General features: G+C 70.3%; 44 protein-coding genes and 2 pseudogenes (1 of these 46 running past the window's edge). 31 read left to right on the forward strand and 15 right to left on the reverse strand.

Translation table 11 applies throughout. The features are described from left to right. Positions 1-25: 25 nt before the first annotated feature. The 5 genes from AC3WRN_RS06950 to AC3WRN_RS06970 form a co-directional block, all read right to left on the reverse strand. Positions 26-1,552, reverse strand: a complete 1,527-nt coding sequence (locus AC3WRN_RS06950; protein WP_492622424.1) for a DHA2 family efflux MFS transporter permease subunit — start codon at positions 1,550-1,552, stop codon at positions 26-28. Between the two features lie 141 nt (positions 1,553-1,693). Beyond that, positions 1,694-2,902: an HlyD family secretion protein gene (locus AC3WRN_RS06955; RefSeq protein WP_068094136.1), complete on the reverse strand. Its 1,209-nt coding sequence runs from the start codon at positions 2,900-2,902 to the stop codon at positions 1,694-1,696. Positions 2,903-2,910: 8 nt separating this feature from the next. Continuing rightward, positions 2,911-4,401, reverse strand: coding sequence for an efflux transporter outer membrane subunit (locus AC3WRN_RS06960; RefSeq protein ID WP_492622425.1), 1,491 nt, complete (start codon positions 4,399-4,401; stop codon positions 2,911-2,913). A 24-nt stretch (positions 4,402-4,425) separates the two neighbouring features. Further along, the gene (locus tag AC3WRN_RS06965) at positions 4,426-4,884 is read right to left on the reverse strand and encodes a MarR family winged helix-turn-helix transcriptional regulator (RefSeq protein ID WP_068094141.1); all 459 of its coding nucleotides are present in this window, start codon (positions 4,882-4,884) and stop codon (positions 4,426-4,428) included. Positions 4,885-4,959: 75 nt separating this feature from the next. Then, positions 4,960-5,214: a hypothetical protein gene (locus tag AC3WRN_RS06970; RefSeq protein ID WP_068094568.1), complete on the reverse strand. Its 255-nt coding sequence runs from the start codon at positions 5,212-5,214 to the stop codon at positions 4,960-4,962. 236 nt (positions 5,215-5,450) lie between these two features. Between AC3WRN_RS06970 and AC3WRN_RS06975 the strand changes: the two genes are divergently transcribed. From AC3WRN_RS06975 to AC3WRN_RS06990, 4 genes are all read left to right on the forward strand, one after another. After that, positions 5,451-6,311 carry a helix-turn-helix transcriptional regulator gene (locus AC3WRN_RS06975; RefSeq protein WP_235604383.1) on the forward strand — a complete coding sequence of 287 codons (861 nt, stop codon included), beginning with the start codon at positions 5,451-5,453 and terminating at the stop codon, positions 6,309-6,311. Positions 6,312-6,431: 120 nt separating this feature from the next. Continuing rightward, positions 6,432-7,298 carry an MBL fold metallo-hydrolase gene (locus tag AC3WRN_RS06980; protein WP_492622426.1) on the forward strand — a complete coding sequence of 289 codons (867 nt, stop codon included), beginning with the start codon at positions 6,432-6,434 and terminating at the stop codon, positions 7,296-7,298. Between the two features lie 52 nt (positions 7,299-7,350). After that, positions 7,351-8,208: an EamA family transporter gene (locus AC3WRN_RS06985; RefSeq protein WP_492622427.1), complete on the forward strand. Its 858-nt coding sequence runs from the start codon at positions 7,351-7,353 to the stop codon at positions 8,206-8,208. 91 nt (positions 8,209-8,299) lie between these two features. Continuing rightward, on the forward strand, positions 8,300-9,901 hold the full coding sequence (locus AC3WRN_RS06990; protein WP_492622428.1) for a S10 family peptidase: 1,602 nt from the start codon (positions 8,300-8,302) through the stop codon (positions 9,899-9,901). Here AC3WRN_RS06990 and AC3WRN_RS06995 read toward each other — a convergent pair. Together AC3WRN_RS06995 and AC3WRN_RS07000 are read right to left on the reverse strand one after the other, a co-directional pair. Further along, entirely contained in the window at positions 9,894-10,970 is a 1,077-nt protein-coding gene (locus tag AC3WRN_RS06995; protein ID WP_068094151.1) for a LacI family DNA-binding transcriptional regulator, read from the reverse strand. The genes AC3WRN_RS06990 and AC3WRN_RS06995 overlap by 8 nt on opposite strands. A gap of 276 nt (positions 10,971-11,246) precedes the next feature. Then, positions 11,247-12,533: a sugar MFS transporter gene (locus AC3WRN_RS07000; RefSeq protein WP_068094153.1), complete on the reverse strand. Its 1,287-nt coding sequence runs from the start codon at positions 12,531-12,533 to the stop codon at positions 11,247-11,249. A 427-nt stretch (positions 12,534-12,960) separates the two neighbouring features. On the opposite strand from AC3WRN_RS07000, the gene glk reads away from it, so the two are divergent. The 4 genes and pseudogenes from glk to AC3WRN_RS07020 all read left to right on the forward strand — a co-directional run bounded on the left by glk (position 12,961) and on the right by AC3WRN_RS07020 (position 20,371). After that, positions 12,961-14,058 (forward strand): glucokinase, encoded by a 1,098-nt coding sequence (gene glk / locus AC3WRN_RS07005; RefSeq protein WP_492622429.1) that lies wholly within the window; start codon positions 12,961-12,963, stop codon positions 14,056-14,058. A 100-nt stretch (positions 14,059-14,158) separates the two neighbouring features. After that, positions 14,159-16,880: pseudogene (locus AC3WRN_RS07010) on the forward strand (TonB-dependent receptor). A gap of 120 nt (positions 16,881-17,000) precedes the next feature. Further along, positions 17,001-19,310 (forward strand): beta-N-acetylhexosaminidase, encoded by a 2,310-nt coding sequence (locus tag AC3WRN_RS07015; RefSeq protein WP_492622430.1) that lies wholly within the window; start codon positions 17,001-17,003, stop codon positions 19,308-19,310. Then, positions 19,307-20,371, forward strand: a complete 1,065-nt coding sequence (locus tag AC3WRN_RS07020) for an acyltransferase family protein (RefSeq protein ID WP_492622431.1) — start codon at positions 19,307-19,309, stop codon at positions 20,369-20,371. Before AC3WRN_RS07015 ends, AC3WRN_RS07020 begins: the two co-directional genes overlap by 4 nt. Here the strand turns inward: AC3WRN_RS07020 and AC3WRN_RS07025 are convergent. Both AC3WRN_RS07025 and AC3WRN_RS07030 read right to left on the reverse strand, forming a co-directional pair. After that, complete coding sequence (locus tag AC3WRN_RS07025; protein ID WP_162840142.1) at positions 20,368-20,526, reverse strand: hypothetical protein; 159 nt, start codon at positions 20,524-20,526, stop codon at positions 20,368-20,370. The genes AC3WRN_RS07020 and AC3WRN_RS07025 overlap by 4 nt on opposite strands. Before the next feature lie 4 nt (positions 20,527-20,530). After that, the gene (locus tag AC3WRN_RS07030) at positions 20,531-25,021 is read right to left on the reverse strand and encodes a DEAD/DEAH box helicase (protein ID WP_492622432.1); all 4,491 of its coding nucleotides are present in this window, start codon (positions 25,019-25,021) and stop codon (positions 20,531-20,533) included. 143 nt (positions 25,022-25,164) lie between these two features. Here AC3WRN_RS07030 and AC3WRN_RS07035 point away from each other — a divergent pair, with 143 nt between their 5' ends. From AC3WRN_RS07035 to AC3WRN_RS07115, 17 genes and pseudogenes are all read left to right on the forward strand, one after another. Beyond that, positions 25,165-27,396: a glycoside hydrolase family 3 C-terminal domain-containing protein gene (locus tag AC3WRN_RS07035; RefSeq protein ID WP_492622433.1), complete on the forward strand. Its 2,232-nt coding sequence runs from the start codon at positions 25,165-25,167 to the stop codon at positions 27,394-27,396. A 191-nt stretch (positions 27,397-27,587) separates the two neighbouring features. Beyond that, complete coding sequence (locus AC3WRN_RS07040) at positions 27,588-29,831, forward strand: TonB-dependent receptor (RefSeq protein ID WP_492622434.1); 2,244 nt, start codon at positions 27,588-27,590, stop codon at positions 29,829-29,831. 181 nt (positions 29,832-30,012) lie between these two features. Further along, the gene (locus tag AC3WRN_RS07045) at positions 30,013-32,022 is read left to right on the forward strand and encodes a S1 family peptidase (RefSeq protein ID WP_492622435.1); all 2,010 of its coding nucleotides are present in this window, start codon (positions 30,013-30,015) and stop codon (positions 32,020-32,022) included. A 96-nt stretch (positions 32,023-32,118) separates the two neighbouring features. Next, on the forward strand, positions 32,119-32,988 hold the full coding sequence (locus AC3WRN_RS07050) for an alpha/beta hydrolase (protein WP_492622436.1): 870 nt from the start codon (positions 32,119-32,121) through the stop codon (positions 32,986-32,988). A gap of 50 nt (positions 32,989-33,038) precedes the next feature. Continuing rightward, a pseudogene (locus AC3WRN_RS07055) lies at positions 33,039-33,548 on the forward strand (alpha-2-macroglobulin family protein); the annotation flags it as partial. A 9-nt stretch (positions 33,549-33,557) separates the two neighbouring features. Continuing rightward, entirely contained in the window at positions 33,558-33,740 is a 183-nt protein-coding gene (locus tag AC3WRN_RS07060) for a hypothetical protein (RefSeq protein WP_492622474.1), read from the forward strand. A 166-nt stretch (positions 33,741-33,906) separates the two neighbouring features. Continuing rightward, positions 33,907-34,596 (forward strand): response regulator, encoded by a 690-nt coding sequence (locus AC3WRN_RS07065; RefSeq protein ID WP_068094190.1) that lies wholly within the window; start codon positions 33,907-33,909, stop codon positions 34,594-34,596. Next, positions 34,593-36,002, forward strand: a complete 1,410-nt coding sequence (locus AC3WRN_RS07070) for a sensor histidine kinase (protein WP_492622437.1) — start codon at positions 34,593-34,595, stop codon at positions 36,000-36,002. Before AC3WRN_RS07065 ends, AC3WRN_RS07070 begins: the two co-directional genes overlap by 4 nt. Positions 36,003-36,136: 134 nt before the next feature. Beyond that, positions 36,137-37,588, forward strand: a complete 1,452-nt coding sequence (locus AC3WRN_RS07075; RefSeq protein ID WP_492622438.1) for an efflux transporter outer membrane subunit — start codon at positions 36,137-36,139, stop codon at positions 37,586-37,588. After that, a complete protein-coding gene (locus AC3WRN_RS07080) occupies positions 37,588-38,718 on the forward strand; it encodes an ABC transporter permease (protein WP_492622439.1) in 1,131 nt (376 codons plus the stop codon). Before AC3WRN_RS07075 ends, AC3WRN_RS07080 begins: the two co-directional genes overlap by 1 nt. Positions 38,719-38,723: 5 nt before the next feature. After that, on the forward strand, positions 38,724-39,476 hold the full coding sequence (locus tag AC3WRN_RS07085; RefSeq protein WP_492622440.1) for an ABC transporter ATP-binding protein: 753 nt from the start codon (positions 38,724-38,726) through the stop codon (positions 39,474-39,476). Then, on the forward strand, positions 39,473-40,453 hold the full coding sequence (locus AC3WRN_RS07090; RefSeq protein ID WP_492622441.1) for an efflux RND transporter periplasmic adaptor subunit: 981 nt from the start codon (positions 39,473-39,475) through the stop codon (positions 40,451-40,453). Before AC3WRN_RS07085 ends, AC3WRN_RS07090 begins: the two co-directional genes overlap by 4 nt. Before the next feature lie 67 nt (positions 40,454-40,520). Next, the gene (locus tag AC3WRN_RS07095) at positions 40,521-41,363 is read left to right on the forward strand and encodes an alpha/beta hydrolase (RefSeq protein ID WP_492622442.1); all 843 of its coding nucleotides are present in this window, start codon (positions 40,521-40,523) and stop codon (positions 41,361-41,363) included. Positions 41,364-41,365: 2 nt separating this feature from the next. Further along, positions 41,366-41,743, forward strand: a complete 378-nt coding sequence (locus AC3WRN_RS07100; RefSeq protein ID WP_068094214.1) for an EamA family transporter — start codon at positions 41,366-41,368, stop codon at positions 41,741-41,743. Continuing rightward, positions 41,740-42,147 (forward strand): EamA family transporter, encoded by a 408-nt coding sequence (locus tag AC3WRN_RS07105; RefSeq protein WP_492622443.1) that lies wholly within the window; start codon positions 41,740-41,742, stop codon positions 42,145-42,147. Before AC3WRN_RS07100 ends, AC3WRN_RS07105 begins: the two co-directional genes overlap by 4 nt. A 22-nt stretch (positions 42,148-42,169) precedes the next feature. Beyond that, positions 42,170-43,375: a DegT/DnrJ/EryC1/StrS family aminotransferase gene (locus AC3WRN_RS07110; RefSeq protein WP_492622444.1), complete on the forward strand. Its 1,206-nt coding sequence runs from the start codon at positions 42,170-42,172 to the stop codon at positions 43,373-43,375. A gap of 147 nt (positions 43,376-43,522) precedes the next feature. Beyond that, on the forward strand, positions 43,523-45,127 hold the full coding sequence (locus tag AC3WRN_RS07115) for an ArnT family glycosyltransferase (RefSeq protein ID WP_492622445.1): 1,605 nt from the start codon (positions 43,523-43,525) through the stop codon (positions 45,125-45,127). On the opposite strand, the gene AC3WRN_RS07120 is transcribed toward AC3WRN_RS07115, so the two are convergent. Together AC3WRN_RS07120 and AC3WRN_RS07125 are read right to left on the reverse strand one after the other, a co-directional pair. After that, positions 45,124-46,017 carry a hypothetical protein gene (locus AC3WRN_RS07120; protein WP_492622446.1) on the reverse strand — a complete coding sequence of 298 codons (894 nt, stop codon included), beginning with the start codon at positions 46,015-46,017 and terminating at the stop codon, positions 45,124-45,126. The genes AC3WRN_RS07115 and AC3WRN_RS07120 overlap by 4 nt on opposite strands. After that, on the reverse strand, positions 46,010-47,080 hold the full coding sequence (locus AC3WRN_RS07125) for a GNAT family N-acetyltransferase (RefSeq protein WP_492622447.1): 1,071 nt from the start codon (positions 47,078-47,080) through the stop codon (positions 46,010-46,012). The genes AC3WRN_RS07120 and AC3WRN_RS07125 overlap by 8 nt, the downstream gene beginning before the upstream one ends. A gap of 95 nt (positions 47,081-47,175) precedes the next feature. On the opposite strand from AC3WRN_RS07125, the gene AC3WRN_RS07130 reads away from it, so the two are divergent. Further along, positions 47,176-47,448 (forward strand): acyl carrier protein, encoded by a 273-nt coding sequence (locus AC3WRN_RS07130; protein WP_068094232.1) that lies wholly within the window; start codon positions 47,176-47,178, stop codon positions 47,446-47,448. Beyond that, positions 47,448-48,680 carry a beta-ketoacyl-[acyl-carrier-protein] synthase family protein gene (locus AC3WRN_RS07135; protein WP_492622448.1) on the forward strand — a complete coding sequence of 411 codons (1,233 nt, stop codon included), beginning with the start codon at positions 47,448-47,450 and terminating at the stop codon, positions 48,678-48,680. The genes AC3WRN_RS07130 and AC3WRN_RS07135 overlap by 1 nt, the downstream gene beginning before the upstream one ends. A 75-nt stretch (positions 48,681-48,755) precedes the next feature. On the opposite strand, the gene AC3WRN_RS07140 is transcribed toward AC3WRN_RS07135, so the two are convergent. The 4 genes from AC3WRN_RS07140 to AC3WRN_RS07155 form a co-directional block, all read right to left on the reverse strand. After that, on the reverse strand, positions 48,756-49,121 hold the full coding sequence (locus tag AC3WRN_RS07140) for a hypothetical protein (protein ID WP_492622449.1): 366 nt from the start codon (positions 49,119-49,121) through the stop codon (positions 48,756-48,758). Positions 49,122-49,171: 50 nt separating this feature from the next. Further along, positions 49,172-49,465: a BrnT family toxin gene (locus AC3WRN_RS07145; RefSeq protein WP_492622450.1), complete on the reverse strand. Its 294-nt coding sequence runs from the start codon at positions 49,463-49,465 to the stop codon at positions 49,172-49,174. 803 nt (positions 49,466-50,268) lie between these two features. Beyond that, entirely contained in the window at positions 50,269-51,669 is a 1,401-nt protein-coding gene (locus AC3WRN_RS07150) for an aspartate aminotransferase family protein (RefSeq protein ID WP_492622451.1), read from the reverse strand. Positions 51,670-51,731: 62 nt separating this feature from the next. Next, positions 51,732-52,430 (reverse strand): MtnX-like HAD-IB family phosphatase, encoded by a 699-nt coding sequence (locus tag AC3WRN_RS07155; protein WP_068094248.1) that lies wholly within the window; start codon positions 52,428-52,430, stop codon positions 51,732-51,734. Between the two features lie 178 nt (positions 52,431-52,608). On the opposite strand from AC3WRN_RS07155, the gene AC3WRN_RS07160 reads away from it, so the two are divergent. The 4 genes from AC3WRN_RS07160 to AC3WRN_RS07175 form a co-directional block, all read left to right on the forward strand. Continuing rightward, a complete protein-coding gene (locus AC3WRN_RS07160) occupies positions 52,609-53,385 on the forward strand; it encodes a MipA/OmpV family protein (protein WP_492622452.1) in 777 nt (258 codons plus the stop codon). A 75-nt stretch (positions 53,386-53,460) separates the two neighbouring features. Continuing rightward, complete coding sequence (locus AC3WRN_RS07165) at positions 53,461-54,855, forward strand: TolC family protein (RefSeq protein WP_492622453.1); 1,395 nt, start codon at positions 53,461-53,463, stop codon at positions 54,853-54,855. Beyond that, complete coding sequence (locus tag AC3WRN_RS07170) at positions 54,852-55,940, forward strand: efflux RND transporter periplasmic adaptor subunit (RefSeq protein ID WP_492622454.1); 1,089 nt, start codon at positions 54,852-54,854, stop codon at positions 55,938-55,940. The genes AC3WRN_RS07165 and AC3WRN_RS07170 overlap by 4 nt, the downstream gene beginning before the upstream one ends. Before the next feature lie 11 nt (positions 55,941-55,951). Further along, on the forward strand, positions 55,952-57,671 hold the 5' portion of the coding sequence (locus AC3WRN_RS07175) for an efflux RND transporter permease subunit (protein WP_492622475.1). 1,331 nt of this gene lie beyond the right edge of the window; 1,720 of the gene's 3,051 nt are visible here — the first part of the coding sequence; its start codon is at positions 55,952-55,954; the stop codon falls past the right edge of the window.

The raw sequence follows: 57,671 nt of genomic DNA on the forward strand, positions 1-57,671 counted from the left end.
GGGCGGCCCAACGGGGCCGCCCGCGTCAGTGCCCGCCGGAAACGGTGCGCGCCTTCGGCGTGAACGGCGGCCTGGCCAGCCAGATCACCAGCACCAGCGCCAGGAAGATCCAGCCCAGCGCGTGGAACACCTCGTTGAACGAGATCTGGTAGGCCTGCTGGGTGATCATGTCGTTGATGATGCCGCCGGCGAGCTGGTTGTCGCCGTGGCCGAGCTGGCCCATCGCCGCCTGCGCGGTCGGGCTGTAGGCGGTGATGTGTTCGGTCAGCTGCTCGTGGTGGGCCACTGCGCGGCGCTCCCACAGCAAGGTGGTGAGCGAGGCGGAGAAGCTGCCGCCCAGGGTGCGCAGGAAGGTGGCCAGGCCGGAGCCGGCGGCGATCTCGTTCTGCTGCAGGTCCGACAACAGGATGGTCAGGATCGGCATGAAGAACAGCGCCACGCCCAGGCCCTGCCACAGCTGCACGACAGCCACGTGGTAGAAGTCGATGCCGATGAAGAAGTCCGAACGCATGAAGCAGGTACCGGCCATCACGATGAACGCGATCGAGGCCAGCGTGCGCAGGTCGAAGTGGGTGGCGTACTTGCCCACGAAGAAGGTCAGCAGCACCGGCAGCACGCCGATCGGCGCGGTGGCGAAGCCGGCCCAGGTCGAGGTGTAGCCGAGGTTGCGCTGCAGCCACAGCGGCACCAGCAGGCCGATCGCGAAGAACGCCGCGTAGGCCAGGATCAGCGCGATCGTGCCAGCGGTGAAGTTGCGGTGGCGGAACAGCTTCAGGTCGACGATCGGATCCTTGTCGGTCAGCTCCCAGATCAGGAACACCGCGATGCCGATCGCCGAGACGATGCTGGTGACGATGATGAAGGTGGAGTTGAACCAGTCCTCGTCATTGCCCTTGTCCAGCACGATCTGCAGCGCGCCCACGCCGATGATCAGGGTGATCAGGCCGACGTAGTCGACCTTCGGCCGCTCGGTCTTCTCCTCCTTCGCGCGCAGCTGGTTCGCCACCACCATGCTGGCGAAGATGCCGATCGGCACGTTGATGAAGAAGATCCACGGCCACGAATAGTTGTCGGTGATCCAGCCGCCGAGGATCGGGCCGGCGATCGGCGCCACCACCGTCACCATCGCCAGCAGCGCCAGCGCCATGCCGCGCTTGGCCGGCGGATAGATGCCGATCAGCAGGCTCTGCGTGATCGGGTACATCGGCCCGGCCACCGCGCCCTGCAGCGCGCGGAACAGGATCAGCATGCCCATGCTCTGCGACACGCCGCACAGGAACGAGGTCAGCGCGAACAGCAGCGTGCAGGCGGTGAACAGCCGCACCTCGCCGAAGCGGCGGCTGAGGAAGCCGGTCAGCGGCAGCGCGATCGCCATGCTCACCGCGAACGAGGTGATCACCCAGGTGCTCTGGTTGTTGCTGACGCCGAGGTTGCCGGCGATGGTCGGCAGCGACACGTTGGCGATGGTGGTGTCCAGCACCTGCATGAACGTGGCCAGCGACAGGCCGATCGTGCTCAGGGCCAGGTTGGGCGGGCGGAATTCGGTGGTCATCAGAATCGGTCGGTGATGGGTGATCTGCTCCTCCCCCTGCGCAGCAGGGGGAGGTTGGGAGGGGGTGAAGCTCTTGACTCAAAGATCAAGAGCACTCCTCCCCAACCCTCCCCTGCAAAGCAGGGGAGGGAGCCACGGTTGCTATTTGCCGCCGGCCATGTTGGCGTGGACGATCTGCGTGATCACCGCGTCGGCCTTGGCCAGCTGCTGCTTGTATACGTCGGTGCTGAAGGCGGGTTGGGTCGGCGATTGCTGCGACAGCATCGGGCCGTTCTGGTCGTGCAGGCTCACGTCCACGTTCAGCGACATGCCGATGCGCAGCGGGTGCTTGTCCAGCTGGGCCGGGTCGTCGAACACGATGCGCACCGGGATGCGCTGCACTATCTTGATCCAGTTGCCGGTGGCGTTCTGCGCCGGCAGCAGCGAGAACGCGCTGCCGGTGCCCACGCCCAGGCTCTGCACCTTGCCCTTGTAGGCCACCGCGCCGCCGTACACGTCGGCCTCGATCGTCACCGGCTGGCCGATGCGCATGCGGGTGAGCTGGGTCTCCTTGAAGTTCGCGTCCACCCACACGCCGCGCAGCGGCACCACCGCCATCAGCGCGGCGCCGGGCTGCACGCGCTGGCCGACCTGCACCGAGCGTTTGGCCACATAGCCGTCCACCGGCGCGACCAGGGTGGCGCGCACGTCATCGAGGAAGGCGGCACGCAGGCGGGCCGAGGCGGCCTGCACGTCCGGGTGCGAGGCGACCACGGTGTCGTCGACCAGCACCTTGCTGGTCTGGTACTGCTGCTGCGCGGTGACCAGGTTGCTCGCGGCGCTGGTCAGCGCGTCGCGGGCGTGCGCCAGCTCCTCGGCCGAGATCGCGCCGGACTTCGCCAGCGCCACGCGGCGGTCGTAGTCGGCGCGCGCCTTGTCCACCGCGGTCTGGCGCACGGCCACGTCGGCCTGGGCCCCGTTGACGCTGGAGTACAGGCCGCGCACCTTGCGCACGGTGTTGGCCAGGTTCGCCTTGGCCTCGGCCAGCGCCACGTCGGCGTCGCTGGGGTCGAGCTGCACCAGTACGTCGCCGGCGTGCACCAGGTCGCCGTCGTCGGCGCCGATGCTGACCACGGTGCCGGGCACCTGCGGGGTGATCTGCACCACGTTGCCGTTGACGTAGGCGTCGTCGGTGCCCTCGTACCAGCGGCCTTCGAGGAAGTACCACGCCGCCCATCCGGCGACGGCGAGCAGCACCACGACGCCGAGCAGGCGCAGCAGCAGGCCGCGCGGGTTCTTCTTCGGTGGCGGCACGACCGGCGTGCCCGCGCTCGCGGCGCCGCTCGGATCGGGGAGGGTCTGGCTGGACATGGGATGCCTCAGGAACGGGAAGAGTGGGGAGACGGGGTGGTGTCGGCCTGCGCCGGGGAGGCGCCGCGGTCGGCCTGCTCGTTCGGGCGATAGCCGCCGCCGAGGGCCTGGATCAACTGCACCGAGAGATCGACCTGCTGCGCTTCCAGCGCGGCGGTGCCCTGCTCGGCGGCGAGCAGTTGCTGGCGCACGCTGAGCGACTCCAGGCAGCTGCCGATGCCGGCCTTGTAGCGCTGCTCGGCCAGCTCCCAGGCCTGCGCCGCGGCATCCTGCGCGCGCTGCTGCGCGGCGATCTGCTGCTGCAGCGACTGCAGCGCGGACAGCTCGTCGGCGACCTGGTTGAGCGCGCCCACCAGGGTCTGGTTGTACTGCGCCACGGCGAGGTCGTACTGCGCGTCCTTGCCGGCGAGGTTCGCGCGCAGGCGGCCGCTGTCGAAGATCGGCAGGCTGATCGACGGCCCGACCTGGTAGAAGCGCGCGGGCAGGGTGAACGGGTTGCCGCCGCCCATCGCGATCACGCCGGCCATCGCGCCGATGCTGATGTTGGGCAGGAATTCGGCCTTCGCCGCCTTGATGTCCTTGCCGGCGGCCTCGACCCGCCAGCGTGCGGCGACCAGGTCGGCGCGGTGGCCGACCAGATCCAGCGGCAGGTCGGCCGGCACCGCCAGCGCGGCCGGCGGCAGCAGCCGGGGCCGGCCGATCTGCAGCCCGCGGTCCGGGCCCTTGCCCAGCAGCACCGCCAGCGCCGAGCGCGCGGCGTCGACCGCGCGGCTGGCCAGCGCCGCCTGCTGCTCGGCGCCGGCCACTTCGGCATCGCCCTGTTTCAGCTGGATCAGGTTGTCGATGCCGGCGGCGACGCGCTGGCGGGTCAGCTCGCGCGACTGCTGCGCGCGTCGCAGTTCGCTGGCGGCCAGGTCCTGCCGGGTGAACGCGTAGCCGAGCTGGGCATAGGCGCGGGCCACGTTGCCGGACAGCTCGATGCGCGCCGCGCGGGCATCCACCTCGGCGGCACGCGAGGCGCCCAGCGCGGCCTGCCAGGCGGCACGCTTGCCGCCCCACAGGTCCAGGCCCCACTTGAAGCTGAGATCGGCGTACTTGGCCAGGGCGAAATGGCCGCCGCCGGCCTTGGCCGGCAGCACGGTGGTGGGGAGGCGTGCGCCGGCCACGCTGGCGCCCGCGTTCACCACCGGCCCGCGTGCGGCGTCGGCCAGGCCGGCTTCGGCCTCGGCGGCGCGGGCCCGCGCGTCGGCCACGCCCAGGCCGGGGTTGTCGTGCAGGGCCTCGGCGATCAGCGCGTCGAGCTGCGGGTCGCCCAGCCCGCTCCACCAGTCGCCGGCCGGCCAGCCGGCGGGCGACACGTTCACCCCGGCCAGGCTGCGTTCGGCGTTCAGGGTGGACGGATCGATCGGGCTGCCGTCCGGGTGCAGGCCGCCACCGCTGGCGCAAGCGGCCAGCGCGAGGGTCAGGGCGGCCGCAGCCGCAAGTCGATGCAGACGCATGGAAGAGTCCAGGGGGGGAAAGGGTCAGTTCTTGTCGCGAAGCGCGTGCAGCACGCGTTCCAGGTAGTCGTGCAGTTGCACCTGTTCGGTCTCGTCCAGCGAGCGCTGGGCTGCCGTGAGCACGCGGTCGTTGCAGTCGGTCAACTCCTGCCACAGCGCGTTGCCGGCGTCGGTCAGCTCGATCCGCAGGGCGCGGCGGTCCAGCTCATGCGGGCAGCGGCGCAGGTAGCCCTTGTGCTCGAGCTGGTCGAGCTGGCGGGTCATCGCGCCGCCGTCCAGTTCCACCGAGCGGGCCAGCTCGCTGGCCGACATCGGGCCGAGCCGGGCCAGCCGCTTGAGGATCAGGAACTGGGTGAAGCGCAGGTCCAGCTGCTTGGCCGCCAGCTCGGCCTCCATCGCGCGCACGATCTCCGTGCGGACGAGGCCGAGCAGGACGCCGAGGCTTTCCCTGGGGGTGGCGAAGGCGAGCGGTTCGGTGTTCATGGCCGCGCATTCTATTGCCTCAGGTATATTTGTCAAGGCAAATATATTCTGGCATGTATTTGCTCCAGCAAGATGTCAGGCGGCACGCATCCGGTGCGCCTGCAGCTCGTCGTGCACCAGCGCGCGCAACGCCGGGTCGCGGATGGTGAACAGTTCGAACACGCCCAGCGCCTGCAAGGTCGTCAGTTGCGCCAGCAGGCGAGGTTCCGCTTCGCGGCGTACCGATTCCGGGGTGGCCGGATCCAGCATCAACTGGGCGTGCACCACGAAATCGGTGAGCGCATCGGCGCGCGAGGCGTGGACAGGGGTGGGTACGGGGAGTAACGACATGTCGATCTCCTGCATGGGCTGACGCAAGGACGTCTGCGCGCGGCGCGCTGTGACAGGCGGTTGCAGTACGGGCTGTGGCGGCTGGGGAGGTGCGCCGCGGACGGGCATGGCTGCATCGCCGGCGTCACGGTCACGCGGGGCGCATGACTTGGGGGACAGGCGACGGTAGATCGCTGCCGCTAGCATGGGAAGGCAGTCCCCACTGCTGGTACTCCCACTACCACCCGGGCATGTCCATGAGCACCTCCATGCAACGCGCCGAGCTGAAGGCCTTCCTGCGCGCACGCCGCGCCGCACTCACGCCCGAGGTGGCCGGCTTGCCGCGCGGGCCGCGCCGGCTCACGCCGGGTCTGCGTCGCGAGGAGGTGGCGGCGCTGGCCCAGGTCGGCGTCACCTGGTACACGTGGCTGGAGCAGGGGCGCGCGATCAACGTGTCGGCCGCGGCGCTGGCGCGGATCGCCCGCGCGTTGGCGCTGTCGCCGACCGACGAGGCCTACCTGTTCGCGCTGATGGGACTGGCGCGCACCGACGTGCCGGAGCACCACTTCGGCCTGCCGCCGGTGATGCAGGAGGTGCTGGACCTGTACCAGGCGCCGGCCTTCGTGCTGGACACGGTATTCGACGTGCTGGCGTGGAACCGCATGGCCGAATGCCTGTACGACTTCGGCGAGTTCGGCGGGCCGTTCGCCGACAATCACCTGTGGAACGCGTTCATGAACCCGGCGCGGCGGCGGCTGTACCCGGATTTCGAGAATGGCGCGCTGAACCTGCTCGGCATGTTCCGCATGAACCAGGCCGCGCATCCGGAAGACCCGCGCTTCCAGCAGCTGGTCGAGGCGCTGAACGCGGCCAGCACGGAGTTCGTCGAGCTGTGGCAGCGCTGCCACACCGCGCCGCTGAGCGCGATCACGGTGCCGTTCTTCCACCCCGCGTTCGGCGACCTCAGCATCCACTCGATGCGCCTGCCGGTCCGCGACAGCGACCACGTCGACCGCGCCACCGCATTCTTCTTCGCGCCGGCCAATGCCGCGACCGCCGCGAGCTTCGCGCGCGTCGCCCGGCGCCTCGCCGCGGAACAGGCCACGCAACCGGCATGATGCGGCGGCCGGTCGCACAACGGCGATAATCTCCACGCCCGTGCACACAGGAAACGAAATCATGGCTCCCATCCCGGCGCCTCGCGCGCCCAAGTCACCGCGCCATGGAGGGAGATGACGATGCCGCGTCCCGCCGTGCAGGCCTTCTTCGATGAAGCCAGCCATACCTTCAGCTACGTGGCCTGGGACCCGGCCAGCGGCAGGGCCGCCGTGTTCGACAGCGTGCTCGACTACGACGCGGCCGCTGGCCGCACCGGCCACGCGTCGGCGGATGCGCTGATCGCGTTCGTGCGTGCGCGAGGACTCGACGTGGACTGGGTGATCGATACCCACGTGCATGCCGACCACCTGTCGGCGGCGCCGTACGTGCAGGAGCAGCTGGGTGGCCGGCTGGGCATCGGCGAACGCGTCCGCGAGGTGCAGGACACGTTCGGCCGGCTGTTCCATGCGGGCGCCGGCTTCAAGTGCGACGGCAGCCAGTTCGACCACCTGTTCACGGACGGCGAGCGCTACATGGTCGGCGGCATCGAGGCGGTGGCGCTGCACACGCCGGGTCACACGCCGGCGTGCATGACCCACCTGGTCGGCGACGCGGCCTTCGTCGGCGATACCTTGTTCATGCCCGACTACGGCACTGCGCGCTGCGACTTCCCCGGCGGCGACGCGCGCACGCTGTACCGCTCGATCCGGCGCCTGTTCGCGCTGCCGCAGGAAACCCGGGTGTTCCTCTGCCACGACTACAAGCCCGCCGGCCGCGACGTGTTCGTGCACGAGACCACCGTGGGCGACGAGCGCCGCGACAACATCCACGTGCGCGACGGCATCGACGAGGACGCGTTCGTGCGCCTGCGCGAGGCGCGCGATGCCACGCTGCAGGTGCCGGCGCTGCTGCTGCCCGCGGTGCAGGTGAACATGCGCGCCGGCCGGCCGCCGCCGCCCGAGGACAACGGCGTGCGCTATTTGAAGATTCCGCTGGATGCGTTGTGAGCGGGCGTCGATGCGGCGGCAACCCGACGGTCTGCCGTCGTCGGAGTGACCGATGATCTACGTCCTGCTCAGCGTGGCGTGCAGCGTGCTGGTCTCGGTGCTGCTGAAGCTGGCGCGCCGTTTCGAGGTCGACGTGGGCCAGGCGATCGCCTGGAACTACGTGGTGGCCGGCGCGCTCACCGCGTTGCTGCTGCAGCCGTCGTTGGCCACGCTGCGCGAACCGGGCTCGCCGTGGCTGGCGCTGGCCGCGCTGGGCGTGCTGCTGCCGACGATCTTCCTGGCGCTGGCTGCCTCGGTACGCCATGCCGGCATCGTGCGCAGCGACGCGGCGCAGCGGCTGTCCCTGCTGCTCTCGCTGCTCGCCGCGTTCGCGCTGTTCGGCGAGCAGCTGACCGCCTTCAAGGCGCTCGGCATCGCGCTGGGCCTGCTCGCCCTGCTGTGCATGGTCTGGCGCGGCGGGCATGGTGCAGGCGCGGGCGGCGCGGCCGGCTGGCTGTATCCGCTGCTGGTGTTCGGCGGTTTCGGCGTGATCGATATCCTGTTCAAGCGTGTGGCGCAGGCCGGCGTGCCGCTGGGCGCCGCGCTGCAGGCGATGTTCGCTCTGGCGCTGCTGGTCGCTTTCGCGCTGCAGCTGTGGCGGCGCGTGCGCGGGCACACCCGCTTCACCGCGCGCAGCCCGCTGGCCGGCCTGCTGCTCGGCCTGGCCAACTTCGGCAACATCCTGTTCTACCTGCGCGGCCACCGCGCGCTGCCGCAGCACCCGGCGCTGGTGTTCGCCAGCATGAACCTCGGCGTGGTGGTGCTGGGCGCGCTGGTCGGTTTGCTGCTGTTCCGCGAGCGGCTGAGCCGGCTCAACCTCGCCGGCGTGGCGCTGGCGCTGCTGGCGATCGGGCTGATCGCCAGCGGCTGAGCAGTGACTTCTGGGCTATGAAATCGCCATGGCACGCTGCCTATGCTGGCAGCTTCGGGGCGGTGGCGTCCCAGCCATCGGAACCCCGGCCATGCGCAAACTCCCTTTCGCGGCAGCGCTGTCCGCACTGCTGTTGAGCGCGGTCGCGGTCGCCGCCCCGGACAAGAAGGACGACAAGGCCAAGCCGGAGAAGCCCGATGCGGCGCTGGTCGAGCCGCAGTCGTCGGCCAGCGAGGGTTCGGTGTCGGTCGAAGGGCATCGCGTCGACTACAAGGCGGTGGCCGGCACGCTGGTGCTGCACGGCACGGGTGACAAGGAGGACGAGCCGCAGGTCAGCATGTTCTACGTGGCCTATTTCAAGAAGGGAGTGAGCGCGACGAAGCGGCCGGTCACCTTCATCTACAACGGCGGTCCCGGGTCGGCCACGGTGTGGCTGCACATGGGCGCGTTCGGGCCGAAGCGCGTGGTCACCAGCGACGACAGTCACACGCCGGCGGCGCCGTACGGACTGGTCAACAACGACTACAGCCTGCTCGATGCCTCCGACCTGGTGTTCATCGACGCTCCCGGCGCCGGCTTCAGCCGGCTGATCGCGGACGACGGGGATAAGGCCAAGCGCGACGAGCAGATGAAGGAGCGCAAGAAGGCGATCTATGGCGTCGACGGCGATGGCCACGCGTTCGCCCAGTTCATCACCCGCTTCCTGTCGAAGTACGACCGCTGGAACTCGCCGAAGTACCTGTTCGGCGAAAGCTACGGCACCACCCGCTCGGCGGTGCTGGCGAACATCCTGGAGAACGAGGACAGCGTCGACCTCAACGGGGTGATCCTGCTCTCGCAGATCCTCAGTTTCGACACCAGCATCGATGGGCCGGAGTTCAATCCCGGCATCGACCTGCCGTACGAGCTGGCGCTGCCGACCTTCGCCGCCACCGCGTTCTACCACCACAAGCTGCCGCGGCAGCCGGCTGCGCTGGAGCCGTTCCTGCGCGAGGTGGAGCAGTACGCGATGGGCGATTACGCGCAGGCGCTGATGGCCGGCTCGCGCCTCGACGATGCGCGCAAGCAGGCGGTGGCGCAGAAGCTGCACGAGTACACCGGCCTGCCGGTGGCCTACCTGCTGAAGGCGGACCTGCGCGTGACCGGCGGCATGTTCGAGCACGAGCTGCAGACCGACGGCGACATCACCACCGGCCGGCTGGACAGCCGCTTCTCCGGCCCGGCGATCGACCCGCTGAGCAAGGGCTCCGAATACGACCCGCAGTCCTCGGCGATCAGTTCGGCCTACGTGGCCGCCTTCAACGACTACGTGCGGCGCGACCTGAAGTTCGGCCAGGGCCGGCAGTACCGGCTGTTCGCCGACATCGACCACTGGGACTTCTCGCACAAGGCGCCCGGCGTGCATGGCGAGGCGCTGCAGTCGTCGACCAACGTGATGCCGGACCTGGCCATGGCGATGAAGACCAACCCCAACCTCAAGGTCTATCTGCACGGCGGCTACTACGACCTGGCCACGCCGTACTTCGCCGCCGACTACGAGATGCACCACCTGCCGATCCCGGCCAGCCTGGAGCACAACATCAGCTATGCGTGGTACCCGTCCGGGCACATGGTGTACGCGCACGAGGCGTCGCTGAAGCTGCTGCACGACAACGTGGCCCGCTTCATCGGGCAGACCGACAACGTCAAGTAGCCGGTTTGCGCCTTCCGCCGCCGCGTCCGGAGGGCGCGGTGTGCCGCGGCGCGGTGGAGCCGCGCACCACCAGCTCGGGGCTGAAGCCTTCGTTGACGCTGCCGACCGGCTCGCCGTTGGCCACGCGCTGCAGGTCGCCGATCAGCCGCTGGGCGGCGTGCCGCGCGATCTCCTCGGTGGCCTGGCGCGCGGTGGTCAGCGCGGGCCACGACTGCTTGGAGAACGGGCTGTCCTCGAAGCCGGCGATCGACAGCTCGTACGGCACGTTGATGCCGTCCGAATGCGCCGCGGCCAGCACGCCGGCGGCGATCTCGTCGTTGGAGCCGAAGATCGCGCTGGGGCGGTCCTTCAGCGCCAGCAGTTTGCGCGCGCCGCGGAAGCCGTCGTCGAAGGTGTAGTCGCCCGGCACGATCAGCTTGCGGTCGAGCGCGATGCCGTAGTCCTTCAGCGCATCGGCGTAGCCCTGGTAGCGCTCCTGGCTGGAGCGGTGCCCGAGGCCGCCCCACAGGAAGCCGATGCGCTGGTGGCCGAGCTGGATCAGGTGTTCGGTGATCGCGTAGGCCGCATCGCGGTCGTCCACGTAGACGCACGGGTGGCCGTCCTGCGGATCCCGGCGCGCCGAGATGATGCGGATGAACGGCACCTGCGCCTGGCTCAGCGCCTCGATCAGCGCCGGCTGCTCGGACATCGGCGGCGCCAGCACCAGCCCGGCCAGGCGCGAACGCTGCGCCAGGTCGCGCAGCTCGTCGGCCAGCTTCGGCGAGGAGGAGTCGCAGGGGTGGATCTGCAGGCCGAAGCCGTTCGCGCGGCATGCCGCCAGCACGCCGTGCTGCAGGTTGATCACGTAGTGCGCGTTCGGGTTGTCGTAGACCAGCCCGATCGCGTAGGCGCGGGTGCTGCGCAGGCTGCGCGCGGAAGGGTCGGGCCGGTAGCCGAGCGCGTCGATCTCGCGCTGCACCTTCGCACGCGTGCGCGGGTGCACCGACGGCTCGTTGTTGATCACGCGCGAAACGGTCTTCAGTGAGACGCCCGCACGTTCCGCGACATCCTTGATGGTGGCGCTGCGCACCCGCTGAACCTCGTGTATCGAAAGGGCCTGATACGCCGGTCGCGCCATGGTGCCGACGGGGCCGCGCACGGACGCGGCGGCGCATGCATCCTAGCGTATGGCCCGGACCGTGGCGAATCCGCGGCTCGGTGCCTGTGGAAAAAATCCACCTCCGGTGGATTTCCCGGTCGCAAGCCCGGCGTCAGGTCCGTACTCGCGACCGCGACTCCGGTATTTGCGTGCCCGCCTCGCGTCCGGCCATCCATGGCCGGGTTGAGAGCCCGTTTTCACCAGCGCTCACTGCGCCGCGCGCTGGCCGACGCGGTGGCCGGCCAGTCCGTAGTACAGGATGTACAGGTAGCACGGCACCACCAGCGCGGTGAAGGCGAGCTGGAAGTCGATGTGCTGCTTCAGGTGCACGAACAGCTGCGGCACCACCGCCCCGCCGGCGATGCCCATGATCAGCAGCGCCGAGCCCGCCTCGGTATGGCGGCCGAGCCCGTTGATCGCCAGCGGGAAGATCGCCGGCCACATCATCGCGTTGGCGAAGCCCAGCGCCGCCACGAACGCCACCGAGAGGTAGCCGTGGGTGAGGTAGGCGCCGATCGCGAAGGCCACGCCCAGCACCGCCGATACCGCCAGGTAGCGTTGCTGCGTGATGAAGCGCGGGATCAGCGCCAGGCCGGCCAGATAGCCGGCCAGCATCCCGACCAGCGTGTACGAGGTGAAGTGCTTGGTGGCGTCCGGCGGCAGGCCGAAACCCTGGCCGTAGGTGCCGATCGCGTCGCCGGCCATTACCTCCACGCCGACGTAGAGGAACAGGCACAGCACGCCCAGCCACAGGTGCGGGAAGCTGAAGATGCTGCCGTCGCGGTGGCCGATCGCCTGCTCGCTGTTGGCGCCGGCAGGCTTGATCTCCGGCAGCGGCGAGCGCGCGATCCAGATCGCCAGCGCCACCAGCAGCGCCGCCATCACCATGTACGGCAGGTGCACCTTGCCGGCAAACGTGTCGAGCAGGGCCTCGCGTGCCTGCGGCGTCGGCGCCGACTCGACCTGCTGGCCGAACGTGCCGATGCCGCTGAGCACCAGCGCGCCGAACACGAACGGCGCGATCGCGCCGGCCAGCTTGTTGCAGATGCCCATGAAGGCGATGCGTTGCGCCGCGCTGTCGATCGGGCCGAGGATGCTGATGTAGGGATTGGACGCGGTCTGCAGCAGCGACAGCCCGGCGCCGATCACGAACAGCCCGGTCAGTGCGCCCGGATACATCCGCATGGTGGCGAACTGGCCGAACAGCACCGCGCCGACCGCCATCACGAACAGGCCGAGCGCCATGCCCTTCTTCATGCCGGTGCGGCGGAGCACCGACGACGACGGCAGCGCCAGGAAGAAATACGACAGGTAGAACGCCATCGGCACCAGGAACGCATTCACGTCGTCGAGATCGAACGCCAGCTTGACGAAGGCGATCAGCGGCCCGTTGAGCCAGGTGACGAAGCCGAAGATGAAAAACAGCAGGCCGATGACCAGCATCGGCCCGAGGTTGGTGCGATCGGCCTGCATCGCCGCCTGCGTTGTCGCCATGATCTGGTTCTCCCCGGAGCCCGGCCGTGTCGCTTCGGCCGGATGGCCGGGACAGACGGGATGTCTCTTTATTCGCTGAAAAGTGCAACGTTGTCAATTCGTGCCGACGGACGACTTCCGGTTGCCGCCGCGCCCGAGCCGTCTGGACGGCCATTTGCGATGGCTCATGTGGCGATGCAGCAGGCCATGGGCTTCGGGTGATTTTCAGCGGTATCGCGTCACATAAAGCCGAAAATCCGATCACCTGAGGTGCGTGCTCAGGAGTGCCGCGACAGCCATGACGCGGTGCCGCATCGAATGTTGCGAAAATCGGCTTTGACCCGATTGACAACGTTGTCATCGTAGCGACAGACTCCGCCCGAATCAGGCCGGCCCGCGCCGATCCGGCGCGTCCGGATCGGGGAACCATCGGCCACGGGAGAACAGCGTGGGGGAAGTCGCGAACCAGCGTCATGCGGCGGAGTCGGCGGCGCCTGCCGGAGCGTCGCATCCGGCCGGCTCGGACATGCCGGGTCCGGGGCAGCCGTTCCTGGCGGCCGACGTCGGCGGCACGCATGCGCGCATCGGCCTGGTCGTGGGCCGGACGGCCGGCCGGCGGCCGGTCAGCGTGCTGCATTACCACCGCTACAGCTGCGCCGACTGGTCCGGCCTCGCCGCGATGCTGCAGGATTTCGTCGAGCAGCTGGGCGGCACGCCGCACGCGGCGCTGCGCGGACAGCTGCGCCACTGCGCGGTGGCCTGCGCCGGCTACGTGCTGGACGACGCGATCGTCAACGAGAACCTGCCGTGGCCGGTGTCGATCCGCGAGATCCGCGACGGCCTAGGCATCCGGCGGTTGATGGTGATCAACGATTTCGAGGCGCTGGCCTACGCCACCCAGTTCATCGGCGCCGACGAGACACAGCCGGTCATCGACGCCACGCTGCCGCCGTCACCCGGGCCGGTGCTGGTGATGGGGCCGGGCACCGGACTGGGTTCGGCGGTGCTGCTGCCGGGCCAGCCGCGCGCGCAGGTGCTGGCCACCGAGGCGGGGCAGGTGTCGCTGGCGCCCGGCAGCGAGCGCGAGATCGAGATCCTGCGGCTGTTCCACCGCCAGCGCGCGCACGTGTCGTTCGAGGACGCGCTGTCCGGCCCGGGCCTGCTCAGGCTCTATCGCGCGCTGTGCGAGCTGCGTGCCGACAGCGCCCGCGCGCTGACGCCGACCGAGGTGACCGGCGCCGCGCTGGCCGGCCACGACGCCGCCGCGGTGGAGGCGCTGGAAATCTTCTGCGGCCTGCTCGGCAGCTTCGTCGGCGACCTGGTGCTGCTGTACGGCGCCCGCGGCGGAGCCTACCTGGCCGGCGGGATCCTGCCGCAGATCCAGCCGTTCCTGCGCACCAGCACGTTCGCCGAGCGCTACTTCAACAAGGGCGTGATGCGCGCCTATCTGCAACAGGTTCCAGTACGACTGATCGAGCACGGCCAGCTTGGTGTCATCGGCGCCGCAGGCTGGTTTCTGGATGGACGGGACGGAGCGATGAGATGACCGCCATCCGGCAGCACGGCGCCGAGCCAGCCTTTGCACCACATCCGCGACCGTCGTCATGCCGGTCTTGATTCGAGCCAGCCTCTGAGGGGAGGAGATCATGAACTACCGCAAGACATTGCTAGCCGCGAGCATCATCGCCAGCCTGTGCGTTTCCGGCGCGCTGTATGCGCAGGACAGCCAGGAGAATGCCGACAACCCGTCCGGGCAGAACCACACGAAGGAAAAACAGGCCAGGACCCTGAGCACGGTGATCGTCACCGGCATCCGCAACAGCGAGGCCGAATCGCTGGCGCTGAAGAAGGAAGCGGCCTCGCACGTCGAGGTCATCACCGCCGAGGACATCGGCAAGCTGCCGGCCAAGAACGTGGCCGACACGCTGCAGCGCCTGCCCGGCGTCAACATCAGTTCGTCGAGCGCCAGCGAAGGCGGTTTCGACGAGAGCGACCGGGTGAGCCTGCGCGGCACCGCGCCCAGCCTCACCCAGACCCTGGTCAACGGCCATACCGTGGGCACCGGCGACTGGTTCGTGCTGAGCCAGGTGCAGACCGTGGGCCGCAGCGTGAGCTACACCTTGCTGCCGTCGGAGATCGTCAGCCAGGTGGTGGTGCACAAGACCTCCGAGGCCAGCATCGTCGAAGGCGGCAGCGCCGGTTCGGTGGACATCATCACCCGCAAGCCGCTGGAGTTCGCCAAGCCGATCACCGCCGAGGCCTCGATCGGCGGCGTGTACTCGGACCTGCCTGGCGACACCAAGCCGCAGTTCAGCGGCCTGTTCAACTGGAAGAACGACGCCAACACCGTCGGCGTGCTGGTGCAGGGCTTCTACGAGAAGCGCAGCCTGCAGCGCAACGGCCAGGAGGTGGTGGGCGGCTACCTGCCCACGAAGGTCGGCGGCAACACCGCCTATTACCCGAACGAGATCGGCGCGGTGCTGTTCACCCAGCAGCGCGAGCGCAAGGGCGGCGTGATCGACTTCCAGGTCAAGCCGACCGACAACCTCACGCTCGACCTCAGCGGCTTCTATTCCAAGCTCAAGGCCGACAACTACAACCGCAACTACATGATGTGGGCCAGCAGCGCGCTGGCGAACGGCGGCGTGCTGACCGCCAATGCGATCAACAACAACGTGGTCACCAGCGGCTCGATCGCCGGCGGCACCGGCGCCTACGGCGTGTACGACCAGATCTCCCGCCCCGGCGCGTCGTCGGAGTCGAAGTACCTCACCCTCGATGCCGACTGGCGCGTCACCGACCACCTCGACCTCAAGGGCCAGATCGGCACCACCCGCGGCACCGGCAGCAGCCCGACCCAGGACGTGATCGAGCTGGGTACCGCCAGCGGCGCCGGCGCCAGCTGGGGCATGCGCGGCATCGGCCAGCCGATCAACTGGACGCTGGGCGGCGACAACAGCTCGCCGTCGGGCATCCTGCCGTCGGCCGGCTGGATCTTCGGCGGCCAGGGCATCAAGGTGAAGGACAAGGAGGATTGGGCGCAGTTCGACGGCGAGCTCAGCTTCGACAACGACGCGTTCACCTCGCTGCAGTTCGGCGGCCGCTACGCCAAGCACACCCGCGCCAATCCGTTCGAAGTGGCGCAGGGCCCGAACTGGGCTTCCGACTGGCAGAACCCGGCCGCCTATCCGACCGGCACCTACAGCAGCTATCCGGGCGGCTTCAACGGCTCGCTGGGCGGCAGCTTCCCCGGCCCGATCTGGTTCTGGACGCCGGCCCAGCTGGCGCAGATCGACGCGAAGTTCGCCAACCGCGATCCGGTCGGGCGCTTCTACTTCAACGACATCTACCGGGTCGGGGAAAAGGACACGGCCGCCTACCTGCAGCTGAACTTCGAGTCCGGCATCGCCAGCGGCAATATCGGCGTGCGCTACGTGAAGACCAAGGAGGACATCGGCTACAGCAGCACCGCGCCGGACCGCGAAGCCACCACGTCCACCGGCCCGATCACCGGCTCGGCCTTCGGCGACTACTACTGGAACACCTACCGGCACAGCTACGACAAGTTCCTGCCCAGCGCCAACCTCAAGCTCGCCGTCACCGACGACCTGCTGCTGCGCTTCGCCGCGTCGCAGACGATGACCCGCCCGGACTACTCGGCGCTGGCCGGCTCGGTCTCGGCCGACGACCTCACCCACACCGGCAGCGGCGGCAACCCGCAGCTCAGGCCGCTGGTGTCGAGCAACTTCGATGCGGTGGCGGAATGGTACTTCGCGCCACGCGGCCTGCTGTCGGCCGGCGTGTACGCGATGAACCTGAAGGACCTACGTCAGCTTCGGCAACCAGACCCGCAGCTTCAAGGACATGCCGGCCAGCCAGGCCGCCGGCCACGACGTGTTCTCGAACTACCTGATCAGCGTGCCGACCAACGTCAACGGCCAGGTCCGCGGCGTGGAGTTGAACTACATCCAGCCGATCGGCGACAACTTCGGCGTGCAGGCCAACTACACCTATGCCGACGGCCATGCCACCGGCAACAAGCCGCTGCAGGGCACCTCGAAGAACACCTACAACGTGTCGGGCTACTTCGAGAACAAGCAGTTCAACGCCCGCGTCAGCTACACCTACCGTTCGGCGTTCTATGCCGGAGTGAGCCGTACCGACACCTACTTCCAGCAGGGCATCGGCAATCTCGCGGTGTCGCTGGGCTACCAGCTCAACGACCACATCTCGCTGTTGCTCGACGCAATGAACCTCAACAATCCGAAGCTGAAGTACTACACGCAGAACGCCACCTACGGGAAGCAGCCGTACGCGTTCTACGACAACGGCCGGCAGTACTACCTGAGCCTGCGCTTCAAGCTCTGAGCCTGTTCCACCGCGAAGCGGGCCACGGACGGCTCCGCATCCTCCCCAACCGGGCCCGGACAAACCTTGCCGGGCCCGTTTTTTGCTAGCGTGACGCACCTGCTGCGACGGAGACCGCCGATGACCCGCCGTTTCATCCTGCTCGGCTGCGCGATCCTGGCACTGGGCTTCGCCGGCCTCGTCCGGGCCGCCGATCCGCCGGTTCCCTCCCTGCTGCCGCTGCCGGCGCAGCTGCGGACCGACGCCGGCGTCTTCACCGTCGATGCGCGCACGCCGGTCGTGCTCGGCGACCAGATCGCCCCGACCCGGCGCACCGGCGCCTGGCTCGCCGACCTGGTCGCGCGCACGCGCGGCCTGCGCCTGCCGCTGCAGCGCGATGGTGCCGCCGCGCACGCGATCGTGCTGCGGCTCGACCCTGCCGCGCCGGTGGCGGACCGCGAAGGCTACGCGCTGGACGTCACGCCCGACGGCATCCGCATCAGCGCACGCGACGACGCCGGCCTGTTCTACGGCGCGGTGACCTTGTGGCAGCTGCTCACCCCCGATGCGGAGCACGGCGCGGTGCGGATACCCGCGCTGCACATCCGCGACCAGCCGCGTTTCGCCTGGCGCGGGCTGATGCTGGATTCCGTGCGGCATTTCCAGACGGAGGAAGAGATCGAGCGCCTGCTCGACCAGATGGCCCAGCACAAGCTCAACACCTTCCACTGGCACCTCACCGACGACCAGGGCTGGCGCATCCAGATCAGGCGCTACCCCGAGCTCACCCGCCTCGGCGCGTGGCGCACGCCCCCGGATGCCGGGCATGACGGCGAGCCGCAGCGCTACGGCGGCTTCTACACCCAGGAGCAGATCCGCCGCATCGTCGCCTACGCTGGCGCGCGCCACATCACGGTGGTGCCGGAGATCGACATGCCCGGCCACGCCCAGGCGGCGGTCGCCGCGTATCCGCAGCTGGGCGTCACCGGCCAGCGTCCGGCGGTGTCGGCGAACTGGGGCATCAACCCGTACCTGTACAACGTCGACGACGCCACCTTCGTCTTCATCGGGCACGTGCTCGACGAGGTGATGGCGCTGTTCCCGTCGACCTACATCCACGTCGGCGGCGACGAGGCGATCAAGGACCAGTGGCAGGCCTCGCCCGCGGTGCAGGCGAAGCTGCATGCGCTCGGGCTGAAGGACGAAAACGCGCTGCAGGGCTGGTTCATCGACCGCATCGGCCACTACCTCGACCGGCACGGCCGCAAGCTGATCGGCTGGGACGAGATCCTCGACAGCGACCACCTGCCGGCCGACGCCACGGTGATGTCGTGGCGCGGCCTCGACGGCGCGATCAAGGCGGCGCTGCTGGGCCACGACGTGGTGCTGTCGCCCGCGCCGGTCCTGTACTTCGACCACGTGCAGGGCGCGCTGGCCGACGACTACGCCGGCCGCCTCGGCGTGGAGTCGCTGAAGGACGTGTACGGCTTCCCGACCGTGCCCGCCGTGCTGGACGCGGCGCAGGCGAAGCACGTGCTGGGCGTGCAGGCCAACCTGTGGACCGAGCACATGCCCACGTTTGCCCACGTGGAACACGCCGCCTTCCCGCGGCTGGACGCGCTCAGTGAAGTGGCCTGGTCGCCTGCCGTCACGAACAACTGGCCGGGCTTCCTCGCCCGCCTGCCGGCGCAGCTCGGGCGCTACCGCGCGCAACACGTCGACGTGGCCGACAGCGCCTTCGCCGTGGAGATCGCCACGGATCGCAATGTGGCGCTGGCCACCGGCCGCGCCACGGTGACGCTGGCCAACCAGGCCGGCTTCGGCGCGATCCGTTACACGCTGGACGGCAGCACACCCACGGCGGCCTCGCCGCGCTACGGCGCGCCGCTCGTGCTGAAGCTGCCCGTCACCGTGCGGGCCGCCAGTTTCGCCGCAGACGGCAGTGCGCTGGCCGCCCCGCGCGCGCGCGCGCTCGATCGCGCCAGCCTGCTCAGCCTGCCCGGCAGCCTGCTGGCGAACTGTCCCGGCAGCGACTTCCGCTTGCGCCTGCAGCCGCTGCCCGACGCCGCCAGCACTGGGCCGGTGTACGCGGTTAACGTGTTCGACAGCTGCCAGCTGTTCCCCGCCACGCGGATGGACGAGGTCGCCGCGATCCGTGTCGACGCGGTGCGCCTGCCGCGCAATTACGCGCTGGCGCACGAGGCGCGGCTGGTGGTGTCACGCCCGCACGCCACGCCGTTCGGCGAACTGGTGGTGCATGCCGACCAGTGTGACGGGCCGGTACTGGCCAGCCTGCCATTGCCCGATCCCGCCCGCAGCGCGCGCAACTTCACGCTGGAGGCCGCGCTGCCGGCGCAGCAGGGCGAGCGCGTGCTGTGCCTGGTCTACACCGCGCCCACCGACGGGCCGCTGTACGCGCTGGCCCGGGTGGCGCTGGTGCCTGCGCCATGAACGGGCGCCTCGCCTCGCTCGACGCCCTGCGCGGCTGCACCGTGGCGGCGATGCTGCTGGTCAACGATCCCGGCGACTGGAGCCACGTCTACTGGCCGCTGGAGCACGCGTCGTGGAACGGCTGCACGCCGACCGACCTGGTCTTTCCATTCTTCCTGTTCGTGCTCGGCGTGTCGGTGGCGCTGGCGATTCTTCCGCGGCTGGAGCAGGGCGTGGCACCGTCCGTGCTGCGCAATGCGGCGCTGTGGCGCGCGCTGCGCATTCTCGCATTGGGCGTGCTGATCAACGCGCTGGCGGCGTGGTGGCTGCCGGGGAGCGACATGCGCTGGCCCGGCGTGCTGCAACGCATCGGCGCGTGTTTCGCCGCGGTGGCGATGTTGGCGATCTACACGCCGCGCCGTGTGTGGTGGGTCGCCATCGTGGCACTGCTCGTGGGCTATACCGTCATCCTGCTTTCCGGTGGCACGCTGGAGAAATGGATCAACATCGCCGATCGCGTCGATGGCGCGGTGTTCGGCCACTACGCATGGGAACGCAACGCGATCACGGGGCAGGTGCACGATCCGGAAGGCCTGCTCAGCACGCTGGGCGCGATCGCCAGCAGCCTGCTTGGCCTGTGCGCCGGCTGCTGGCTGCGTGCCGGGCAGACGCGGCGCCTGTTGCTCGCGGGCCTGCTGGCGTTGCTGCTCGGCGCGTCGTGGTCACCGTGGCTGCCGTTCAACAAGAACCTGTGGACGCCCTCGTTCGTGCTGTGGACCACGGGCTGGGCCACGCTGGCGCTGCTGGCGTTCCATGCACTGATCGACCGGCGCGGCTGGCCGGCATGGGGACGCCGCCTCGGCATCAACGCGATCGCCGCCTACGCCGGTTCCGAACTGATGCAGGTCCTGCTGCCCGCGCTGGGCTGGCAGCCGCCGATCTACCGGCACCTGTTCGCCGGCTGGATGACGCCGCGGTTCGGCCCGTACCTGCCGTCGCTGGCATTCGCCGCGGCGTTCGTGGCGCTGTGGTGGCTGATCGTGCGGGCGATGGACTGGCGCGGCATCCACCTCAAGCTCTAGTGGCGCCGGCGCAGTGCCAGGATGAACAGCGCCATCGACAGCAGCCCCAGCACGAAGCCGATGCCTGCACCCCACAGGCCGCCGATTTCTCCATCGATCAGGTAGCCGATGCCGAAGCCCAGCGGAAACAGCAGCAGGATCGGCAGGCAGCCCATGGCGTCAGTGTGCGGCGGCCCGGGTTTCCGGCAGCGACGGCGGGTAGCGCAGCAAGGCGTGCTTCGCCAGCTGGGTGTCGGCAGCCGACAACTCGATCAGTGCGGCGGGCTTGCCGCCGACCAGCGCGGCGATCGGCGCGCCATCGCGATACAGCACACGCGTGCCGGCCAGCGCCGGCACCTTGTCGCCGGCCAGCACGGTGCCGACCAGGTTCAGCGGGTCGCAGCCGCTGAGGCAGACCAGCTCGCCGTCGTCCGCGCGCGAGCGCACCGCGCGCAGCGGCGCGATCGCCTCGGGCAGCGCGAACTGCTCGCCGACCAGGCCTTCGACGAAGCGCCCGCCGCGGATCTCGCCGCGCGCCTCCAACCGGTGGTACACGCGCAGCAGTTCGCGCCATGGCGGCAGCCACGGCGCCTCGCGCTCCAGCAGTTTCCAGAACACCACGCCGTAGCGGCGCAGCAGGGTGCGCGCGATGTGCTCGATGGCGTCGGGTTCGGCCTTGCCGTTACCCGTTGCCGCCGTGCGCGCCAGTGCCCAGCGCCCCGCATCCTCGATGCCGCTGAGCTGGTGCCGGCGCAGCCGGCGATGCCGGCCGCCGTCGCGCTTCGCCGCCGGCAGCAGCAGGGCGCGCAGGCCGGCGAAGCTGTCGGCGCTGATCCGTCCGGCGGCGACCAGTTCGCCCAGCGCGTCCTCCAGTTCGGTGCGCAGCAGGTGGGCGAGGTCGAGCAGTTCGTCGAAGAACAGCGCGCCATGTTCCTGCAGTGCATCGGCGACGGCTTGCGCGCGCGACGACAACAGGGCTTCCTGCGGCTCGCCGGCGGCGGACGTCCAGACGGCCATTTCGCGTCGCGGCAACAGCACGATCGGCGTGCTGCGCACCGGACCGCCGCCGCCACCGCTGCCCGTGCGCAGGCGGGCCCAGCCGATCCGGCCGGCGCGGCACAACTCGTCCAGCCAGTGGATCGAGTAGTCATCGATGCGCGCCGGCAGCAGCTCGGTCTCCCACGCGCCGGCCGCGGCCTCGTAGCCTTCCAGCTGCGCCAGCGTGGCGGCCAGCGCGTCCGGCCCGCTCAGCCTGGTGGCTGCCGACACGTGCTGCCAGTCGAACAGGAAGCGCATCAGCGCACGCCGGCTCACCGGCTCGATCTCGCCGCGCAGCCGGCCGATGGTGTAGCGGTGGATGCGTGCCAGCAGGTGGCGCTCGCACCATTCGGTGTCGGCGGCATTGGCCGCGAAGCGGCCCTGCATCACGTAGCCCTCGGATTGCAGCCGCAGCAGTGCCTGCTCCGCTTCGCCGGCGTCGACGTTGATGGGTTGCGCCAGTTCATCCACGGTGACCGGACCGAGTCCACCGAGGCGATGGCGCACCAGTTCCAGCAGCGCGTCCTCGCGCGTCCACGACTGCGCGGCGTACTCGGCCGGCGCATCGATCGGCGGCTGCATGGCGGCGTCGGGATGCAGCGCCTGCCACAGCGGCAACTGCTCGGCCGACGTCCAGATCGCGGTAGGAGCGCACCCTGTGCGCGATGGCTCTTCGTCACCCGACGAAAGAGCATCGCGCACAGGGTGCGCTCCTACCGTGAGCAAGGTGGCGCGCGCGGCCCGCGCCAGTGCGCGCAGCCACTCGTTCCAGCCGGGGTTGGCGGCGACTTCATCGGCCGTGACGCAGCCCAGCAGGGTCAGCGCCTCGTGCATCTCGTCGGCGTCGCGCACGCGCGGCCATGCCTCCTCGCGCACGGCGACGATCGCGTCGGGATCGAGCCGGCCGAGGTCGTCGGCGCCGTCGGCGCTGTTCCAGCGGCGCGTCTGCACGGCCTGGGTGCGGCGCTCCTCCAGCGGCGCGTCGTCGAGGAAGGCGTACGGCGCGGCGTTCAGCACCTCGGCGGCGAGCGGGCTGGGTGCGGTGAGGTCGCGCGCCACGATGGCGATGTCGCCGGCTTCGAGCCGGCGCAGGATGGCCAGCAGGCCGTCCACGTCCATCGCCTCGCGCAGGCAGTCGTGCAGGGTCTGGTTGACCAGCGGGTGATCGGGCACCTCGCGCTCGCCCACGATGTTTTCCAGGCAGGCGACCTGGTCGGGAAACACCGCGGCGAGCAGGTCCTCGCTCTTCATCCGCTGCAGCGGCGGCGGGGTCTTCTTGCCGCCGGTGAAGCGCGGCAGCGCCAGCGCGGTCACCGCATTCCAGCGCCAGCGCGCGGGGAACAGCGGCGCATCGAGCAGGGCCTGGATCAGCACGTGCTCGGCGGTGTTCGAGTGCAGGTAGTGCGCCACTTCCTCCAGCGGGAAGCTGTGGCTGGTGGACAGCGAAAGCACGATCGCGTCCTCGGTGGCCGCCGCCTGCAGTTCGAAGTTGAACTGGCGGCAGAAGCGCTTGCGCAGCGCCAGCCCCCAGGCGCGGTTGATGCGGCTGCCCCACGGCGTGTGGATCACCAGCTGGGTGCCGCCGGATTCGTCGAAGAAGCGCTCCAGCACCAGCGTGCGCTGGCTGGGCAGCACGCCGAGCGCGGCCTGCGCGCGGGCGAGGTAGTCGACCAGCTGCTGCGCGGCGGCTTCGTCCAGGCCGAGCTGCTCGCGCAGCCAGGCCATCGCTGCGGGCACGCCGCCGACATCCAGCTGTGCGGAAATTTCCTCGCGCAGACGCGACACGCCGAGCGACAGCTCGTCGCTGCGCCCCGGCGCCTCGCCCAGCCAGAACGGGATGCTCGGCGGCGCGCCGTGCGCATCCTCCACCCGCAGCCGGTCGCGCTCGACGCGCTGGATGCGGTAGCTGGCGTTGCCGAGCTGGAAGATGTCGCCGGCCATGCTCTCGACCGCGAAATCCTCGTTCACCGTGCCCACGATGATCGCCTGCGGTTCCAGCACCACCTTGTAGTCGGCGGTGTCGGGAATGGTGCCGCCGGAGGTCAGTGCGGTGAGCCGCGCGCTGCGCCGCGGGCGCAGCTGCCGGTTCACCGCGTCGCGGTGGATATACGCCGCGCGCGGCCCCTGGCGGGTGGTGAAGCCCTCGGCCAGCATGCGCACCACCGCGTCGAACTCGCCGCGTGCGAGATCGCGGTACGGATGCGCGCGGCGCACCAGCGCGTACAGCGCGTCCTCGCCCCATTCGGCGCAGGCGACTTCGGCGACGATCTGCTGCGCCAGCACGTCGAGCGGTTGCGGCGGCATCACCAACGCGTCCAGCTCGCCGCGGCGCACGCAGTCGAGCAGGGCGATGCATTCGATCAGGTCGTCGCGGGTAGCCGGGAACAGCCGCGCCTTCGGCGTGCCGTCGATGCTGTGGCCGGAGCGGCCGGCGCGCTGCAGGAAGGCGGCGATCGAGCGCGGCGAGCCGAGCTGGCAGACCAGGTCGACCTCGCCGATGTCGATGCCCAGCTCCAGCGAGGCGGTGGCCACCAGCACCTCGAGTTCGCCGCGCTTGAGCCGCTGCTCGGCGTCCAGCCGCAGCTCCTTGGCCAGGCTGCCGTGATGCGCCGCCACGTGTTCCTTGCCCAGCCGTTCGGACAAGTGCCGCGCCGCACGCTCGGCCATGCGCCGCGTGTTGACGAAGACCAGGGTGGTGCGGTGCGCGCGCACCAGCTGGGCGAGGCGGTCGTAGACCAGCGCCCAGCCATCGTTCGACATCACCGCTTCCAGCGGCACCGGCGGCACTTCGATGGCGAGGTCGCGCGGACGGCTGTGGCCCACGTCGATGATGGTTGCTGTGCTCCCTCCCCTGCTCGCAGGGGAGGGTTGGGGAGGGGTGCTCTTTGCTTCAAGAAGATCAAAAGCTTTACCCCCTCCCAACCTCCCCCTGCCGGCAGGGGGAGGGGCAAGAGCGGGGTGCTCGCCGGTGCCGACGAGAAAATCAGCCACCATCTCGATCGGCTTCTGTGTCGCCGACAAGCCGATCCGCAGCAAGCGCCGCCGGCACAGCGACTCCAGCCGCTCCAGCGACAGCGCCAGGTGCGCGCCGCGCTTGCTGCCGGCGATGGCGTGGATCTCGTCGACGATCACCGTGCGCACGCCGGACAACATGGCGCGGCCGGAGGCCGAGCCCAGCAGCACGTACAGCGATTCGGGCGTGGTCACCAGGATGTGCGGCGGCAGCTTGCGCAGCAGGTTGCGTTCCGCCTGCGGGGTGTCGCCGGTGCGCACCGCGGTGCGGATCGCCACGTCGGGCAGGCCGAGTTGTTCCAGCTCGGCGCGGATGCCTTCCAGCGGCGCTTCCAGGTTGACGTGGATGTCGTTCGACAAGGCCTTCAGCGGCGACACGTAGACCACCGTGGTGGCGTCGGCCAGCACGCCGCCATGCGCCACGCCCTCGCGCACCAGCGCGTCGATCGCGGCGAGGAAGGCGGTGAGCGTCTTGCCCGAGCCGGTCGGCGCGGCGACCAGGGTGTGCTGGCCGGCGCGGATCGACGGCCACGCCGCCGCCTGCGCCGCGGTGGGCGCGGCGAAGGCGCCGCGGAACCACGCGGCGACGGCAGGATGGAAATCGGCGAGCGGGGATGACATGGGTCTCCCGGAGATGGGTACCATCGGCGCGGCACGCAAGCGCGGAGCACCGGACCGTGACGCAAGTGGCTTGCGATGAAAACGTTACGTTAGCACCCTGTGGGTCACCGCCACGCCACCCCTTTCCCATCTCGAGGTCGTCCATGTCCCGTCGTTCGCCGTACCTGCTTGCCAGCGCCATCGCCCTCGCCGTGGTGGCCGGCGCCGCCGCCGGGGAACCGCCGCCGGCGCGGCCGTGGATGGACGCCGCGCTGTCGCCCGATGCGCGCGCCGCCCTGGTGGTGCAGGCGATGACCCCGGACGAGAAATTCCAGCTGATTACCGCCCGTTACGGCAGCGGCTCCGACGGCCGGCCGATGCCGGACGGCGCGCTGGGTTCGGCGGGCTTCGTGCCGGCGCTGGCGCGGCTGGGCCTGCCGGCGCTGCAGGAAACCGACGCGGGACTGGGCGTGGCGCGCCCGCTCAATGCCCACAGCAGCGATGGCGCCACGGCCTTGCCCTCCGGCCTGGCGACGGCGGCCAGCTGGGACCCGGCCGTGGCCGAGGCCGGCGGCGCGATGATCGGCCTCGAGGCGCACCGCAAGGGCTTCAACGTGCTGCTGGCCGGCGGCGTCAACCTGCTGCGCGATCCGCGCAACGGCCGCAATTTCGAGTACGCCGGCGAGGATCCGCTGCTGGCCGGCATCATGGCCGGCCATGCGGTGCGCGGGGTGCAGTCGCAGCACGTGGTGTCCACGCTCAAGCACTACGCCGTCAACGACCTGGAAACCGGCCGCAACACGATGAACGCGAAGCTCGACCCGGTCGCCGCGCGCGAATCGGACCTGCGCGCGTTCGAGATCGCGCTGGGCATCGGCGAGCCGGGCTCGGTGATGTGCGCGTACAACCGCGTCAACGGCACCTATGCCTGCGAGAACGAGTGGCTGCTCGACCAGGTGCTCAAGCGCGACTGGGGCTTCAAGGGCTTCGTGATGTCCGACTGGGGCGCGGTGCACAGCGCGGCGAAGTCGGCGCTGGCCGGGCTCGACCAGGAATCGGCCGGCGAAACGTTCGACCCGCAGGTCTACTTCGACGGGCCGCTGCGCGAGGCGGTCGCCGCGGGCGAGGTGCCGCAGGCGCGGCTGGACGACATGGTGCAGCGGATCCTGCGTAGCCTGTTCGCGGTCGGCGCGATCGACCACCCGGCCGGGCCGGCGCCGATCGACTACGCCGCCGACGCGAAGGTGGCGCAGGACGCCGCCGAAGCGGGCGCGGTGCTGCTGCGCAACGAGGGCGGGTTGCTGCCGCTGGCGGGCACGCTGAAGTCGGTGGCAGTGATCGGCGCGCACGCGGACAAGGGCGTGCTGGCCGGCGGCGGTTCGTCCGCGGTGACCGCGCCGGGCGGCAACCCGGTGGTCGGCCTGGCGCCGACCGCCTGGCCCGGCCCGGTGAAGTACCACCCGTCCGCGCCGCTGGCGGCGATCGCCCGGCGCGTGGGCGGGAACGCCCGCTACGCCAGCGGCGCCGACATCGCGGCTGCGGCGGAGCTGGCGGCGTCGTCCGAGGTGGCGGTGGTGTTCGTGCAGCAGTGGGCGGCCGAGTCGTTCGACCGTCCTGGCATGGCGCTGGACGGCAACCAGGATGCGCTGGTCGCCGCCGTCGCCAAGGCCAACCCGCGCACCGTGGTGGTGCTGGAGAACAACGGCCCGGTGGCGATGCCGTGGCTGGCGCAGACCGCGGCGGTGCTGGAGGCGTGGTATCCCGGCAACGCCGGCGGCGAGGCGATCGCGCGGCTGCTGTTCGGCGAAGTCGATCCCTCCGGCCGGCTGCCGCTCAGCTGGCCGCGCGACGAGTCGCAGCTGCCGCGCCCGGCGATCGCCGGTGCCGGCCTGGCCGAGATCGGCTTGCCGCCGCAGGGCAAGCCTGCCGATACGGTCGACTACGACATCGAGGGCGCCGACGTCGGCTACCGCTGGTTCCAGCGCCGTGGCGAGAAGCCGCTGTTCCCGTTCGGCTACGGCCTCGGCTACACCACGTTCGGCTATGGCCCGCTGGCCGTCGCGAGGGATGCGACCGGCGCGGTGACGGCGTCGTTCACGGTCACCAACACCGGCCGGCGCGCCGGCGCCGACGTGCCGCAGCTCTATGCGCGGCTCCCCGGCGAGGCGGCATCGCGGCTGGTCGGCTGGCAGAAGGTGGCGCTGCAGCCGGGCGAGACGAAGCGGATCCGTCTCGCCCTGCCGGCGGTGCGTTTTGCGCGCTACGACGAACGCGACCATGGCTGGCGCGTCGCGGCCGGCGCCTGCCACCTGCTGCTCGGCCATTCCTCGGCGCAGATCGAGCAGCAGGCGAAGCTGCGGCTGCCCGGGGTCTTTCCCGCCGGCATGCAGCGCTAGGGAAGGTCTGGCCAATCGGCTTTTTGCCCGCCATTCCTGCCTTTGCCGGAATGGCGGGCCAAATCAGAGCTTCCCTGGGGATGCTTCGGCTCGCTTTCACAAAAGGGTCGGCTGTATGACAATGCGTTGACGACGCGGCGTCGGAGTGGGCCGCACTGCGGTCGTCCCCTCCCTCGACAAAAGGACCGACCATGCACGCCGTCACCTCGCTGCGTCACGCCGTACTTGCTGCCTGCCTTGCCGCCGCGCTGGCGCCGGCCGCCGCGCCGGCGCAGCAGGCCGCCCCGGCCAAGCCGCAGGCTGCCAAGGCCACCGAGCTGCAGACCGTGAACGTCACCGCCTCGAAGCGGGTGGAGAACATGCAGAAGGTGCCGATGGCGCTGACCGTGCTGACGGCGGACAAGCTGGAGGCGTTCGGCCAGTCCGGCGACACCGTGCTGCAGCTGGCCTCGCGCGCACCCAGCGTGTATGCCGAGACGTCCTACGGCCGCGAGTTCCCGCGCTTCTACATCCGCGGCCTCGGCAACAGCGACTTCGACCTCAACGCCTCGCAGCCGGTGTCGATGGTGTACGACGACATCGTGCAGGAGAACCCGATCCTGAAGGGCTTCCCGCTGTTCGACCTGGCCCAGGTCGAGGTGCTGCGCGGCCCGCAGGGCACGCTGTTCGGGCGCAACTCGCCGGCCGGCGTGATCAAGTTCGAGTCGGTGCGCCCGAGCCAGGAGACCAGCGGCTACGCCCGCGTCTCGTACGGCACGCTGGGCACCGCAAATGCCGAGGCCGCGCTCGGCGGCGCGCTCGGCGGGCACTGGTCCGGCCGCGTTTCGGCGCTGGCGCAGCACCGCGACGGCTGGATCGACAACACCTTCACCGGCCAGAAGGACGTGCTGGGCGGCTACAACGACCGCGCCGTGCGGCTGCAGGCGCTGTACGAGAACGGTGGCTTCAGCGCGCTGATCAACGGCCACGCGCGCTGGCTGGACGGCAGCGCGATGGTCAACCGCGCCAATGCGATCGAGCTGGGCAGCCCCAGCTTCGTGCCCGGTTTCGACCGCTACAAGGTGGCGCAGGACGGGCTCAACAAGCAGCACCTGTTCAGCTGGGGCAGCAACCTGCACCTGGCGTGGAACGTGGGCGACTACACCTTCACCTCGATCACCGGGCTGGAGCGCGCCACCACCTACAGCCGCGGCGACGTCGACGGCGGCTACGGCGCAGTGTTCCACCCGCCGATGGGCCCGGGCTTCATCCCGTTCCCGTCCGAAACCGCCGATGCGCTGCCGCACGACCGCCAGATCACCCAGGAATTCCGCCTCGCCAGCAACCAGCACGACAAGCTCAACTGGCAGGTCGGCACCTACTGGTTCGACGAAGACATCGCGATCAGCAATTTCGACTACGCCACGTTCAACAACCATGCCCTGGACGGCTATGCGAGGCAGACCCAGCGCACCAAGGCGTGGGCAGTGTTCGGTTCGGCCAACTACCAGCTCGCCGACGACTTCGAGCTGCGCGCCGGCGCACGCTGGTCGCACGACTCACGCGACTTCCAGGTGACGCGCTATCTGTCGCCGTTCGGTGCGGGTCCGCTGCATTTGACGGCCCAGCCGCACGACTCGCGCTGGAGCGGCGACCTCACCGGCACCTGGACGCTGAACCCGAACGTCAACGTGTATGCGCGCGTCGCCAACGGCTTCCGCGCGCCCAGCGTGCAGGGCCGCGTGCTGTTCTCCGACTTCATCTCGCAAGCCAAGCCAGAGACGATCACCAGCTACGAGCTGGGCGTGAAGACCACCGGCATGGACAACCACGTGCGCTTCAACGCGGACGTGTACGGCTACAACATGCACAACCAGCAGCTCACCGCGGTGGGCGGCGACATCAACATCACCCGCCTGATCAACGCGAAGAAGACCGAAGGCTACGGCGCCGAGTTCGACCTGGAGGCCTACCTCACGCCGAACTTCGTGCTCACCGCCGGCGGCAGCTACAACTTCACCAAGCTGAAGGACCCGGGCCTGGCGGTGGCCGTGTGCGGCTCCGGCTGCACCGTGCTCAACCCGCTCAACGCCGCGGGCAATGCGCTGATCGACGGCAACACCTTGCCGAACGCGCCGAAGTGGATCGGCACGCTCACCGCGCGTTACGGCATTCCGTACGGGGACAGCGGCGAGTTCTTCGTTTACAGCGACTGGAACTACCGCAGCGAAGTGAATTTCTTCCTGTACGACTCGGCCGAGTTCAAGGGCAAGCCGTTGCTGGAAGGCGGCGTGCGGCTCGGCTACAACTGGGATTACGGCCGCCGCGAGGTCGCCCTGTACGGCCGCAACATCACCGACAAGCGGGCGATCACCGGCGCGATCGACTTCAACAACCGCACCGCCTTCGTCAACGACCCGCGCATCATCGGCGTGGAATTCCGCGCCGAGCTGTAACCGGAAGCGCCGGTGTCCGTCGCGCCAGCGGCCGGCGTGGCGGATGTCCCGCCCATGCCCGCGCCGCGGCCCGCGCCCGCCATGCAAGCGGCGTGCGGCCATGCCAAGATGCATGCCGGCCGCTGCCCGCGAGGATGCCGAGGGGAGTCCGTGGGCGGCCGCCCCGGGGCAAAGGAAACCTATGCGTACATGGTATGAGGGAGCGATCCGCCGGCTCGGCGTGCTGATGTTGCTGTGCGGTCTGGGCCTGGCGGGGGCGCCGGCGGCACGCGCGGCCAGCCTCGATCCCGCGATGCTGCCGAAGATCCAGGCGGCCACCTTCGAGGTGGTGCAGGCCAAGCCGACCAGCGATCCGCTGAGCTACGAGCGGCCGCTGCCGCTGGACCTGCTGCCCTACCAGGAGCGTACCGACAAGTACTATTCCATCGGCACGGCGTTCGCGATCGGCCACAACCGCTATGTCACCGCCGCCCACGTGCTGCTGGCCGGCACGGGCAGCCTGTGGGGGGTGCCCGAGCTGCGCGACGCCGCCGGCCGCGTGTACCCGATCGGCAGGATCGAGAAGTTCTCGCTGGGCAAGGATTTCGTGGTGTTCACGCTGGCGCAGCCGCCGGCGGGCGACGCCGCGCTGGAGGTCGACGCCAGCCCGGCGCTCAACCAGGTGGTCTACGCGGTGGGCAACGCGCTGGGCACCGGCGTGGTGATCCGCGACGGCCTGTACACCTCCGACACGCCGGAGCAGCTGAATGGCGCCTGGAAGTGGATGCGCTTCTCCGCCGCCGCCTCGCCCGGCAACAGCGGCGGGCCGCTGCTGGACAAGGACGGCAAGCTGATCGGCGTGGTGCTGATGAAGTCGGCCAACGAGAACCTCAACTACGCGCTGCCGATCCGCGAAGTGCTGGACGCACCGTCCGGCCGGGCCGTGATGGATTCGCGCCTCGCCTACCAGATCGACCTGTTCGACACGGTCGAGAACAGCCAGTTCAAGGCGCAGTTCGCGTTGCCGGTCGGCCTGGACGACTTCTATCGCGAATTCCAGTCGCGCATCGACGCCAACAGCGATGCGCAGCTGAAGGCGCTGCTCGCCAAGGAGTCCGCCAACCTGTTTCCGAATGGCGCGGGTTCGGCGCGCCTGCTGCACCAGCAGACGCAACTGAATGGCTTTCCCTCGCTGATCGTGCGCGGCAGCGACGGCGAATGGCGGCGCGTCGGCGAGCAGGCGCAGCATTTCGCGCTGGACGGCAACGGCTACGTGGCCACCGGCGCAGTCGCGCGCAACGGGCTGGTGCGCCTGCGCCGGCCCGACGGGATGGCCGCGGCGACGTTCTACGGTGACGCGAAGACGCGCATGGACCTGCTGGCACGGACCGGCATGTTCCATCGCGCGGTCGCCGGCGAAAAGGTCAAGCTCACCTCGCTGGGCAAGCCCGTGCGCGAGTCGACCCGCCTCGACCGCTGGCAGCGGCCCTGGCACGTCGCCGTGTGGCCGCTGCCCTACGCCAACGCGCTGGTGGTGGCGTATTCGCTGCCGGTGCCGGACGGCAGCGTGATGCTGGTGCGCTTCACGCCGCCCGCCCACGAGCACGACACCATGCTGGACCTGGACGAGCTCAGCAGCTTCGTCTACGTCACCTACCAGGGCACCCTCGCGCAGTGGAAGGATTTCCTTGGCAACCCGGCGCTGCAGCCGGCCACGCTGAAGGGCATCCGCATCGACGCCGACTACGACCGCCGCTTCAGCTACAGCTCGCCGCGGGTGGCGTTCTCCTATCCGTCCACCCTGCAGGAGGTCAAGCCGGACAACCTGCTGTGGCTGGGCTTCCGTTTCTTCCTGGACGGCGGCAAGCCGGTGTGGGACGTGGGTGATGTGAACGTCTGGAAGGACTCGGCCTCCGACGACCACAACAACGTCAACGTCCAGCGCTACGTCGCGCCGCCGCCGGGGCTGGACGACGACCTGAGCAGCCGCTGGCGCAAGCTGGCGGAGCGGCAGTATCCCTACAATGCCGTGGCGCGCTACGAGAACGACCTGATGATGATCAACGCCGTGGTCGCCCCGGCCGCCGCGGGCGGCAGTCCGTCCACGGTGCTGTACACCGCCTTCTACGGCACCGCGGGCACCCAGCCCCAGGCCGACATGAAGGGCAAGCTCGACCTGCTGACGAAGGACATGCGGGTCACGGAACACTGATGGAGGCCCAGGCGCGGATCCCGGCCAACCGGGATTCGCGCCGGCCCATACGGCACGCGCGGCGGCGCCGGACCCAAAACGGACGCGAAACCACCCATGCACGCGGCACTGCAGAACCGTCCTGCGGACGGCACCGAACCCACGTCCTGGCTCGACCTGGCCGACGGCCAGCGGCTGTTCCTGCGCGACTGGCCGCTGCCGCAGGCGCGCGGCGCGGTGCTGCTGGTGCACGGGCTGGGCGAACACAGCGGCCGCTACCGGCGCCTGGCGCGGTGGTTCAACCAGCGCGGCTATGCCGTGCGCGGCTACGACCAGCGCGGCCATGGCCAGACCCCGGGCCGCCGCGGCCGCCTGCGCCACGGCGACGACCTGCTGGAAGACCTCGCCACCGCCTACCACGACTACGCCAACGGCCTGCCGCATCCGCCGCTGCTGCTCGGCCACAGCATGGGCGGGCTGGTCGCCCTGCGCGCGGCATTGGATGGCCGCGTGGCGCCACCGGCGCTGGTGCTGTCCTCGCCGGCGTTGCGCAGTTGGGAGTCGCCGCGGATGATCGCCCTGGCGCGGCTGCTGAGCCGCGTCGCGCCGAGCCTGCCGCTGCGCAACGGACTGGCCGTCGACAAGCTGTCGCACGACCGGCAGGTGGTGATCGACTACCGCGGCGACCGGCTGCAGCACGGCTGGATCACGCCGCGGCTGGCCGATTTCATCTTCCGTGCCGGCGCCACGTGCATCGCCGACGCCGCCGGCCTGGCGCAACCGACCCTGCTGCTGGTGGCGGACAGCGACGAGCTGGTGGATCCGTCCGGCAGCCGCGAGTTTGCCCGCCGGGCGGCCGCGACGGGCCGGCTGACCACGCGCTTCTTCTCGACGCTGTACCACGAGCTGTTCAACGAGGCCGAGCCGGGGCGCGGCCAGGTGCTGATGCAGCTGGGCGACTGGCTGGGCCGGCAGACGCCGGAGTGACATCGGCGCAGGCGTAACTGCCGCGCCGCGCAACCGGCGCGCCCGATGCCCGCCTGCAACGCGAACCGCGCCACTTCTACCGGTAGCGCGAGCGCAACGGCGGCTGGCCGCCGAACGCGAACCAGCGCCTGCAGCTGATCGACGAAAAGGGCGTCGACGCGGCCGCCGGCAAGTCGGCCCAGGTGGAATGCCCGGTGCAATGGGGCAGCTGCCGGGTCGAGGTGTATGACCCGTCCATGAAACCCACCGCGGTGTCCCCGTTCATCGCCGGCTACGGCCGGGACGACGAGAACCTGGGCAAGGCGGCGCGCCCGGACAAGGTGAAGCTGGCGCTGGACAAGGCGCGCTACCGCGCCCGGCGACACCATGAAGGTCGGCGTGACGCCGCCGCACGATGGCCCCGGCGTGTTGCTGGTGGAATCGATCATCATGCTCTACGCGAAGAACTATCGAGGCGAAGGCCGGCGCCACCTTCGAGATCCCGGTGACGAAAAGAGCGGGAACGTCACGACGTCTGCGTGACCGCGCCGGTGTTCCGCGCCGGCGAAGCGGCGGACCATCCGTTGCGCGTGACGCTGAAGGCCCTGGGTGCCCAAGGCGAGGTGCAGTGGCTGTTGGACGGCCGCCTGCGGGGCAGCAGCGACGGCGCGGCGGCACGGAGCCTGACCTTGCCGCAGCCCGGCCCGCATACCATCACCGCGCTGGCCCGCAGCGGCGCGTTCAGCGCCTTGCAGGTGCGCGTGGCCGACTGAGCGGGCGCCGCGCCGCGAACTGCGGGCCGCCGGCGTTGTCTGAATGGACGCGGCCGAAGACTGGAAACCGGTCCGCCGCGCCCCCATCCACGCCGCCGAGCCGCACGAGACAGCATCGACCCGGTGGTCCATGATGCGGCACATTCGCGTGCAACCCGGAGTTTCCATGCGCATTCTGCTGGCCGAGGACGACATGTCCATTGCCGAAGGCATCCGTGCCTCGCTGCGGCATGGCGGCCATGCGGTGGACCACGTGGTCAACGGCAGCCTCGCCGATGCGGCCCTGCGCGACCACGGCTACGACCTGCTGGTGCTGGACCTCGGCCTGCCCGTGCTCGACGGCAGCGAGGTGCTGCAGCGCCTGCGCAACCGCGGCACCGGCCTGCCGGTGCTGGTGATCACGGCGCGCGACGGCCTGCCCGATCGTGTCCGCGTACTCGACCTGGGCGCCGACGACTACCTGGTCAAGCCGTTCGAGCTGGCGGAGTTCGAGGCGCGCGTGCGCGCGCTGTTGCGGCGGGCCAGCAGCCAGGGCAAGCCGGAACTGCAGCTCGGCCGGCTGCGGCTCGACCTGCCCGGACATCGTGCCTGGGTCGACCAGGCGCCGCTGGAGCTCACCGCGCGCGAGTTCGGCCTGCTGGAGGCGCTGGCGCTGCGCGCCGACCGGGTCACCAGCCGCGCGCAGCTGGTCGAGGCGCTGTGCGACTGGGACCAGGAGCTGACCGACAACGGGCTGGACATCGCCATCCATCGCCTGCGCCGCAAGCTGGACGGCAGCGGCACCGGCGTGCGCACGATCCGCGGGCTGGGCTACCTGCTGGAAGAGCTTGCCGAAGGCGGAAGCGAGTCGGCATGAAGCGGTCGTCGCCATCGCGCCCCAGCCTGCGCCGCCGGCTGCTGGTGTTCCTGCTGATCCCGATGGCGGTGCTGCTGCTGCTGGATGCGCTGCTGAGCTATGGCGTGGCGCTGACCTACGCCAACCGGGTGCACGACCGCGACCTCGGCGGCGACGCGCTGACGCTGGCCAAGATGCTTGGCAAGGACCCGCAAGCCGACCGGCTGACGCCGCAGGCGCGCTTCCTGCTCGAATACGATCCGGTCGGCCGCAGCTATTTCAGCGTGAGCAGTTCCCGGCACGGCCTGCTGGCCGGCGACGGCCGGCTGGCGCGACCGGTGGCCGCGTCGGCGCCCGACGCCACGCCCACGCTGTACGACACCCGCCTGGACGGGCATACCCTGCGTGCCGCGGATGTCCGGGTGACGCCGTCGGACGACCCCGGCGACAGCCTCACCATCGTCGTCGCCGAGACCTTGCGCGACCGCCACGAGCAGGCCCGCGAGATCCTGCTGCTGGCGGTGGTCATGCAGACCTTCCTGATCGCCTGCGTACTGTCGCTGGTCTGGTTCGGGGTCAGCCGCGGGTTGCGCGTGCTCGATCCGCTGACCGCGCGGCTGGCCACCCGCCCGGACGAACTGGCGCCGATCGACGGTCCCGACGTGCCGCAGGAGATCCAGCCGCTGACCCGCACCATCGACGCGCTGTTCGGCCGCCTGCGCGGCATGCTGGCCCTGCACGACCGCTTCATCGCGGACGCCGCGCACCAGCTGCGCACCCCGCTGGCGGGGCTGAGCCTGCACGTCGACCGTGCGCTCGCCGACCCGCGGCCGGAGACGCTGTCCGACGCTTTCGACCACATCCAGCGGCTGACCCGGCGCGCCGCGCGTACCTCCTCGCAGCTGCTCGCGCTGACCCGTGCGCAGGCGGCTCCGGCGGATACCGGCGATTACCGGCTGCTCGACCTCGCCAGGCTGATCCCCGAGGCGGTGTCGCAGCGCGTGTACGAGGCGATCCGCGCCGGTGTCGACCTCGGCTACGAGGGCCGCCAGGAGCCGCTGTACATCCTGGGCGACGCGGCCGGCCTGCAGGATCTGCTGGACAACCTGATCGACAACGCCGTGCGCTATGCCGGTCGCGGCAGCGTCATCACGGTGCGGCTGCAGGCGCGGGAGGGCGGCGGCGCCACCCTCAGCGTGGAGGACAACGGGCCGGGCGTGCCGACAGAGCTGCTGCCGCGGCTGAGCGAGCGTTTTTTCCGTGTCGGCGGCAGCCAGGAGCAGGGCAGCGGACTCGGCCTGGCCATTGTCCGGCGCATCGCCGGACGCCATCATGCCGAGGTCGTCTTTCGAAACGGACAGGAACGCGGCCTGCGTGTGGACGTACACTTTCCACCCCCGCCGCCCGCCTTGGCCTCTCCACCATGACCACGTCCCGCGCGACCCCCACCCCATCGTCGTCAGGAGGAAGTAAGATTTCACGACGACAATACGCGCGAGTATCCCCACCACCTACCGACACACACGCCTTCCGCGAGGCGTCGTCATGGAATCCGTCCGACGTGTCACCCCGATCGAGCAGGGCCATCCCCGGCAACCGCTTGCGCACCGGCCTGCTCGGTGCGCTGCTCTGCGGGCTGGCCGGCTGCGCCGCACCGCTGCCGAAGCTGGCGCCGCCGGTGCCGGCGCAGTGGCAGCACGCGGTGGCCTCGCAGCCGGCCCCGCCGACCGACCTGCACGGCTGGTGGCACGCCTTCGCCGATCCGGGGCTCGATGCGCTGGTCGATCGCGCGCTGGCCGACAACCTCGACGTGGCACAGGCCGTCGAGCGCATGCGCGCGGCGCGGATCCTGCGCAAGCATTCCGGCGCACGCTACCTGCCCAGCCTGGTCGCGCGCACCAACGATGCGATCGACCCCGACGCCAGCGCCTCGTACTTCGTCACCGGCTTCGACGCCACCTGGGAACTGGGGCTGTTCGGCCGCGCCGAAGGCACCCGGCGCCTGTCGCAGGGCGAACTGGATGCCAGCCTCGCCGACCTGCAGGCCGCGCGGGTCAGCCTGGTCGCCGAGGTGGTGCGCGAGTGGATCGGCCTGCGCACCGCCCAGCAGCAGGAACAGCTGCTGTTGCAGGTGAGCCAGGCCCGCCAGCGCGAATGGGAACTGGTGCAGACGCGCGAGCGCCTGCAACTGGCCTCGCCGGGCGCGGTGGACCAGGCCCAGGCCGCCTTCGCGCAGGCCCAGGCCGCGTTGGCGGCGCCGCGTCAGGCGATCGACGCCAACGCGCAACGGCTGGCCGTGCTGCTTGGCCGCAACCAGCCCGATCCGGCCTGGTTGCAGGCTGGTTCGCCCCCCGAAGTGGGCAGCTGGCGGATCGACGGCACCCCGGCCGACCTGCTGCGCACGCGGCCCGAGATCGCGCACGCCGAGGCGGACGTGCTGCGCGCCGCCGGCGAGCTGGCGTTGGCCCACGCCGACATGTATCCCAGCATCGGCCTGGGCGCGTCGATGGTCTGGGCCACCGACATCAACAACAACCACCGCTTTTCCACCACCCCCAACGGCATCGCGTCGGTGGGCCCGGCGATCAACATCCCGCTGTTCGACTGGGGCATGCGGGTGGCGGCCAAGCACGCCAGGGACCACGAGCTGAAGGCCAGCGTGCTGGCCTACCGGCAGGCCGTGCTGCAGGGCGTCGCCGAGGTGGAGACCGCGCTCGGCAGCCTGCAGCAGCAAGAGCAGCGCGAGCAGCACAGCAAGCTCGCATGGCAGGCGCTGCAGCGCGTCGACCAGACCGTGCAGAAACGCGTCGGGCTGCGCCTGGGCAGCCCGCTCGATCGCGTCGAGAGCCAGATCGCCGCGGACCAGGCCGCGCTGGAACTGGCCGACGCGCGCGCCAGCCACAGCCTGGCCTACGTGGCGCTGTTCAAAGCGCTCGGCGGCGCGCCGCGGCCGGGCGCGCCGGCGCCGGATGCATCGCCCGCGCCGGTCGCCGCGGGACAGGCGGACCGCTGATGGTTGCCCTCGCGCGCAAGACCCTGGTCTACGAATGGCGGCGCTTCCTGCCGGCGATCCTGGCGGTCGGCTTCGCCGGCCTGCTGCAGCTGCTGCAGATCGCGCTGGTGTTGGGCATCTTCGGCAGCACCAGCCTGTACATCACCGGCTCGTCGGCCGACGTGTGGGTGGGTTTTCCCGGCACGCAAAGCGTGAGCCTGGGCCGCGCGATCAATGCCGACCTGCAGTCGCGCATCCTGATGGATCCGGCCGTGGAACGGGTCGAACCGTACCTGTGGGTCGACGGCGATTGGCGCGGGGCGCATGAAACCGGCGGCGTATCGGTGTTCGTCTCCGGCATCGACACCCGCGCCGACGGCCTGATGTATTCCAGGGTGCTGTCGCCCGCGCTGCGGGCGCGGCTGGCCGAGCCGGACGCGATCGTGGTCGACCGCTCCGCCATGGACCAGCTCGGCGTGGATATCGGCCAGACCGCCACCATCAACGGCCGGCAGGTGCGCGTGGTCGGCATCAGCACCGGCCTGCGCGCGCTGGGCGGGGTCAACGTGCTGTGCTCGCTGGATACCGCGCGTCATCTGGACAGCGACCCGAGCGACGACGGCCCGACCTACCTGGTCGCGAAGCTGCGCGATCCGGCCCAGGCCGAAGCGGTGGCCGCGCGCCTGCGCGGCGATACCGCCTTTGGCCCGTACACCGCATGGAGCGCCCGCGATTTCGCCAACATCTCGGTGCGCTACTGGCTATTCGACACCGGCGCCGGCGCCGGCGTGCTGTTCCTGGCCGGCATCGTGTTCCTGGTCGGCGCAGCGATCACCAGCCAGACCCTGATCGCCGCGGTCAATGGCTCGGTGCGCGAGTACGCCACGCTCAATGCGCTCGGCGTGGGCGTGGGCGCCCTGCGCAAGGTGGTGCTGGAGCAGGCGTTCTGGGTCGGCGCGCTGGGGCTGCTCGGCGCCAGCGTGCTCGGCATCGCGCTGATGCTGCTGGCGCGCAGCCAGGATGTGCCGGTGGTGCTGAACGTGACGGCGGCGCTGGCCTGCATCATCCTGGTGATGGGCCTGGCCGCCGTCTCCGGCCTGGCCGCGATGCGCAGCCTGCGCCGCGCCGACCCCGCCACCTTGCTGAGGTAACCGCGATGCAGGCCGCCACCGTCATCGAATCCGCCCGCCCGCCGTCGCTGCGTGCCGAACACGTCAGCAAGGCCTTCGTGTCCGGCGAACAGCGCACGCAGGTGCTGGACGGTCTCACGCTGGACATCGAGGCCGGCGAACTGACCCTGATCTCCGGCCCGTCCGGCTGCGGCAAGAGCACCCTTCTGGCGGTCCTCAGCGGCCTGCAGAAGGTCGACGGCGGCCGCGTCTGTGCGCTCGGCAGCGAACTGGGCCAGCTCGACCTGCGCGCGCTGGAGCGGTTCCGCCTGCAGCACACCGGCTTCGTGTTCCAGGGCTTCAACCTGTTCCCCGCGCTCTCTGCGTTCGAACAGGTCGAGCTGCCGCTGAACCACATGGGCCTGTCGCGCGAGGAGGCGCGCTGCCGCGCGCAGCAATCGCTGGAGGAGGTCGGCCTGGCGCACCGCATGCGGCTGCGCCCGTCCGAATTGTCCGGCGGCGAGAAGCAGCGCGTGGCGATCGCCCGCGCGCTGGCCAAGCGGCCGGAGCTGCTGTTCGCCGACGAGCCGACCAGCGCGCTGGACGCCGCCAACGGCCAGGTCATCATCGACATCCTGCATCGCATCGCGCGCAACCACGGCACCACGGTGCTGTGCGTCAGCCACGACCCGCGCCTGGTCGTCCACGCCGACCGCGTGCTGGCGATGGAGGACGGCCGCATACTCAGCGACCGGCGCAGCCAGGCGCCGGTCACCGACAGCCACGGAAATCCTTCATGAAACCGCTCCTGTCCCATCCATCGCAACGCTCTGCCGTCTCCCGGTGGCTACGGCTCGGCTCGCTGGCGCTGTGCAGCACCTGGCTGGCCGCGGGCTGTTCACGGCCGGCCGCGCCGGCCGGTCCCGCTGCCGGCCCGGTCGCCGCCTATGCCGCGGTGGCGCGCGGCCGCATCGACGTCGAAGGCGGGCTGCTGAGCCTGTCGATGCCGCGCGAGGGCGTGCTCGCCAGGGTCGCGGTGCACGAGGGCGACCATGTCCGGCAGGGCCAGCTGCTGGCCGCGCTGGACGACGAGCCGGCCCGGCTGGCGGTGGATGCCGCGCAAGCGCAGCGGGAGCAGGCGCAGGCGCAGCTGAAACTGCTCGGCATCAAGCAGGCGGCGGCGAAGCAGCGCGCGCAGCGGCTGGCCGCAGCCGTGGCTGCCGGCGCCGGCGACGGCCAGAGCGCCGACGACGCCGGCGAGGCCGCCGCGCAACTCGACGCGGAGCAGCAGGCGGCCCGCGCGGCGCTGGACATGGCCAGCCAGAAGCTGGACGAGGCCCGCTACGAGCTGAAGCAGCGCAGCCTGCTGGCCCCGTTCGACGCCGAGGTGGTGCGCGTGTCGGCGCAGCCCGGCGCCAGCGTGTCGCCCGCCTCCGGCGCCGTGTTCACCCTGCTGCCGCAGAAGCCGCGGATCGTGCGCGCGGAACTCAACGACAGCTTCGTCGGCGCGATCCAGCCCGGCATGCCGGCGGAAGTGAGCGCCGACAGCGGGCGCGCCGGCGCGTCCTGGAGCGCGCACGTGCTGCGCGTCGGCAAGGTGTACGGCCCGGCCACGCTGGAGAATGACCCGCAGGTGCGCGCCAATGCCCGCACGGTGGAATGCGTGCTGGCGTTCGACCAGCCCGACCCCGGTCAAACCCGGGGCCTGCGCATCGGCCAGCGCGTGATGGTGCGTTTCGGCAAGGCGCCGCCCGCCGCGCCGCCCGCGAAAGACTGAGGAAACCGCCGGCTGCGACCATGCCATGCATGAAAATCGCCGCGACCCATCCCCGCAAGGCAAACGCGTGATCCAGCAGACTGACTTCTTCTTCGAGGGTGGCCGCAGCGGCGTGCTGCTGATCCACGGCCTCACCGGCACGCCGATGGAAATGAAGCTGCTCGGCAAGGGCCTCAACCGCGCCGGCTTCACCGTGCACGGCATGCAGCTGGCCGGCCACTGCGGCAACGTCGAGGACCTGCTCGCCACCGGCTGGCGCGACTGGTACGCCAGCGTGGAGCAGGCCGCCGACGCGCTGCTCGAAAAGGTCGACCACCTGTTCGTCGGCGGCCTGTCGATGGGCGCGCTGCTGGCGCTGAAGCTGGCCGCCGACCGCCCCGGGCAGGTCGCCGGCGTCGGCGTGTACGGCGCCACCTTCCGCTACGACGGCTGGAGCATTCCGCGGATGGCGCGGCTGTCGTTCCTGCTGCCGTTGCTGAAGAAGCTCGGCATCGGCCGCGGCCGCAGCTTCATGGAGCAGCCGCCCTACGGCATTCGCGACGAGCGCCTGCGCGCGCAGGTCAGCACCGCCATGCTCGGCGGCGACAGCGCCGCCGCCGGCCTGCCCGGCAACCCGTGGTACTCGCTGGCCGAGATGTACGGCCTCGCCGCCGCGGTACGCAGCCAGCTGCCGCAGGTGACCGCGCCGTGCCTGGTCGCCCACGCCAGCGACGACGACGTGGCCAGCCCGAAGAATGCCGAACTGGTGCTGCGCCACGTCGCCGCGCCGACCGAGCTGCTGCTGCTCGAGGACAGCTACCACATGATCACCATCGACCGCGAGCGGCGTACCCTGATCGACCGCTCGGCGGCGTTCTTCGAGCGCGTGGTCGCCGCCGGCCACGCACCGCACATCGCGGCCGCGGCCTGAACATGCCGGCGGGCGACAGCATCTCCCCCCTGGTCGCGGGTCTGTGGCTGCTCAACATCGTGCTCGACAGCGGCGGCCAGCTGGCGTTCAAGGCCGCCGCCGGCGACGAGACCGCCGGCGACGGGCTGGCGCGCTGGAAGCACATGGCGGCGCGGCCGTGGCTGTGGCTGGGCGTCGGCTGCTACGTGATCGAGTTCCTGGTGTGGATCGCGTTCCTGTCGCTGGTCCCGCTGTCCGAGGGCGTGCTGCTGGGCTCGATCAACATCGTGGCGATCATGGTGGCCGGACGCATCCTGTTCGGCGAGAAGCTCACCCGGCTGCGCATCGCCGGCATCCTGCTGGTCACCCTCGGCGTGGCGATCGTGGGGCTCGGCGGATGAAGCGCTTCTACCTGTTCGGCTTCCTGCTGCTGATGGGTTTCGACACCCTGGCGCAGATCAGCTTCAAGTACGCCGGGACCCAGGCGCTGCCGGTGGAGGCGAATGTGGCCTGGCTGCTGCGCGTGTTCGGCCAGCCGTGGGTCTACGGCGCCATCGTGGGCTATGTCGGCGCGTTCTTCACCTGGATGGCCCTGCTCAAGCACGCGCCGATCGGCCCCGCGTTCGCCGCTTCGCACCTCGAGGTGGTGTCGGTGATGCTGCTGTCGGTGTGGCTGTTCGACGAGCAGCTCACCCTGGTCCGCGTGGCGGGCGCCATCGCGATCATCGCCGGCATCGTCTGTCTCGGCTTCGCCGAAAACAGCGAGCACGCCGCCGCGCCCGGGCCGGCCGCCGCGGACACCTGAGCCGCCGCGGTACGCTGCGCGCATGCTGCCCCGTCGCCGCCATGAACTGCCGCCCACCGCCGGCCTGCCGCTGCGGCTGGCCGACCTGCGCCCGGGCGCGCCCACGCTGGCCGACGGTGTCGCCACGTTGCTCGGCACGCCGCCGCTGCAGCTCGCCTGCTCCGGCACCGCCGCACTGCTGATCACGCTGGCGACGCTGCGCGAGGCGCAGCCGCAGCGCCGTCGCGTGGTGGTGCCCGCCTACACCTGCCCGCTGGTGGCGCTGGCGGTGCACCAGGCCGGGCTGGAGCTGCAGCTGTGCGACCTGCGTCCCGGTCACTACGACATGGACCCGGCCGCGCTGCGCGCCGCCTGCGACGAGCGCACGCTGGCGATCGTGCCCACCCACCTGGCCGGTCGCGTCGCCGATGTCGCCGATGCGCTCGCCGTCGCGCGCCAGGTCGGCGCCTGGGTGATCGAGGATGCCGCCCAGGCACTGGGTGCGCGTCGCGCGGGGAGCAGTGTGGGCCTTGCCGGCGACGTCGGCTTCTTCAGCCTTGCCGCCGGCAAGGGCCTGTCGATCTACGAAGGCGGCCTGCTGCTGGCGCGCGACCCGGCGCTGCGCGAACGGCTGGCGCGCACCGCCGCGCGCATCGCGCCCCATAGCCTGCGCTGGGAACTGCGCCGCAGCCTCGAACTCGTCGGCTATGCCGCGCTGTACCGTCCGCGCGGCCTGCGCCTGGCCTACGGCGATCCGCTGCGCCGCGCGCTGCGCCACGGCGACGAGGTCGCCGCGGTGGGCGACGACTTCGCGCTGCCGCTGCCGCTGCATGCGGTGGGCCGTTGGCGCCAGGCGGTGGGCGCGCATGCCGTGGTGCGCCTGCCGGCCTTCCTCGGGCAGCTGTCGGCGCAGGCGCGCCGCCACCTGCCGCGGCTGCGCCGCCTCCCCGGTGTCAGCGTGCTCGACGACCCCGCCGGCGCGCACGGCACCTGGCCGTTCTTCCTGCTGCTGCTGCCCGACCGGCGCCGCCGCGACGCCGCGCTGGCGCAGCTGTGGCGCTCCGGCCTCGGCGTCAGCCGCCTGTTCATCCACGCCTTGCCCGACTACCCCTACCTTGCCGGCATGGTGCCCGCGCAGAACGTGCCGCATGCCCGCGACTTCGCCGCGCGCAGCCTCACCATCGGCAACAGCCCGTGGATGACCGACACGGACCTCGAAACGATCTGCGGCGTGCTCGAGTGCGGCTGAGGCGCCCGTCCGTCGCGCCGTCGCGCCGCCGCGCCGCCGCCAATTCACACGGACGAAATCTTCCACCCGCAAGAATGTCGCCCGGTTTGCCGGCGTCCGGGCGCCAGCGCCGACGACGGTTTCCACGCAGTTTCCACAGGGGGCGGCATGACGGCAGTGCAGCACACGGGCATCACCAGCAGGTTCCGCGAGGACCCGCGACTGCATGGGATCGCGGCACTGATCCTGCTGCTGCCGCCGGTGTTCTTCCTGTTCCCGGTGCCGATCGACGAGACGCGCTACCTCGCGGTGGCGTGGAACATGCACCTGAGCGGGCAGTGGCTGGTGCCGTGGCTGGACGGCGCGCCGTATTCGGACAAGGCGCCGCTGCTGTTCTGGCTGATCAACCTGGCGTGGTCGGTGACCGGCGTGCACGCCTGGGCGGCGCGCCTGCTGGAGCTGTTCGTGACGCTGGCCACCCTCCCGCTGCTCGCCTCGCTCGGCCGGCGGCTGGGCGTCGAGCGGGCGGGCGTGCAGGCCTCGCTGTGGCTGTGGCTGGGCTGCGCCGCGGGCGCGGTGTACGCGGGCGTGGTGATGTTCGACATGCTGCTCACGTTGTGCACGCTGGCGGCGTGGCGGGCCACGCCTGCGCTGGCGGGTCGGCGCTGGCCGCTTGCCCTCGCGGCGATGGCCGTGGCGCTGGGTGCGGGGGTCCTGGTCAAGGGCCCGGTCGCCCTGCTGGTGGGCGGCGTGCCGGCGCTGCTGGCGCCGTGGTGGCTGCCGCAGGCGCGGCCGCTCGCGACCTGGCTGCGGCTGCTCGGTGCGCTGCTCGGCGCCGTGCTGCTGGCGCTGGCCTGGGCGTTGCCCGCCGCCAGCGCGGGCGGCGCCCAGTATGCGGACGCGATCTTCCTGCACCAGACGCTGGGGCGCGTGGTGCAGAGCTTCGCGCATGCCCGACCCTGGTGGTGGTACCTGCCGATCCTGCCGGCGATGCTGCTGCCGTGGGTGGCCTCGACCGGGCGCGGCGCGTCCGCATCCGCTTCCGTCGGCGGGGTGGTGGACCGCTTCGTGGTGGCCGCGTTCGTTCCCGGCTTCGTCGTGTTCAGCCTGATCAGCGGCAAGCAGCCGCATTACCTGCTGCCGCTGCTGCCGGCGCTGGCCCTGGCCGGCGGGGTGCGCCTCGGCGCCGGCCGCTGGCGCGTGGTGGGCTGGCGCGTCGGGCTGGTGCTGGCGCTCATCGGCATCGCGGTGGCGATCGGCCTGGGCCGGCTGGCGACCGATCGCGCCGGCCGTGCGGGAGCCATCGCCTGCGGCGTACTCATCGTCATCGTGGGACTGGCGTACGTGTGGCAGCGGGCGCCGTCGCTGCCGGTGAGCCTCGCCGCGCTGGGCATGCTGGCGGCGCTGCTGCTGTGCAAGCTTGCCTTCGTGCTCGGCGCCGGCCCCCGCTACGACGTCAAGACAGCGGCCCGGCGCGTGGCCACCGCGCAGCAGGCGGGTGTCCCGCTGCTGTTCGCCGGGCCGCAGTACGGTCTGCTCACCTTTGCCGGGCGGCTGACCGCGCCGATCCCGGCGACCACCGACCCGGCCGCCGTCGCGGCGTGGGCGCGCGCGCATCCGCAAGGGTGGGTCATCAGCGGCGAGCCGGGCTACCAGTACCCGGCCACGCCGTTGTACCGGCAGCCCTATCGCGACGGCAGCCTGCGCATCTGGCATGCCGGCGACATCGTGGGGACGGCAGCGGCGCCACCGGTGGATCCTCGGCGTGGCTAGTAGGCGGCCCGGCCGGAACGCGCCGCGATCGCCTGCAGCAGTTCGAGGTTCAGCGCGTGCTGTTGCGCCTGCCAGCCGGCGAGCTGCGCGGGGTCGATCACCGGCTGCTCGTCCAGCGCCGACAGCTTGCGCTTCCACCATTGGCGGTAGCGGTAGTGCGAGACCTCGCCATTGATGTCGCTGCCGACCAGGCCGTGGCGCAGGCTGTCGATCAGCGCCCGCGCATGGTCGAGCTGTAGGCGGCCCTGGTCCCAGTTGGTGCGGGCCACCTCGGGCGCGAACGCGTCCTTGTCGATCGACAGGTAGCTCGGCGCGGCCTGCGTGCGCTGGTGCTCGACAAACGCGTCGATCAGCGCCGCGGGCGTGTCGAAGCCGTGGAACGCCCGCGCCAGTCCGAGCCGGCGCGCCCAGCCGGTATCCACGCCGATGCTCCAGTAGCTCAGCTTGCCGCGCCACAGCGGCGCAAGGTAGTTCTCCCAGGCGTGGCCGCCGCCGATGTCGGGCGAGGTGATGCCGAGCACGTGCACGTGGCTCACCTGCGGCAGCATCGCCACCTTGCGTACCCACGAGCCGCAATGCACGCCGAACGGGAAGCGCATGTTGTCCGGGTGGTTGTCCAGCACCACGACCTGGAACGGCGCGGCCGGCCGCAAGCGCGCGATCAGCGGCCAGCTGAGGTGGTGGAAATCGCCGCTGCCCAGGAACACGGTGCCGTACTCGGCCGGCAGCAGCTCGTCCAGCATGGTGCGGAAACGCCGCATGTCCGCCAGCGAGCAGCCGAAGCGGATCGACTCCTGCCAGTGTTCCAGCGGCAGCACCAGCCGGCCGGGCAGGGGGCCGACCGAGCGGTCGATGTCGAGCACGACGGGGCGGTTCGCGAGGTCATTCATCGGCGGCTTCCGCGGCCGCCTGCCAGTGGCGGTCGCTCTCGAAATGGCTGCCCAGCCGGCGCAGCAGCGCGCGCAGCAGGGGATTGCGGGCGTACACCGCATGGCGGGTGAAGGTCATGCGGGCGCCGAGGAAGGATTTCACCTCGGGGTCGGTCCAGCCGGCCACGTAATGGCTCAGGCCGCGCCGGCGCGCATGCCCGAGGTTGTGCATCCAGCTGACGAAGTACAGGTTGTGCTCGCGCGCCGCGGGGTAGGCGAGGCCGATGTACTTGTCGACCAGCTTGCCGCCGTACTCGTAGCACAGGTTCCAGCCGATCATCCTGCCTTCGTGGCGGTAGACGAACACCACGCCGCCGCTGGCCGCGTCCTGCAGCAGCAGGCGGAAGAAGTCCGCGCCGAGGCGGTCGAAGTGGATGGTGCTCTGCGCGTACACGTTGTCGAACAGCGCCTGGAACGCGGCCAGCGTCGCCTCGTCGCGGAAGCAGGCGTCGCCGGTGCGCAGCGTCTCGATCTCGAGATCGGCGCGCGAGCGCAGCTTGCGCCGGATGTTCTTCCGCCGGCTGTAGCTGAGCCTGGCCAGGTATTCGTCGTCCGAGCCGAAGTCGATCGGCACGAAGGCCAGTGCCTGGCCTTCCAGCAGCACGAAGCCCGCCGCCGCGCAGGCCGCGGCGAAGGCGCGCGCGTGGGCGTTGGCCGCGTCGTCCAGCAGCGGCGAATCCTGCGCGATGTCCTTCACGATCAGCAGGGCGCATTCGTCCCCGAAGGCGGCTTTCAGCCCCTGCGCCAGCGCCGCCGGCGCCACGTCCGGCGGCAGCGGCGCGTACTCGGTCACCGTGGTGCCCGCGAAGCGGGTGCGCCAGCGCAGCAGGCGGCTCCAGTGGCGGTACAGCGGCAGCGCGGCCACGCGGCGGCGCAGCGCGTCGTCGGCCGTGGTCAGCAGGTCGAACGGCGCCACGAAGGCCGGCATGCCCTGCGGCGAATGGTCCACCGCGAAGCCGGCCGGCGGCTCGGCCATGAACGCGGCGAGCAGCGCGTCCGGTTCCAGTTGCGAAATGAAAGGCATGCGTAAGCGAGTTTGCCTAGACTGTGCTGGCCAATAGCTTGACCGGCCCACCTTGCGCCGGCCTTCCATTGTCGCCCGCCACCAAGGACCCCGCCATGACCGGAACGATCCAGCAGCAAGTGTTCGAGCTCGTCGCCACACAGGCCAAGGTCGACGTGGCCAGCGTGAAGCCCGAGTCCACCCTGAAGGACCTCGGCATCGCCTCGCTGGAGGCGATCGAGCTGATCTTCGACATCGAAGAGCACTTCAACATCAACTTCCCCGACCAGCAGGGCGCCAATTTCGACAGCGACACGGCGCAGAGCCTGGTCGACGCCGTGCAGAAGGCGCTGGACGAAAAGGCCGCCGCCGGCGAGGGCGCGAAGTGATGCAAGGCGATCCGGCACGCCGTATCGCGATCACCGGGATGGGCGCGATCAGCCCGCTCGGCGTCGGCGCCGGGGCGCTGTGGCAGGGCCTGCGCGAAGGCCGCAGCGCGATCGGCCCGCTGCAGCATCCCGATGCCGGGCGGCTGCGCGTGAAGGTCGCCGCGCAGGTGCCCGGCAGCTTCGACCCGGCGGCGAACATCGACGAGCGCACCCTGCCGATGCTCGATCGCACCTCGGAATTCGCGCTGCATGCGGCGCGCGAGGCGGTCACGCAGTCCGGGCTGGACTTTCGCCAAGGCCAGCTCGGCCTGCGCACCGCGGTGATCGTCGGCACCGGCGTGGGCGGCGAAACCACCCAGGACGAACAGAGCCGGCGCCTGTACGGAGAGAATTCCAATCGCGCCCATCCACTGACCATCGTGCGGCTGATGACCAACGCCTCGGCCAGCCAGATCAGCATCGCCTGGGGCCTGCGCGGCCCCACCTTCGCGGTGGCCAGTGCTTGCGCCTCGGCCAACCACGCGATCATCCAGGCGGCGCAGATGATCCGCTGGGGCCTGGCCGACGTCGCCATCACCGGCGGCACCGAGGCCTGCCTGACCTACGGCGCGCTGCGCGCCTGGGAAGCGATGCGCGTGCTCGCCGACGACACCTGCCGCCCGTTCAGCGCGAACCGGCGCGGCCTGGTGCTCGGCGAGGGCGCCGGCATCTTCGTGCTGGAATCCTTGGAACATGCGCAGGCGCGCGGCGCCACCATCCTCGCCGAACTGGCCGGCAGCGGCATGACCGCCGACGCCACCGACATCGTGATGCCCAGCGCCGACGGCGCGGCCGCCGCGATGGGTCAGGCGCTGGCCGACGCCGGGCTGAATCCCGCGGACGTCGACTACATCAACGCCCACGGCACCGGCACGCAGGCCAACGACGTCACCGAGACCCGCGCGATCCGGCTCGCCTTCGGCGCGCACGCCGACCGCCTCGCGGTGTCCTCGACCAAGTCCATGCACGGCCACGCGCTGGGCGCTTCCGGCGCGCTGGAGCTGGTGGCGGTGATCGGCGCGCTGCGCGACGCCGTGGTGCCGCCCACCGCGAACCTGGACCAGGTCGATCCGGCCTGCGACCTGGACTACGTGCCGAACGTGGCGCGCGAGATGCCGGTGCGCGCGGTGCTCAGCAATTCGTTCGCGTTCGGGGGGTTGAACGCCGTGTTGGCGTTGAAACGAGCGCCCTGATCGGCCAGATGAGCTGCCCAGAAAGAAGAAGCCCCGCGCTCGGCGGGGTTTCTTCTGATACTTAGCGGCAGAGAGTTAGGCTGCTTTAAGCCTTGCAACGAAATCGTCGACAGGCTTCATCGGCGCCTCTGTGGGCGGCTCTTTTTCTAGACCAGACAACCTGCTCTCCAAGATCGTTTTGATCTCGGAACGAGCGAATCGATTGAGGAGATCTCGGATCATCGGTTGATAGCCGATGCCATGGTATTTTGCGATCTCCTTTAGTGCATCCAGCAGCCCTTTCTGCAGCCTGATTGAGATCATCTGCAGCCCTAGGGCGCTATCCACCTCCGCCATCTCTTCTGCAGTGGCGACACGAACGTGCTCTTCGCTCTGCCCAAGCTCTCCCGCTTCCCACGGGCACTCATCATGAGCGAGCGCCTTCTTACGGGTCGTGGACATACTCTTCTCTCCTCAGTTCACGGGGCGCCCTCTAGGCGCATGTAAAGCAACTACTTCGACAAGCCATACTTCCGATAGATCCTGATCTCCTCATCGTTCGGCGGATAGATCGACTTGATCTCTATTTCATCACCGCGCGGGATGAAGACCACCTTCAGAAGACGACAATGGTTTGTATACGCGAGGAACCATCGCGTAAGTGGATCCGTGATGTGTTCGGCGCGGGTATCGAACAGGTCCTTACCATTCCTGTTCTCAAAGCATTCGAAGAGTTCTTTCTCGGTGACGTTGTGCTTGTCTTTCATCTTCTCGCGGACGCGAGAGGACATCTTGAACCTCGGCATGAGGGCTTCCTCTTCCCCGGCTACGGGCACATTGTATATACAGCAAAAACTTCACGGCAAGCAGCCTGTTCCTCATACTTTTGGCCTAGTTCACACATTGAATCCTCCAATGAGCAATACATGGTAACACACGATCAAGCCTTCAATGGCATCGGCTGCTATTTACGTTCATTGAGTGAAGAGTTGTTCAGGCTTTCTTCCTTAGTCACATCAATAACATGGGAGGCATTCCACCCATGTGGAACGCGTAGATGAGCAGGGAAAAAGGCACCAGAGACAAGGAGTCACAGGCTAGAGCCCTAGGCTTCTGGCGCAGGATGCGCGCCTGCTCTTCCGGGGCCCCTGGGCGGCGGTGAGGCGGGGACGATCAGGCCGCGCAGCGGGCGTCGCCAGGGAGGGCGACGCCTTTTCGCGTGGGCAGGAGCCCGCTCGAAAAGCCCCGCCCCGCCTCACGGACCTGCCGGGCAGGCGAGGGCATGGATGCCCGAGTTGAGGCAACGCAGGAGCGGTTGCCCGAGCCCGGCAAGCGCCAACCGGAGTGCTCTTTCTCTTTGGTTACTTTCCCTTTGAGCACGCAAAGAGAAAGTGACTCGGGCGCCGGCAGGTGCGCACAACTGCTCTGCGAGAGCGCAGAAGCAAAAGCGCCCTCTCCCCAACCCCTCTCCCGCAGGCGGGAGAGGGAAAATCGGGGTCAGCGCGGGCGCCCGCCCCTCACCCCAGCCCTCTCCTCAGAGGGGCGAGGGAGAAAGCAAAAGGCCCAGCGGTTTCCCGCCGGGCCTTTTTGTTTGCAAAGCGATGGGCGATCAGCCCTTCTTGGCCTTCGTCAGCAACTGATCCAGCAGCGAGATCGCCAGGTCGATCTCCTCGTGGGTGATGTCGAGCGACGGCGCGAAGGTGATCACGTTCTTGTACCAGCCGCCCACGTCGAGCACGAGGCCGATCTTCTTGCCGTTGTGTTCCAGGTCGCCGGCCAGGCCGATGTCGACCATCTTGTCGAGCAGGGCCTTGTTCGGGGTGAAGCCGTCCTCGGTGCAGATCTCGGCGCGCAGCGCCAGGCCGAGGCCGTCGACGTCGCCGATTTCCTTGTGCTTCTTCTGCAGCCCGCGCAGGCCTTCGAGGAAATGCGCGCCCTTCACCGGCACGGTCTTCTCGTAGTCCAGCTCGTAGCCCATCTTGATGACTTCGAGGCCCAGCGAGGTGCCGAGCGGGTTGGAGTTGAACGTGCTGTGCGTGGAGCCCGGCGGGAAAATCGTCGGGTTGATCAGCTCCTCGCGCGCCCACAGGCCGGACAGCGGGTTGAGGCCGTTGGTGAGCGCCTTGCCGAACACGATCACGTCCGGGGTCACGCCGAAGTGCTCGATCGACCACAGCTTGCCGGTGCGCCAGAAGCCCATCTGGATCTCGTCCACCACCATCAGGATGCCGTACTGGTCGAGCACCTTCTTCAGGTCCTTGAAGAAGTTCATCGGCGGCACGACGTAGCCGCCGGTGCCCTGGATCGGCTCGACGTAGAACGCGGCGTACTCGCACTGGTTGGTCTTGGGGTCCCACACGCCGTTGTATTCGGTCTCGAACAGGCGCGCGAACTGGCGCACGCAGCTGTCCGAATACTCTTCCGCCGTCATGCCCTTGGGGCGGCGGAACGGGTACGGGAACGGCAGGAACATCGCGCGCTCGCCGAAGTGGCCGAAGCGGCGGCGGTAGCGGTAGCTCGAGGTGATCGACGAGGCGCCCAGGGTGCGGCCGTGGTAGCCGCCCTCGAAGGCGAACATCAGGCTCTTGCCCTGCTTGTAGTTGCGCACCAGCTTCAGCGAATCCTCGATCGCCTGCGCGCCGCCCACGTTGAAGTGCACGCGGCCGTCGAGGCCGAACTTCTTCTTCGCGTCCAGCGCCACCGTCTTGGCCAGCTCGATGCGCGTCTGGTGCAGGTACTGGCTGGCGACCTGCGGCAGCACGTCGATCTGGCGCTTCAGCGCGTCGTTGAGGCGCTTGTTGCCGTAGCCGAAGTTGACCGCCGAATACCACATCTGCAGGTCGAGGAACGGCACGCCGGCGGTGTCGTACATGTAGCTGCCTTCGCCGTGGCGGAAGATCTTCGGCGGGTCGACGTAGTGCACGGTGTCGCCGAAGGAGCTGTACTTCGCCTCATCGGCGAGCAGTTGCGCGTCGTCGATGAAACCGACGGCGTTCTTGTCGATTTTCATGGTCTGGGTCCGGGAAACGGTTTCTGGGGATGCTGCGGGGAAGGGGCAGGCGGCGCCGGCGGTCAGGCTGCCGCTGCCTCGTGGTAACGCACGTGATGCACCAGGCTGCCGTCGAGCAGGCGCGGCAGGTATTCCAGCGCGTCCTCGAAGCCGGTGATCGGCATGTAGGGGATGCCGGCGGCGCGGCAATGCTCGATCAGGCGGTGCTTGGCGAATACGAAGTCGACGCGGTCGGCCGCGCAGAAATCCGAGGCGCCGTCGCCGATCAGCAGGGTCTTCGCGCCGCCCTGGCGGGCCTGCGCCACGCAGGCGCACTTGCAGGTGCCGCTGCGGCAGCCGTCGGCCTGGAACGGCGAGGTCAGCTGCCACTGCTTCGGCGGCTCGGCCGGCGCCAGGTGGTTGGCGGCCAGCGGCAGATCGTCCAGGCCGTAGCGGCCGAGGATCTGGTGGATCGCGTAGTCGAGGCCGTCGCTGACGATGCGGATCGGCACGCCCAGCTCGCGCGCCTTCGCCACGAAGCCGGGGAACGCATGGTCGATCCACAGCTCGCGCAGGTGCTCGTCCAGCTCGGCGCGGGTCATCTGCAGCAGGTCGACCTGGCCGGCCATGCACTCGCGCGAACCGATGCGGCCGGCACGCCAGTCCTGCTCCAGCACTTCCCAGCCCGGGCGGCCGAAGCGGTCGAGCAGGGAGTCGATCACGTCCTCGACGGAAACGGTGCCGTCGAAATCACACAGGATGGTCCAGCCAGAGGGGGACATCGGAAACTCGCAACCATGACGATGGCTTGCAGGGTAGGCAGCCTGCCTTTCGGCCTCCTTTCCCTGCGTGCCCGCGCCGCGCGCCGCGACCAAACCGCAGCTGAGCGGCGCGCGGGCGCGGCCAACCGCCGGCGTCCCAGGCCGTTTAAGCTGCCGACCTCCCCGGCCCGTCCCCTTCATGCATCCCGATCGCCTGCCCCTGCTGCTTGCCTTGCTGTGCCTGTCGCTGGCGCCGGTGGCGGCGCGCGCCGACGACGGCGCGACCACCGTGGCGGTCGGCGCAGGCATGCAGCGCATGCCTGCCTGGGCCGGCTCGCGCCACGAGCGCGTGGACCCGATCCCGTTCGTGGACATCGAGCTGCCGCGCGCGGGCTTCAGCCTGTCCACCCAGAATGGCCTGCAGTTCGACCTGATCCGCGGCCAGCAGCTGCACGGCGGCCTCTACGGCAGCTTCCAGTGGGGGCGCGACCGCGACGACCTGCGCACGCTGGCCGGCAAGGTGCCCGCGCTGGCGCCGCGCGCCACCGGCGGCGGCTACCTGGAGTGGGACTTCACCCCGCAGCTGAACCTGAGCGCCTTCCTCAGCCACGACCTCGCCGGTGCCGGCGCCTACACCGAGCTGCAGCTCGAGTGGGACCCGCCCATGCCCGGCCTGATGGAGCAGTCGCTGCAGCTGCGCTGGCAGTCGATGAACGGCGCGGCGATGCGGCGCTTCTTCGGCATCACGCCCGACGCCGCGCAGGCGCTGGGCGTGCCGGCGTGGGCGCCGGGCGCGGGCAGCCAGCAACTGGCGCTGGCCTGGGACCTGTTCCTGCCCACCAGCCGTCACACCGGCCTGGCCGCCTCGCTGGAATACGCCCGCCTGCTCGGCAACGCCGCGTCCAGCCCGCTGGTGGCCCGCTTCGGCACGCGCAACCAGGTGTCCTGCTCGCTGGCCTTCGTCTACCACCTGTAGGCCGCCCGGAGCCCGTGCATGGCCAGGCCGCGGGCAGGTAAGAAAGAACTAAGCGGCCGCCGCCAGAATGACCGCATGCGCCTTCCCCGCCTGCTGCCATTCACTGTTGGACCGTCGTGTCCGCGCCTGCCCGGCCTGGGCCTCGTGCTGGCGCTGGCCGGCTGCGCCAGCTACGCGCCGCAGCCGCTGGGCACGGGGCAGGGCGCGGCCGACGTGGCGCACCTGGCCGCGCCCACCGCGGCGATGTCGCTGCCGACGCTGGCCGCGCATCGCTTCGACCCGAGCGACGGCCTGGACGCCACCGAGGTGGCGATGCTGGCGGTGGCGAACAGCCCGGCCCTGAAGCTGCAGCGCGACGCGCTGGGCATTGCCCGCGCGCAGGCCTTCGCCGCGGGCCTGCTGCCCGATCCGCAGCTCAGCTTCGGCGCGGACTTTCCGCACGACTCCGGCAGCGGCCTCACCCGTGCCTACAACCTCGGTCTCAGCCAGGACGTGAGCGCGCTGCTGCTGCGCTCCTCGCGCCGGCACGCGGCGAACGCGCGGGCCGAACAGGTGAACCTCGACCTGCTGTGGGCGGAATGGCAGACCATCGCGCAGGCGCGCCTGCTGTTCGGCCAGGTGCAGGGCCTGCGCGCGCAGCAGGTCGAGCTGGATGCCGAAGTGCAGGCCCTGGCGCCGGTGGACCGGGCGGTGCAGGCGGCGCTGGCCGCGGGCAACCTCAACTACGACGGCGCCAGCGCGGGGCTCAACGCGATGGCGGACGCGCGCAAGCGCGCGGGCGACAACGCGGTGGCCCTGCACCAGGCCGAAAGCGACCTGCGCCAGCTGCTGGGCCTGGCGCCCACCGCGCCGCTGGAGCTGGCCGGCGCGCCGTACCAGGCCGAGCCCGATGCCGCGCAGCTGCAGGCGGCGCTGGCCGACCTGCCGCGGCGGCGCCCCGACCTGCTGGCGCTCGAGGCCGGCTACCGCGCGCAGGAGGCGCGGCTGCGCGGCGCCATCCTCGCCCAGTTCCCCGCGATCACCGTGGGCCTCACCCGCGCGCGCGACACCAGCAACATCACCACCAATGGTTTCAGCATCGGTCTGACGCTGCCGCTGTTCGACCGCAACCGCGGCAACATCGCGATCGAGACCGCCACCCGCCAGCAGCTCAAGGACGACTACGACGCACGCCTGCTGGCCACGCGCAGCGACATGCAGCGCCTCTCTGCCGATCTCGCCACGCTGGACCGCCAGCAGGCGGCGCAGATCGCGCATGCGCAAAGCCTCGACGCCGCGCGCCGTGCCGCGGAGCAGGCCTGGCAGCAGGGCCTGCTCGACTGGCCGACCTATCTCGCCATCCGCGGCAACGCGCTGGCCGCCGACATGGACCTGCTCGCGCTGCGGCAGGCACGCGCCACCGCCGCGATCGCGCTGGAGGCCTTGCTGGGCCACACGGATCTCGCCAATGAACGGACGTCCAAACCATGAAGCGAACCCTGATGGCGCGCGCCGTCGCGCTGGGCCTGATGACGCTGCTGGCCGCCTGCGCCAAGGGCGGCGGCGACGATGAACACGCCGGCGAGGCCAAGGGCGTGGCGCTGGTCACCACGGCGATGCCGGTGCAGCGCAGCTTCCACGACAGCGTGGCGGCCTGGGGCAGCGCGGCGGCCGACCCGCATGCCGCGCGCTCGATCAGCCTCGCGCACGGCGGCCAGGTGGTCGCGCTCAAGGTCAGCGCAGGGCAGACGGTCGGGCGCGGCCAGCCCTTGCTGGCGGTGACGCCCGATCCCGCGGCGCGCAGCGCGTACCAGCAGGCGCAGAGCGCGGCGACGCTGGCGCAGGGCGAGCTGCAGCGCACCGAACAACTGGCGGCACAACACCTGGCCACGCAGTCGCAAGTCGCCATCGCGCGCAAGGCGCTGGCGGATGCGCAGTCCGCGCTGGCGGCGCAGCAGGCGCTGGGCGGCGGCGCGGCCGAGGAAACCGTGGCGGCGCCGGACGACGGCGTGGTCACCGCGGTGCCGGTGACGCTGGGCGACCGCTTCGCCGCGAACGCACCGCTGCTCGGCTTCATGCCCGCGCATGCGTTGATCGCCGCGCTGGGCGTGCAGCCCGATGCCGGCACACGGCTGCGCGCGGGCATGCCCGTGTCCGTGCATGGCGTGTACGGCGACGGCGCAACCTTCACCGGAAAGCTCGTCATGGTGGGGCGCGCGGTCGACCCGCAGACCCACCTGCTGCCGGTGCAGGCCGAGCTGCCCGCCGGCGCCGATGCCACGCTGGTGGCCGGCGCCGCGATCGAGGCCGCGATCCAGAGCGGCGACTACACCGCCTGGGCGGTGCCGCGCGCCGCCGTGCTGCACGACGAGCAGGGCGACTACCTGTTCCAGTTCGACCATGGCAAGGCGCATCGCGTGGACGTGCAGCTGCGCCAGCCGGCCGGCGACAGCGTGGGCGTGCTCGGCAAGCTCGACGCGCAGCTGCCGGTGATCGTGCAGGGCGCCTACGAACTGGACGACGGCGCGGCTGTGCGCCAGGGCGATCGCCAGGCCGACGGCGAGCGCAAGCCGTGACCACCGCACCGATGACGATCACCCAGTGGATGCACCAGCACCGGCGTTCGCTGCTGTTCCTCGCCTTGATCCTCGCCATCGGCGGCATCGCCGGCGCGTTCAACCTGCCGGTCTCGCTGTTTCCCAACGTGTCGTTCCCGCGCGTGCGCGTATCGCTGGACGCCGGCGACCAGCCCGCTGACCAGATGGTGGTCGCCGTCACCCGGCCGGTGGAGGAGGCGATCCGCCGCGTGCGCGGCGTGCGCGAGGTGCGCTCCACCACCAGCCGCGGCAGCGCCGAGATCAACATCGGCTTCGACTGGGGCGCGGACATGGGCCGCGCCCTGCTCGACGTGGATGCCGCGATGGGCGAGGTGCTGCCGCGCCTGCCGCCCGGCATCAACGTGGCGGCGATCCGGCTCGATCCCACGGTGTTCCCGATCCTCGCCTACAGCCTGCGCTCGGACACGCTCACGCCCGCCCAGCTGCACGACATCGCCGAGTTCCAGCTGCGTCCGCTGCTGTCCGGCGTCGGCGGCGTGGCCCAGGTGGACGTGCAGGGCGGCGACGTGGCCGAGTTCCACGTGGACGTGGACGTGGCGCGGCTGCGCGCGCAGGGCCTCACCCTGGCCGACCTCGATCACGCGGTGGCGAATGCCGCCACCATCCAGTCGATGGGCCGCCTGCAGGACCACTACAAGCTCTACCTGCTGCTGGCGAACAACCAGCCGGCCACCGCCAGGGCGCTGGGCGACATCGTGCTGCGCGCCGATGCGCACGGCGTGCTGCGCCTGGCGGACGTGGCCAAGGTACAGATGAGCCACCAGCCGCAGTGGGTGCGCACCACGGCGGATGGCCACGACGCGGTGCTGATGCAGGTGTTCCAGCAGCCCAGCGGCAACAGCGTGCAGATCGCCCGCGACGTGAAGCAGCGCCTGGCCGACTACGAGAAGCAGGCGCCCAAGGGCCTGCGCATCGCCAACTGGTACGACCAGAGCCAGCTAGTGCTGGGCGCGGCCGGCAGCGTGCGCGACGCGATCCTGATCGGCATCGTGCTGGCCGGTCTGGTGCTGTTCGTGTTCCTGCGCAACGCGCGGGTGATCCTGGTGGCGATGATCGTGGTGCCGGGCACGCTGGCGATCACCGTGCTGCTGCTCGACCTGCTGCACATGAGCTTCAACATGATGACGCTGGGCGGCATGGCGGCCGCGGTGGGCCTGTTGATCGACGACGTGATCGTGATGCTGGAACACATCATGCGCCGGTTGCGCGACGGCACGGGGCCGGTGCGTGAGCGCATCGCTGGCGCGGCGTGGGAATTCACCCGCCCGCTCACCGGCTCCAGCGCGGCCACGGTGGTGATCTTCCTGCCGCTGGCCTTCCTCACCGGCGTCACCGGCGCGTTTTTCAAGGCGCTGTCGCTGACCATGGCCAGCGCGCTGGTGATCTCCTACCTGCTCACCTGGGTGGTGGTGCCGCTGCTGGCCGAGTGGCTGATCGACGAGCGGCATGCCGTGGAGCATCCGCCGGGCCGTTTCTCGCAACGCCTGCTGGCCGGCTACGAACGCACGCTGGGGCGCCTGCTGCAGCGGCCGGTGCTGGTGCTGGCCGGGGTAGTGCCGCTGCTGGTGGCGGGTGCGCTGGCCTATGGCCAGGTCGGCAGCGGCTTCATGCCGAGGATGGACGAGGGCGGCTTCGTGCTGGATTACCGCTCGCTGCCGGGCACCTCGCTGGACGAAACGGACCGGCTGC

The sequence above is a fragment of the Rhodanobacter sp. FW101-FHT13A11 genome, from assembly GCF_058790335.1.

What these genes read in the sequence shown, in the direction of transcription:
- AC3WRN_RS06950 (WP_492622424.1), bottom strand. Translation starts at nt 1,552, where the DNA reads ATGACCACCGAATTCCGCCCGCCCAACCTGGCCCTGAGCACGATCGGC.
- AC3WRN_RS06955 (WP_068094136.1), bottom strand. Translation starts at nt 2,902, where the DNA reads ATGTCCAGCCAGACCCTCCCCGATCCGAGCGGCGCCGCGAGCGCGGGC.
- AC3WRN_RS06960 (WP_492622425.1), bottom strand. Translation starts at nt 4,401, where the DNA reads ATGCGTCTGCATCGACTTGCGGCTGCGGCCGCCCTGACCCTCGCGCTG.
- AC3WRN_RS06965 (WP_068094141.1), bottom strand. Translation starts at nt 4,884, where the DNA reads ATGAACACCGAACCGCTCGCCTTCGCCACCCCCAGGGAAAGCCTCGGC.
- AC3WRN_RS06970 (WP_068094568.1), bottom strand. Translation starts at nt 5,214, where the DNA reads ATGTCGTTACTCCCCGTACCCACCCCTGTCCACGCCTCGCGCGCCGAT.
- AC3WRN_RS06975 (WP_235604383.1), top strand. Translation starts at nt 5,451, where the DNA reads ATGAGCACCTCCATGCAACGCGCCGAGCTGAAGGCCTTCCTGCGCGCA.
- AC3WRN_RS06980 (WP_492622426.1), top strand. Translation starts at nt 6,432, where the DNA reads ATGCCGCGTCCCGCCGTGCAGGCCTTCTTCGATGAAGCCAGCCATACC.
- AC3WRN_RS06985 (WP_492622427.1), top strand. Translation starts at nt 7,351, where the DNA reads ATGATCTACGTCCTGCTCAGCGTGGCGTGCAGCGTGCTGGTCTCGGTG.
- AC3WRN_RS06990 (WP_492622428.1), top strand. Translation starts at nt 8,300, where the DNA reads ATGCGCAAACTCCCTTTCGCGGCAGCGCTGTCCGCACTGCTGTTGAGC.
- AC3WRN_RS07000 (WP_068094153.1), bottom strand. Translation starts at nt 12,533, where the DNA reads ATGGCGACAACGCAGGCGGCGATGCAGGCCGATCGCACCAACCTCGGG.
- AC3WRN_RS07015 (WP_492622430.1), top strand. Translation starts at nt 17,001, where the DNA reads ATGACCCGCCGTTTCATCCTGCTCGGCTGCGCGATCCTGGCACTGGGC.
- AC3WRN_RS07020 (WP_492622431.1), top strand. Translation starts at nt 19,307, where the DNA reads ATGAACGGGCGCCTCGCCTCGCTCGACGCCCTGCGCGGCTGCACCGTG.
- AC3WRN_RS07025 (WP_162840142.1), bottom strand. Translation starts at nt 20,526, where the DNA reads ATGGGCTGCCTGCCGATCCTGCTGCTGTTTCCGCTGGGCTTCGGCATC.
- AC3WRN_RS07030 (WP_492622432.1), bottom strand. Translation starts at nt 25,021, where the DNA reads ATGTCATCCCCGCTCGCCGATTTCCATCCTGCCGTCGCCGCGTGGTTC.
- AC3WRN_RS07035 (WP_492622433.1), top strand. Translation starts at nt 25,165, where the DNA reads ATGTCCCGTCGTTCGCCGTACCTGCTTGCCAGCGCCATCGCCCTCGCC.
- AC3WRN_RS07040 (WP_492622434.1), top strand. Translation starts at nt 27,588, where the DNA reads ATGCACGCCGTCACCTCGCTGCGTCACGCCGTACTTGCTGCCTGCCTT.
- AC3WRN_RS07045 (WP_492622435.1), top strand. Translation starts at nt 30,013, where the DNA reads ATGCGTACATGGTATGAGGGAGCGATCCGCCGGCTCGGCGTGCTGATG.
- AC3WRN_RS07050 (WP_492622436.1), top strand. Translation starts at nt 32,119, where the DNA reads ATGCACGCGGCACTGCAGAACCGTCCTGCGGACGGCACCGAACCCACG.
- AC3WRN_RS07065 (WP_068094190.1), top strand. Translation starts at nt 33,907, where the DNA reads ATGCGCATTCTGCTGGCCGAGGACGACATGTCCATTGCCGAAGGCATC.
- AC3WRN_RS07070 (WP_492622437.1), top strand. Translation starts at nt 34,593, where the DNA reads ATGAAGCGGTCGTCGCCATCGCGCCCCAGCCTGCGCCGCCGGCTGCTG.
- AC3WRN_RS07080 (WP_492622439.1), top strand. Translation starts at nt 37,588, where the DNA reads ATGGTTGCCCTCGCGCGCAAGACCCTGGTCTACGAATGGCGGCGCTTC.
- AC3WRN_RS07085 (WP_492622440.1), top strand. Translation starts at nt 38,724, where the DNA reads ATGCAGGCCGCCACCGTCATCGAATCCGCCCGCCCGCCGTCGCTGCGT.
- AC3WRN_RS07090 (WP_492622441.1), top strand. Translation starts at nt 39,473, where the DNA reads ATGAAACCGCTCCTGTCCCATCCATCGCAACGCTCTGCCGTCTCCCGG.
- AC3WRN_RS07100 (WP_068094214.1), top strand. Translation starts at nt 41,366, where the DNA reads ATGCCGGCGGGCGACAGCATCTCCCCCCTGGTCGCGGGTCTGTGGCTG.
- AC3WRN_RS07105 (WP_492622443.1), top strand. Translation starts at nt 41,740, where the DNA reads ATGAAGCGCTTCTACCTGTTCGGCTTCCTGCTGCTGATGGGTTTCGAC.
- AC3WRN_RS07110 (WP_492622444.1), top strand. Translation starts at nt 42,170, where the DNA reads ATGCTGCCCCGTCGCCGCCATGAACTGCCGCCCACCGCCGGCCTGCCG.
- AC3WRN_RS07115 (WP_492622445.1), top strand. Translation starts at nt 43,523, where the DNA reads ATGACGGCAGTGCAGCACACGGGCATCACCAGCAGGTTCCGCGAGGAC.
- AC3WRN_RS07120 (WP_492622446.1), bottom strand. Translation starts at nt 46,017, where the DNA reads ATGAATGACCTCGCGAACCGCCCCGTCGTGCTCGACATCGACCGCTCG.
- AC3WRN_RS07125 (WP_492622447.1), bottom strand. Translation starts at nt 47,080, where the DNA reads ATGCCTTTCATTTCGCAACTGGAACCGGACGCGCTGCTCGCCGCGTTC.
- AC3WRN_RS07130 (WP_068094232.1), top strand. Translation starts at nt 47,176, where the DNA reads ATGACCGGAACGATCCAGCAGCAAGTGTTCGAGCTCGTCGCCACACAG.
- AC3WRN_RS07135 (WP_492622448.1), top strand. Translation starts at nt 47,448, where the DNA reads ATGCAAGGCGATCCGGCACGCCGTATCGCGATCACCGGGATGGGCGCG.
- AC3WRN_RS07140 (WP_492622449.1), bottom strand. Translation starts at nt 49,121, where the DNA reads ATGTCCACGACCCGTAAGAAGGCGCTCGCTCATGATGAGTGCCCGTGG.
- AC3WRN_RS07145 (WP_492622450.1), bottom strand. Translation starts at nt 49,465, where the DNA reads ATGCCGAGGTTCAAGATGTCCTCTCGCGTCCGCGAGAAGATGAAAGAC.
- AC3WRN_RS07150 (WP_492622451.1), bottom strand. Translation starts at nt 51,669, where the DNA reads ATGAAAATCGACAAGAACGCCGTCGGTTTCATCGACGACGCGCAACTG.
- AC3WRN_RS07155 (WP_068094248.1), bottom strand. Translation starts at nt 52,430, where the DNA reads ATGTCCCCCTCTGGCTGGACCATCCTGTGTGATTTCGACGGCACCGTT.
- AC3WRN_RS07160 (WP_492622452.1), top strand. Translation starts at nt 52,609, where the DNA reads ATGCATCCCGATCGCCTGCCCCTGCTGCTTGCCTTGCTGTGCCTGTCG.
- AC3WRN_RS07165 (WP_492622453.1), top strand. Translation starts at nt 53,461, where the DNA reads ATGCGCCTTCCCCGCCTGCTGCCATTCACTGTTGGACCGTCGTGTCCG.
- AC3WRN_RS07170 (WP_492622454.1), top strand. Translation starts at nt 54,852, where the DNA reads ATGAAGCGAACCCTGATGGCGCGCGCCGTCGCGCTGGGCCTGATGACG.